This is a genomic window from Sphingobium scionense (assembly GCF_014197035.1).
GTDB classification, from domain to species: Bacteria; Pseudomonadota; Alphaproteobacteria; order Sphingomonadales; family Sphingomonadaceae; genus Sphingobium; species Sphingobium scionense.
Map to the genome: position 1 here is coordinate 113,782 of NZ_JACIEU010000008.1, position 57,113 is coordinate 170,894.

A 57,113-nucleotide genomic window follows, 5' to 3' on the forward strand; every position below is an offset into this window, starting at 1 on the left:
CTGCATCGGCCTCGCGCTGGCGCGGATGGAGATCAAGGTCGCCGCCCGCGAGATCGTCCGGCGTATCGGCGATATTCAGCTCGCGATTCCGCCCGAGGAGATACGCTATCTGCCGACGGTCGCGACCCAGTCGATCGAGCGGCTGCCGATCCGCTTCACCCGGCGGGGCTGAGCGGCATGGCAGGGGAACTGGCGGGCAAGGTCGCCATCGTCACCGGCGGCGCGGGCGGCATCGGCCGGGCCACGGTGGAATTGTTCGTGGCGGAAGGGGCCAAAGTGCTGATCGCCGATCGCGATGTGGCGGCCGGCACGGCGCTGGCCGCCGCGCTCGGACCATCGGCGCTGTTCCTGGCCGTCGATGTCGCCGACCGGGCGCAGGTGCAGGCGATGGTCGCGCGCGCGGTCGATGCGTTCGGCGGGCTGCACATATTGTTCAACAATGCCGGGATCAGTTGCGCGCCCTTCCCGCATTTCCTGGATGACAGCCTGGCCGATTTCGACCGGGTGATGGGCGTCAATCTGCTGGGGCCAATGCTGGGGACGCAGGCGGCAGCGCGGCACATGAAGGATCATGGCGGCGGCGTCATCCTCAACAATGCCTCGATCGCGGGGCTGCTCGCGGGGCAGGCGATGATGAGCTATCGCGCGTCCAAGGCGGGGCTAATCCAATTCTCCAAGTCGGTGGCGATCGACCTGGCGCAGCATGGTATCCGCGTGAACTGCCTGGTGCCCGGCCATATCCGCACCAGCCTGTCTTCCTTCAGCGCGCAAGGGGCAGAGGCGGACCGGGCGGCGCGCGTCGACGCCGCGATCGATGCGGTCTACCTGTCCAACCAGCCCTTGAAGCGGCGCGGCTTGCCGGACGACGTGGCGCAGGCGGCATTGTTCCTGGCCAGCGACCGGGCGCGGCAGATCACCGGCATCGCCATGCCGGTCGAGGGCGGTGTGGTCGCCGGCGATCCGGTCAACCATCTGGAAGATATATTGGCGGCGCGGGCTCAGGTGCTTTCGGACTGAGCCGCGTCCGCAGCAGCGCGCACCATCGTGCGCAGGTCGAGCATGGTCTGTGCGCCGGCTTTCGCGGCTTCGGCCGGCGTCAGGCCGAAACAGGTCTTGCGTTGGCCCGATATGAAACCGGAAAAAATGGCTGCCTCCAATGGCGTGACGTCGCGGCCCAGGATCGCGCGCAGCAGGCCGCCGCTGGTGCGACCACGCCGATAGCGCAACTGGGGCGCAAAATCGCGCAGGTTGTCGTCGCGCGCCGTCGCGAGCATCAGTTCGTCGATCGCCGGCAGTATCCGGTCGTTGCGCGGCGGGGGATTGGAATAGCGCGCGAGCAACTGCTCGTCGGTCAGGGTCGCGGCCTCCGGCACGGTGCCGCCGCCCGATTCCACCGCCTTGCGATAGATCATCTCGAACGCCGCGCGGACCAGTTCGGCGCTGGACCGGAAATTATAGGAGACGACGCCCAGGGTCAGGCCGGCGCGCGCGGCGACGGCGCGATGGGTGAGGGCCGCCATGCCGTCCTGCGCGAGCACGTCGGCCGCCGCCTCCGCAATCTGTTCCATCGTGCCGCTGCTGATCGTCTGCTCGGGGAGCGCAAGGTCGGCCTGTTCGCGGGCGAAATGCCGCCAATGGCTGTGGCGCACCGGACGGCCGCACAGCCAGTCGTTCCAGCCCGCGCACACCTCTTCCAGCGCGGCGCGGTCGACCGGGCGGCGCCAGCGCATCAGATGGAGCGAGGCTTCGCCGTCGAACAGATAGGCGGTATGGGCGCCGCGTCCCGGATGACCGCAGCGGGTACAAATCTCTTCCCAGAAGGCACGCCACATCGCTGCCCAGTGATCGCAGACCGGCACATAGCGCAGCTCGCGCGCGGCGATCAGTTGGCATTCCCGCCAGGCGAAGGCGAGCCGGCGTGCCTCCTCGCACCATTGGTCGATCAGGGCCGCGAACAGGGCAGGGAAAGCGTCGCGCGATAATGGCAAGGCGCCGTCCAGTTCCGCCAGGCGTGCTGCGCACCAGCGTTCCGAATCGCGCTGGGCCTGTTCATGTGCGAATAGAAACAACTGTTCCAGGCCGCCAAAGTGATGGTAGATTCCGGACGCGGGTGTCTGGGCAATGCGACTGATTGCGCGCGCCGACGCGCTGCTGGCGCCGTTATATTCCCATATCTCCAGAACGGCCTGGCTGAGTCGTTCCATCGCACCGATTTCTGCGGTTTTTTCAAAATATCCAGCCGTCGCCATAGCGCCCTTTATGCCATATCCCGCTTAACTGGCAAAGGTCGCGCAGGGGCTGATCTTCCTGTCTTGTCCTTGTCATATTCCCCCTGTTCTTGTCATTAAACTGAGATACATATGTAACTGCGGATGCATACAAGCGTTCTAACTGCCCCTTCGAATTCAACATCATTCGGGGGATAAGCATCATGAATCGTTCGTCCGTCCTGCGCCGTCGCGCGCTCATTCTTGCCGGCGCCATGTTGATCGGCGCGGGTTTCACGGCCCAGGCCCATGCGGAGGAAGCGCCGCTTGACGAGGGAGATGCCGGCCTTGGGTCGATTGTCGTCACTGCGCAAAAGACCGAGACCAATCTGCAGAAGACGCCGATTGCCATTTCCGTGCTGGGCGCCGACGACCTCAAGGCACGCAGCGTGGTGAGCCTCAAGGATCTGGGCGATGGCGCGGTGCCCTCGCTGCGTATCGCCCCCTTCGCCTCGCGCAATTCGGCGCTGACCGTGGGCATTCGCGGCATCGTGCCGTTCGACGCCAACCAGCCCAGCCGTGACGCGGGCGTCGGCGTCTATATCGACGGCATCTATCTCGGCCGATCGCAGGGCCTGGGCACCGCCCTGTTCGATATTGAGCGGATCGAGGTGCTGAAGGGACCGCAGGGCACGCTGTTCGGCCGCAACTCGACCGGCGGCGCGCTCAGCCTTGTCAGCAAGAAGCCCACCGGCGAGTTCCATCTGACCCAGACCATGGGCGTGATGAACTATGACGGCTACAAGGTCGAAACCCATCTCGATCTGCCCAGCTTCGCCAATATCAGCGTCAAGCTGGACGCGCTGGTCACCAAGCGCGGCGGCACCACCGACAATCCGATGGCGGGCGAGGAGGATTATAACCAGCTCGATCAGCGCGGCATGCATGGCGCCGTGCTGTGGGAACCGAGCAGCAGTTTCAGCGCGCAATATGACTTCGACACCTCCTATGATGCGAGCACGCCTTATTATTTCCAGATGCTGGGCAAGTCGGACCGCCTGCCGGTTGCGGACATGGTCGAAGTCCAGCCCGATCGCGCCAAGACAGCCGATATCGGAGTGCCGATCCAGAAGAGCATCGGCAAGACCCATGGCCATGCGCTGCACATGGACCGGCAGGTCGCCGATGGCATCAATCTGCGTTCCATCACCTCCTATCGTGAACTGAGCCAGAGCCAGTATGATAATGGCGGCGCGCATCAGGGCGCGTTCGCGCCCAATGCCAAGTTCGCGCGCTACAGCCTGGCTGGCTTGAACCAGAATCAGTTCAGCCAGGAAGTGCAACTGGTCGGTTCGCTCTCTCGCGTCGATTTCGTCGCCGGCGCCTATTATTATCATGAAAAGGGGGATGACTGGGCCTGGGCGCCCTATACCATGCAGTGGGGCGCCACCGCCGCCGCCGCGCCGACCCGGCTGCCGACGCTGGAGGCCGGGCAGGTCACGCCCTATCCCGACCGCGCCAGCGACGCCAAGGCGGACAGCTTTGCCCTTTATGGCCAGGCGACCTGGACCCCCGCGATCCTCGATGATGCGCTGCATCTGACCGGCGGCGCGCGCTACACCCATGACAAGAAGAGCGGCGACCTGTTCAAGGTCAACGGCGTCGACAAGGATTTCCGTTTCGATATTTCCAGCAGCCGGGTCGACCCGACCGTCACTCTGGCGTTCGACGCGACCGACAATATCCATCTCTACGGCAAATGGGGAACGGCCTATCGCGCGGGCGGCGCCAATTCGCGCTCCGTCACCTATCGCGCCTATAAGCCCGAAGAGGTCGAAACCTCCGAAGTCGGCTTCAAGGGCGAGTTTCTCGACCATCATGTCCGCCTGAACCTGGCCGCCTACAAGACGATCTACAAGAATCAGCAGATCGATTTCAACGCGGTGCTGTCCGAAGTGCCGGGCGGCCCGACCCGCACCACGATCGAGACGGTCAATGTCGATGGCAATGGCACGATCAAGGGCTTTGAAGCAGACCTGGTCGTCATGCCGGTCGAGGGTCTGACTTTGACCGCGGCCTATGCCTACACCAAGGGCGACCTGGCACAGGCGGCCAACCCCTTTGCCGGCAATGCGCTGCAAACCGTGTTCGTGGTCTACACGCCCAAGAACGCCTTCAGCGGCGCGATCGACTATAGCCTGCCGCTCGACTGGGCGACGTTGCGTGCCCATGTCGATGCCAATGGCGGCGATGGCTATCATTCCCAGTCCAGCGACGCGGCCCTGACCGACTCCGCCTTCCTGGTGAATGCCCGCCTGTCGTTCGCCGACATCACGCTCAAGGGCGACGCCAAGCTCCAGATTTCGGCCTGGTCGCGCAACCTGTTCAATGAACAGCACACCTTCTTCCAGACCGGCTCCTCGTCGCTGCAACTGGGCATTTTCAACGAACCGCGCACCTATGGCCTGGAAGCCACGGTCCGCTTCTAAATCAGGGAGAGAGAAAAGATTATGCGCAAGATGATGATCCGCGCCGCACTGGCGGCGCTGCCCCTGGTGGTGCCCGCCGCAGCCCTTGCCGGCACCATCGTCGATCCGGTGGTGGAACGGGTGGCACCCGACAAGCTGACGATCCGCTGGAACGATACCGATGCCGTCGATGTGCTGCAGGCTGACCGGCCCGATGCCGTAGTCGCCGGCGCGACTTTGGTGTCGGCCAGGGCCAAGGACGGCGTGCAGGAGGTACAGGTGGCGCCCGGCACGCGGCCCTATTTTCTGCTGCGCGACAGCAAGAGCGGCGCGGTGACCCGCGTGGCCGAGCGTGTCCTGGTGATGGAGCAGTCCTCCAACTTCCGAGACCTGGGCGGCTATCCGGCGGCCGGCGGCAAGCATGTCCGCTGGGGCCAGATCTACCGCTCGGGCGGCCAGGCGATGCTGACCCCGACCGACGTGGCGCAGGTGAAGGCGCTGGGCGTCGCCAATCTGGTCGACCTGCGCTCGGACGAGGAACGGCTGTTCGCCCCGACCAAGCTGGACGGCATCGCCTATAATGCGGTCGGCTATTCGATGGCTGCGATGATGCAGGGCATGAAGTTCGATCCCAGGAATATGGACCCGGCCAAGCAGGCGGAGGGCTATGCCGGCACCTATCGCGGCATGCCGACCCAGTTGAAGCCGCAGCTGCGCATCCTCTTCGCGCGGCTGCTGTCGAAGGATGGGCCGCTGCTCTATAATTGCTCGGCCGGCCAGGACCGCACGGGCTTTGCCAGCGCGATGATCCTGTCGGCGCTGGGTGTGCCGCGCGATGTCATCTATCGCGATTATGTGCTGTCGACGCCGTCGCGCCGCCCGCAATATGAAGTGCCGCCGATGAGCGACGCCGTGGCCCAGAGCAGTCCGATCGCCGGCATGTTCGCGCAGATGCAGAAGGGCGGAGCGATGGCCAAGGCCAATCCGCTGGTGCTGCCCGACGGCACGCCCTTCCTGACCTATGCCTTTGCCGCGATCGACCAGAAATGGGGGTCGGTGGACGCTTATCTGGCCCAGGAAATCGGCCTGACGCCAGTGGACATCGCGGCGCTGCGCGCCACCTATCTGGAATAAGCATCACTCATTCCAGATATGCATGAAGGGCGCGGCGGGATTCATTATCCTGTCGCGCCCGCAAGGCGCTAGGAGGCGGGAAAGGGGTGCGCTATCCTTGTCCCGCTTTCTGGAGGCCATATGATTTTCCGTTCGATCGATCCGGCCAGCGACACGCTCCTGTGGGAAGGGGAGGCGGCCGATACCGCGAACTGCGCGGCGGCCGTCGCCCGTGCCCGTGCCGCCTTTCCGGCCTGGGCCGCGCTGCCGCAGGCGGAACGCGAGGATCATGTGCGGCGCTACAAGATACTGTTGTCGGACCGCAGCGACACCTTTGCCCATGCGATCGCGCGTGAAACCGGCAAGCCGCTGTGGGAAGCGAAGACCGAAATCGCCTCGATGATCGGCAAGGTCGACATCTCGATCGCGGCCCAGGCGGAACGTGCCGGATCGCGCGAGCAGGCGACCCCATTCGGCCGGGCGGTGCTGCGTCACAAGCCGCATGGCCTGATGGCGGTGCTTGGCCCCTATAATTTCCCCGGTCATCTGCCCAATGGCCATATCGTGCCGGCCCTGCTGGCGGGCGACGTGGTCATCTTCAAGCCGTCCGAACTGACCCCGTTGGTGGGCGAATTGATGGCAGAGGCTTTTCGTGATGCGGGCCTGCCCGATGGCGTCTTCACTTTGCTGCAGGGCGGACGGGACACTGGCGCAGCGCTGATCGCACAGGATATCGATGGCCTGCTGTTTACCGGATCGGCTGCGGCGGGCGCGCATTTCGCGCGCGTCATGGCCGATCGACCGGGCGTGATCCTGGCGCTGGAACTGGGCGGCAATAATCCGCTGGTCGCCTGGGATGGCGATGCCCAGGCGGTGGCCTCGATCATCGTCCAGTCGGCGTTCATCACCGCGGGCCAGCGCTGTTCCTGCGCGCGCCGGCTGATCCTGCCGCAGGGCGCGGCGGGCGACGCGATTCTCGACGCGACGGTGGCGTTGGCCCGGCGGCTGACGATCGGCGCCTGGGACAGCCAGCCCGAACCCTATATGGGCGCGCTGATCTCGGCTGATGCAGCGGCCCATGCCAGGGCGCGCCATGCCGCGCTGGTGGCGCTGGGCGGCGTCGAACTGCTGCCGCTGGAACAGCCGGCGGGACTGGGCGCGGCTTTCCTGACGCCGGGCATCATCGACATGACCGGGGTGGATGCGCCCGACGAGGAGATTTTCGCGCCGTTGCTGCAGGTGATCCGCGTCGCTGATTTCGATGCGGCGATCGCGGCCGCCAATGCGACCCGCTATGGTCTGGCAGCCGGGCTGGTGTCCGCCGATGATGGGCTGTGGGACCGGTTCCTGCTGGAAAGCCGGGCGGGCGTGGTAAATCGCAACCGGCCGACCACCGGAGCCACCGGTGCCATGCCGTTCGGCGGTCTGGGCGCATCGGGCAACCACCGCCCCAGCGCCTATTATGCCGCCGACTATTGCGCCTATCCGGTCGCCAGTTTCGAGGCGAGCGAGGTGCTGGACCTGACTGCCGATATCAAGGGCCTGGCGCGTTGATACAGGTGCTCCATATGAAATTCTAAGAGTCTGTTTGGAAATGCGCCTCCGGCGCATCCGCACCGGCCCACACCCCTCGCCCGGCCACCCATCAGGATATCATGTCTGGGCGGCCGGGTGGGGGGGGTGGGCCGGTGCCGCTCTTAAAAATGCGCTCTTTCGCGCCTTTCAAAACAGCTTCAGCGATGGAAGAAGATAAAGGCCGCACATGGATGATGACATGACAGCGATTGCCTTTCTGCTATGGCCAGGGACATGTCGTCCTATCGCCTGATTCCGAGCGCCGTCGAAAAACCTTGGGGACGCAGGGATTTGCCTGCCCCGTTCGACATGGTTACCGATCGACGCATCGGCGAAATCTGGTTCACCGCGGAAGCGCGAGTCGCACAGTCGCTGCTGGTCAAATATCTGTTCACCAGCGAAAAATTGTCGGTGCAGGTCCATCCCGACGATGCCCAGGCACAGGCCATGGGTCTGGCTGGCGGCAAGTCGGAGTGCTGGTATGTGCTGGCAACCGAAGGGGACGCCCGGCTGGGCATCGGTCTTACACGGAAGGTTGATGCCGATGCGCTGAGGGCAGCCGCGTTGGATGGCTCGATCGAGGCGTTGATCGACTGGAAGCCGGTGAAGCCTGGCGATTTCTATTATATTCCGGCCGGCACGATCCATGCCATTGGCGGCGGCATCACGCTGGTTGAAGTGCAGCAGAATAACGACGTGACCTACCGCCTGTTTGATTATGGGCGCCCCCGCGAATTGCATCTGGACGCGGGCATGGCTGTCAGTGCGCCCGAGCCCTATGGCCGGCTGCCACAGCATGTGGCCGGCGACAACTCCGTGATGCTGGTGGAGGAGGCCGGAGCGCCGTTCACGCTCGAAAGCCTGGTCCATGATACCGGTGAGATCGTGCGACGGGATCAGGGGCCGTTCTGGTTCATGCCGTTGCAGGGGAGCGGCCTGATCGACGGCCAGCCCTGGGTGGCGGGCGAATGCTGGTTGATCGAGGATAGGGCGGACATCGCCGTCGAACAGCCATTGCACGCTTTGTTGGCGCGACCCTCCGTCTGAACAATATGCCTCATTTCACAATCTGAAATGCGCTGGCGTTCGATCCGCCAGACGATTTTGCGCGGCTGGAGCATCCAGATTCGCGGCTAAGTTGCTGACAATATTTCATGGTCCATATAGTGGAACTGTGGTCCGTTATATAAACGGTTCGGCGATGATATTGCTCGTTTCATCGCAAAGGCAGCGCCAATCTTGTGTGTCCATATATAGATATAAAGACCCAATATATGGGATATCAAAGGGTTGCCGCGGCGGGGTCTGGTCGCGAACAACCTCAAACCCGTGCCCAAACGGGGGGGCACGCATAGGGAGGATGTTTAAGTGAGGTTTTCCAATTATCGCGCCTTGTTGTCGACGTCGGCCGTCGCCGCCGTCCTGCTGGGCGCCATGCCGGCCGCGGCACAAGACCAGCAGCAGGCCGAACAGCCCCAGCAGGCGCCCGAAGCGAGCAGCGAAGATATCGTCGTCACCGGTATCCGTTCCAGCCTGCAGGGCGCACTCAACGCCAAGCGCAACGCTGCCCAGGTTCTGGACGCTATTTCGGCCGAGGATATCGGCAAGTTCCCGGACAAGAATGTCGGCGAAGCGCTGCAGCGCGTCACCGGCGTCCAGCTGACCCGGTCGGACGGCGAAGGCTCCGGCATCACCATCCGCGGCGCTGATCCGTCACTGAACCGTGTTGAAATCAACGGTGTCACTGCCTTGTCCACCACCGTGGGCGGCGGCCGCGACGTCGATTTCCGCGATCTGCCTTCCGAATTCGTCAACCGCCTGGAAGTGGTGAAGTCGGCGACCGCCGACATGACCGAAGGCGGCGTCGGCGGCACCGTGCGCGTCATCACCCGCCGGCCGTTCGACAATGGCGGCAAGCCCTATCTGGCCGGCTCCGCCCAGGCCATCTATGCCGATATCGGCGACCATATGGACCCACGTCTGGCGCTGATCGGCAGCGATACCTTCGCCAATGGCACGATCGGCGTGCTGGTGTCGGGCACGTTCGAGAACCGCAATGTCGAAAGCCATCAGGCGCGCACCACCGGCTGGGTCCAGTTGGACAGCGATCCGAATACGGCCGGTATGCAGGCCTATGACCTCAACAATGACGGCGTCGGCGATTTCTTCCCCGACATTCCGCGCTATGTCATCAATCGCCTCGAAACCCGCCGTTATGCGCTGAACGGCATCCTGGAATGGCGCCCGAGCGACGATTTCAAGGCCTATGTCGAAAGCAACTGGACCAAGTCGATCCAGTCGGTGACCTCGCAATATCTGCAGACCGGAACCAGCGGCGGCATCGTCGATACCGCAAACACCATCATCGGGCCGGACAACACGGTCGACTATCTGGTGATGACCAACAATACGTCGAAGGCGCAGACCAGCCAGCTGGGCGTGTCCTATCGCAACATTTTGGGCGACATCAAGCGCACCACCTATAACATCGCGCTGGGCGCCGACTGGACGACGGGCAACCTGACGCTGACGCCGAAAGTCTCGCTGTCCAAGGCCAAGGCCTATAATAACGAGATCAATGCGACCGCTGCCGTTACCGGCATGTCCAGCCTGATCGTCGACTACCGCAATGGCCAGAATGCGCCGCAGATCATCCTGCCCAATGATCCGACCACCACGGCCGGCATCAACCAGCTGACCGTGCTGCGCCGTCCGCGCTATGACGACCAGACCGAGAAGATGGCCAAGCTGGACGCGGAATATAAGACCGACGGCGGCTTGTTCACCGCGTTCAAGATCGGTGGCCAATATCGCGACCTGACGGTCAAGAGCCGTTTTTACACTCGCACCACGACGCTCAATGGCTTCAGCGATCCGGCGGTGCAGTCGCGGATCGACAGCATCGTCAGCGGCAATGCGGCGCTCGGCACCTCGCCCTTCTTCCACACCGGCGATCTGGGCTTTACCGGCGACTATAGCGGCTGGCTGAACATGACCCAGGGCGTGGCCGATGCGGTCGGTATCCCCGATCCCTTCGCGGAAGGCGGCTGCCCGGCCAATGCCGACGGCACCTGCCAGGTCTATACCGACACCTGGAAAGTCGGCGAACGCAACCTGGCCGGCTATGGCCAGGCGAACTTCGCCTTCGATGTCGGCCCTGTACCGGTCAGCGGCGTGATCGGCGCCCGCGTCGTCAATACCAAGGTCAACACCTCGGGCTATCTCAGCACCGGTGGCGTGATTTCACCGGTATCCTATGACAGCAACAACACCGAATTCCTGCCCTCGATCAACATGAAGGCGGAACTCATTCCCAACAAGCTGATGGCGCGTGCGACCGCGACCGAAGTGATGGCCCGTCCGCTGCCGCAGCAACTGGCACCGCGCTTCACCATCGACGTGGTCGGCCTGTCGGGTTCGCGCGGCAACCCGGATCTGCAGCCGTTCCGTGCTCGCCAATATGATGCCGGCCTGGAATATTATATCAATCGCACCAGCTTCGCGTCGGTCACCTATTTCCGCAAGGAAATCAGCTCGTTCATCCAGAACACGACCGAGCCCTACACCGATGCCAGCGGCGTCACCTACGCCATCACCGTGCCCACCAACGGCACGCAGAAGGTAACGATCAACGGCGTGGAAGCCGGCGCGCAGATCGCGTTCGACTTCATCGACGTGCCGGTGCTCAAGCAGATGGGCGTGGTCGCCAACTATACCTATTCCAAGGATAGCGGATACGAAGGGAAGGATTATTTCACCGGCGATTCCCTGCCGTTCCAGGGCCTGTCGCGCAAAGCCTACAATATCTCGGCCTATTATGAGGACGACGTCGTCAGCCTGCGGGGCGCCTATAACTGGCGGTCCAAATATCTGATCACGGCGCAGGGCCGCGGCAACAATCCCGAGTTTGGCGAAGCCTATGGCCAGCTCGACGCGTCGCTCAACGTCACGCTGATGCCGGGCATCTCGATGTTCCTGGAAGGCGTCAACCTGCTCGACGCGACGCGCAAGGAAAATGCCAACAGCGTCGAACGCCGCACCATCATCGAGACGGTCGGCCGCCGCGTCTATGGCGGTATCCGCTTCAAGCTCTGACGTGCGCGCATGGCCTGGCCTCCCCCAGGTCATGCGACAGGCTGCGGGTCGGGACATGCCCGACCCGCAGCCTCATTTTTTCAAGATATAGCGGGACAGGTCGCCATGTTCTCTCGCCGCACCCTCCTTGCATCGCTGGCGCTGGCGCCGATCGCCGGCCCGTTGAACGCCGCCGCGCGCAAGCCGCTGTGGCGCGACGATTTCCGCCATGGCCTCAAACAATGGCAGCTGGAGGCGGTTGGCGACGCGCGCGTCAGCGCACAGGACGGGCTGCTCGATATTGTCGCGCCCAAGGGACTGACGCTCTGGTTCCGCAAGCAACTGAGCGGCCCGGTCGCGATCCGCTATGATGTGCGCGCCGTGTCGGCCGACGGCCCCTATGACGAGGTCAGCGACGTCAACGCCTTCTGGATGGCGCGCGACCCGGCGGTGCCCGGCGGATCGGCGCTCGGCCGCATGCGCAGCGGCACGTTCGAGGATTATGACAGCCTCCAGACCTATTATGTCGGCATCGGCGGCAACCGGAACAGCACCACGCGGATGCGCCGCTATGTCGGCGAACCGGGCCATCGTCCGCTGCTGCCGGAGCATGACCGCACCGACAAGGCGGCGATGCTGGTGCCCAATCAGTGGCTTTCGATCGGCCTGATCGCCAACGACTCTCATATCGCGGTGGAGCGGGACGGGGCGACCCTGTTCACGCTCGACGATCCCGATCCCTATCGCAGCGGCCATTTCGGCCTGCGCACGACGCAGAGCCATCTCCAGGTCCGCAACTTCACCATCACCAAGATCTGAACAACAAAACAAGGGAGAGCAACGTGGATATCAGGGCGGGGATCAGCCGGCGCGACAGCCTGAAGGCCGGATTGATGGCGAGCGCGACCGCGCTGTTGCCGGGCGCTGCGCAGGCGGCAACCAGCGCGCGTGGCGGCGCGATGCCGGAAACCCCGGTCCGCTGGATCGACGATGCTGCCCCGCCGCTCTCGCTCGGCCAGACCTTCGGCGTGCCATGGCCGCGCGGCGTGCTGCGCGCGGGCAAGCCGCTGTCGGTGCAGGGCGCCGATGGCACCGCTCTGCCCTCGCAACACTGGACGCTGGCCACCTGGCCTGACGGCTCGATCAAATGGACCGCCCATGCGCTGGCCGCCGGTAGCGGCCAGCCCGGCGCGCTGCGGGTGGTGCAGGGCAAGCCCGCCGCGCCGCAAGCGCCGGTACTGGTGCGCGAACTCGCCGACCGGATCGAGATTCAGGTCGGGGCGCTGCGCTGGAGCATCGGCCGTTCGGGGAATGCGATCATCCAGTCGGCGCAGCAGGGCGGTCGCACCGTCGTTGGTCCCCTGACCCTGGTCGCCAGCGTCGACAGCGCGCCCGAAGGTGGCACCCGCACGCAATTTACCGGTCGCATCACCAGCGCCACGGTCGAGCAGAAGGGACCGATCCGTGCGGTGGTCAAGCTCACCGGCATACATGAAGGACAGGGGCATGAAGGGCAGGGGCGACAGATATTGCCCTTCACCCTGCGCCTCTATGCCCATGCCGGCGGCGATCATCTGCGCATCGTCCACAGCTTCATCTTCGATGGCGATCCGGCGAAGGATTTCATCAGCGGCATCGGCCTGACCGCCGCCGTGCCGATGGCAGGCGCCGCGCATGACCGTCATGTCCGCCTCGCCACCGCCGACGATGGCCTGTTCAGCGAAGCGGTGCGGCCGCTCACCGGCCTGCGCCGCGATCCGGGCAAGGCCGTGCGCGCCGCGCAGATCGCCGGCAAGGCGGTGCCGATGGACGCGATGGCGCCGGGCGTCGCCAAGCTGCTCGATCGCATCCCGACCTGGGGCGATTTCGACCTGACCCAATTGTCGGCCGACGGCTTTGCCATCGCCAAGCGCACGCAGGACGGCCATGCCTGGGTCGATTCCGTCGCCGGTAGCCGGTCGCAGGGCCTGGGCTATATCGGCTCGCCCCAGGGCGGCGCGGCGATCGCCACCCGCTATTTCTGGCAGCGCCACCCGTCCCAGATCAGCATTCGCGACGCTGAAAGCGACATGGCGACACTGACAGCCTGGCTCTGGTCGCCCGACGCCAAGCCGATGGACATGCGCTCCTATCGCGGCGTCCTGGGGATGGAGGGCTATGACGCCCAGAATGAAGGGCTCGACATCACCTATGAGGATTATGAGCCCGGCTGGGATGCCGCAACCGGCGTCGCGCGCACCAGCGAACTGACGCTGTGGGCCTGCGCCGCCACCCCCTCGGCCGATGCGCTGGCCGCCATGGCCCAGGCGAACGCCGTGCCACCGCAGCTGATGGTGACGCCCGATCGCATCCATGCCGCTGGCGTCTTCGGCATCTGGAGCCTGCCCGACCGGTCCAGCCCCATGAAGGCGCGGATCGAGGACCAGAATGCCAATCTGGTCGACTTCTATGTGGGTGAGGTGGATCGCCGTCGCTGGTATGGTTTCTGGAACCATGGCGACATCATGCACACCTATGATTTCGACCGGCATGTCTGGCGTTACGACATTGGCGGCTTCGCCTGGGACAATAGCGAACTGTCGCCCGACCTGTGGTTCTGGACCAGTGTGCTGCGCACCGGCAATGCCGCCGCCTTCCGCTTTGCCGAGGCGCTGACCCGCCATACCGGCGAGGTCGACGTCTATCATCTCGGCCGGTTCAAGGGGCTGGGCACGCGCCATGGCGTCCAGCACTGGAGCGACAGCAGCAAGCAGCCGCGCGTCAGCAATGCCATGTATCGCCGCATCTTCTATTATCTGACCGCCGACGAACGCGCCGGCGACCTGATGCGCGATCTGGTGACGTCCGACCTGTCGCTGGAGCATGTCGAGATCGGCCGCAAGGTGCCGGGCGCGCAGCGCAATCCGCTGCCGGCCGGGGTTATTGACCTCAGCTTCGGCACCATGTGGTGCTCGGTCGCCTCGGCCTGGCTCACCGAATGGGAGCGGACCGGCGACAAGAAGTGGCGCGAGCGACTGCTGAACGGCATGGATAGCATCGGTCGCCTCAAATATGGCTGGCTGGCGGGCAGCGTCCCCTATGACCTCAAGACCGGGCGCTTCATGGGGGCGGGGGACAAGATGTCCATCTCGCACCTCAATGCCGTGTTCGGCGCGCTGGAGGTGAATGCCGAGCTTCTCGACCTGCTCGACGTGCCGCGCTATCGCACCGCCTGGCTCGATTATTGCCGCTGGTTCAATGCCTCGCCGCAGGAGTGGAAGGCGAAGTTCGACCAGCCTTTCGGCCGCCGCAACCTGAAGGAAGGCCATTCGCGCCTGACCGCCTATGTCGCGCGCGAGACCGGCGACAGGGAACTGGCGGTCCGGGCCTGGAAGGAGTTTCTGGGCGGCGAAGCGGGGCTTGGCCTGTCGACCGGCGATCCGCGCGTGGCGCTGAAGGGGCCGGCCTATGTCCGCCCGATCGTCGAATGGCCGGACGTTTCCACCAATGCGGCGGCCCAATGGGGGCTTGCCGCGATACAGAATCTGGCGCTCATTCCCGACGCGCTCGCCGACGCTGCCAAGTGATGAAGGGCCTTAAGATGAAGACGATGATGATCGCCCTGATGGCGGGGCTGATGGTGAGCGCGGCGACCCCGGCGTTGGCCAAGCCCGTGGCCGAATGGGTCGACCAGACCACTGGCCACCGCGTGCTGCGGCTGACCGATGTACCGGGCAGCGCCAGCCTTTATTTCCACCAGAACAGCTATACGCCGCAGGGCGACAAGATGCTGATCTCCACCCCCGACGGCATTTCGGTGCTGACCTTGGCCGACTGGAGCATCAGGCCGCTGGTCAAGGGCAAGGATATCCAGCTGCTCTTCACCGGGCGCAAGACGCGCACGGCCTATTATGCCAGCCACAGGCGCGACGATGGCGCCGGCGCGACGACGCTTTATGCTGTCGATATCGACAGCGGCAAGGTGCGCAAGATCGCGACCGTCGATCGCGGTTCGATCGGCTCGATCAATGCGGACGAGACGCTGCTGCTCGGCCAGTGGGCGGCGAGCGACAAGCCGCTCCAGCCCGACGGCACCCAGAAGCGCGCCGCGCCGGAGATCAAGCAGCAGTTCGGCCAGGCCAATTATGCTGCCAACGGCCCGGACGGAAAGCCGCTCAGCTTTGCCGAGGCGAAGGAAGTGCGCCTCAACGAGCGGCTGGAAGCGCGCATCCCGATGGAGATCTTCACCATCGACATCCGCACCGGGGAGCGCAAGGTGGTGGTCGCCTCGACCGACTGGCTCAACCATATCCAGTTTTCGCCGACCGACCCCGGCCTCATCATGTATTGCCATGAAGGCCCCTGGCACAAGGTCGACCGGATCTGGACGATCCGCACCGACGGCAGTGGCCAGCAACTGGTCCACAAGCGCACCATGAACATGGAAATTGCCGGCCACGAGTTCTTCTCGCCCGACGGCAAGTGGATCTGGTATGATCTGCAGACGCCGCGCGGCGAGGTGTTCTGGCTGGCCGGCTATGAGCTGGCGACCGGGCATCGGCAGTGGTTCAAGGTCGACCGCAACCAATGGTCGGTCCATTATAACCAGGCCCCCGACCTTCAGCATTTCTCCGGCGACGGCGGCGACAGCGAAATGGTCGCCCATGCCCCTGACGGCAAATATCTCTATCTCTTCACGCCCCAGGCCATTCCAGACGTCGCCGGCATCCATGCCGACAATGCCGCCGACCTGATCGCGCCGGGCACCTTCGGCATCGAGAAGATCGTCGACATGCGACGCCATGACTATCGGCTGGAGCCCAACATCACCTTCACCCCCGACGGCAAGTGGATGATCTTCCGCTCCAACATGGACGGCGCGCCGCAAATCTACGCGGCGGAGATCGCCAAGCCGGCGCACTGACGACGGGCGATTGCCGGGCGGGGCGTCGCTGGCCTATGGTCGGGGCGCCCCGCGTGAAAGGCTGACGTCATGATGCGTGCCCGGCTCTGCTATCTGCTGTTGTTCCTGACGCCGGTTGCGGCCGATGCCGTGCCGCCGCCGACCCCGGCCGATCTCGCCGGCTGCGAAGGATCGGCCTTCGTCGTGGACACGCTGGTCTGCGCCGACCCGGCGCTCAAGGCGGCCGATGCCCGTGTCCGGGTGCCCAGCGCGGATCAAGCCCGCCTGCTCGATGCCGCATCCGACTATGTCGAGCGGCAGGAGGCCTGGTTCCAGCGCCGCAACCGCTGCGCCTTCGCCGCCGACCAGCCCGCCTGTCTGCGCGACGCCTATGTCGAACGGACGGTGGTGCTGGCGGCGCTGGCCCATGATTCTGCGCAGGACCGGGCCGGACAGTGCGGCACAATGGCGGTAAGGATCGGCATGGTGGAGGGCGCGACCATCATCCGCGACGACAATCGCCTGGTTGCGGTGGCGCTGCCGGCGCCCCGCTCGTCGTGGCGCAATTTCGTAACGATGGACGCGCGCGGCAAGACATTGCGTCTGCGCCGGCCGGACGGCGCGCATATGGATTGTCGCTAATCCATCCCGTCCTCGCTGTGCATGATGTCGGCGCGGGTGATGGTGCCGCCCTGGCTGTGGACCACGGCCAGTCGCTTGCGGCCCTTGTCGCGGAAGCTGATCTCGCCGCTGTCGATCGCCGGATCGGCAATCATGATAAGTGCATCGAACACGCCGCGCGCCTCGCGCAATTCGGTCAGGATCGTCAGCAGTTCGTGCGAGGTGATGCGGGTGCCGCCTTCGCTGTCGGGCATCTGCTTCTCGATGATGCGGTGCAGCGCCTCGACGATCGCCAGCGTCGGGTGCAGCCGTTCGACCGAGACGGGCGCGGCCAGCGGCACGGCGCGAACATCGGCCAGCGCCAGATAGGGGTCGATCGCGCCGGGGCCGAAAACCTGCTCGATATTGGCAAGCGTCACGGCGTCCAGGTTGCTCGCCTCGTTGCGGGCATTCTTGACCGTGCCGGCCGAACAGCCGATCCGCTCCGCCAACTGGCTGTCGGACAGGCCATGGGCCTTCTGGATGCGCCGCACGATGGTGGCGACCGCTTCCCGATAGATGCCGTTCGATAGCCGCGTTCCGGCCATGTCCCGCTTCTCCCGCTTCGACGTGCCCCGCCCCAACAGGAATGCCGGGCCGGACGGGCGTGCGCAAGAGTTTGTGCGCTGCGCCCGATTCCGGCAAAGACCTTGGCGGGCCATGCACCCTAGTTGCACGATCCATGAACCCGGATCGCCGTCGTTTTCTCCTTTCCGCTTCCGCTGTGGTCGCGGGTGCTGTGGGCACTGCGCGTGCCACGGCGCCGGGACCGATTCGCGCCCTCAAGCCGATGTTGCCGGTCCAGCCTGCGGTCCCGACCGCGACGCCAACGCCGCCCGCGCTGGTCAGGCCCGCCCTGTTTGCGCAGGCGCGCGCCGCGATGGAACGGCATCCGCAGATCCGCAACCGGCATCGCATGGCGCTGGTCGATTTCACGGCGCCCTCGTCCGACCCGCGGTTGCACATCGTCAACATGCTCGATGGCACCACCACCTCCTATCTGGTGGCGCATGGCAGCGGATCGGACCCGGACCATAGCGGCTGGCTGGAACGCTTCTCCAACGCGCCCGGCTCCAATGCATCCTGTTCGGGCGCCTTCCTGACGGCCGATCCCTATGTCGGAAAGCATGGCCCGTCGCAGCGGCTTATCGGGCTCGATCCGACCAACGACAATGCGCTCAGCCGCGCGATCGTGTTGCATGGCGCCTGGTATGCCGAACCCACATTGGCCAGCGCGCGCGGCAAGCTGGGGCGCAGCCAGGGCTGCTTCGCGGTCGGTGACAGCGTCCGGTCGCAGGTTATGGCCCAGCTTGGCCGAGGCAGCCTGATCTACGCGGCCAAGCTGGTCGTCTGAATTTTGCAGTTGAGCGCGTCGCCCCAATCGACGCGCAGGTCCGTGCCGCCGCTTAACCCCTTTCGCGGTTGGCGCCATGGCCGTCCGGGAGCGGTCCTCGCATCGCTCCCGGATATCATTCCTCGGTATTTTTCCTGAGCGCTATCCACGGCTTTGCCGAATGCGTCGCACCGCCACTGCTGTAGCATGCGCCTGTCTGCGACTCCGCCGTCCGGTGTTGCAGGAACAGGGGAACTAAGGATGAAGCGCTTCTCGACCATCATGTCGGCGACGGCCTTGCTGGCTGCCGCCTTTCCGATCCTGCCGGCCCATGCCGCGCCACCGCGCGATGTCGACGATCTGGTCGGCGCGCGGGGCTCGTCCGGCGAAAGCGCGCTCCAGTCGCGCGGCTATCGCATCGCCAAACAGAATGGGCTTACCAACTATTGGTGGAACAGCGCGAAGGACCAGTGCATCCGCGTCGTCACCTATAATGGCCGCTATGATGCGATCGACAGCGCGTCGGACGGCGATTGCGGCCATGGCGGCGGCAATACGGCGGCAGCGGCGGTTGCCGGCGTCGCGGCGATCGGCCTGATCGCGGCGCTCGCCAGCCACAAGAAGAGCCATGGTGACAGTTCCGCCCAGCATGACAGCGAATATGAGCGGGGCTATCATGACGGCCTCTATGGCGGCGACTATGACCGCAACGACAGCGAAGCCTATCATTCGGGCTACTCGGCGGGCGAGGCGGAGCGGGATAATCGCCTGGCAGCCAACAGCCAGATCGTGCGCGGCGCCCCGGCGGCCGCACAGCGCGCCTGCGCGCGGCGCGGCGACGAGTATCAGAATGTGCCGGCGGGCAGTTCCGTGCCGGTCAGCGTCTATCCGCAGGGCGGCAATCGCTACGAGATCATCATTGCATCGGGCCATTATCGCGCGCGGTGCAGCGTGACGGGCGATGGCAATGTGATCTCGATGGATCCCTATTGATCGGAAGGAAGCGCGTCATGAGGAATGCAATGATCGCGACCGGCGCATTGGCGGCACTGGCCATGCCGGCCATTGCCCAGGCGCCGGTGCGCAGCGAGCGGGTGCAATTTTCCAGGGGGGCCGCGTCAAAGGTCATCAAGGCATCGCTCAAGGGCTATGACATCGTCGATTATCTGGTCGGCGCGCGCGCCGGCCAGACGATGAATGTGACCTTCAGGACCAGCAACGCCTCCAGCTATTTCAACCTGATGGCACCCGGCGCAGGGGAGACGGCGATGTTCGTCGGCTCGACCGCCGGCAACAGCTTTTCCGGCCGCCTGCCCGCCAATGGCGATTATCGAATCCGCGTCTATCTGATGCGCAACGCCGCGCGCCGCAATGAAGTCGCCAATTATACGCTGACGGTGGGCATTGCTGCGGCGGCAGCCACCGCTGCGCAGGCGATGCCGCCGGCAACCGGCCCCGCGCTGACGCCGGGCAATATGCCAGCTTATTGCCGGGGAGAGGCATCCAGCCAATATGGCACCCGCCCGGCCTATGTGAAGACCGGTGCGATCGCCAAGGCGCCCGGTGGCTTCTTCATCGACGGCACGGTCGACAAGGGCAGGGAAGGGATCAAGCGTTTCCGCTGTCGTTTCGATGCAGGGCGCCGCTTCGTCGATGTGATGGCGATGACGCCGGACGGCGAATAGCCGGTTCAGCCGCCCAGGATCAGGTAGCTCGCCGCGCTGTTGATCAGCGAGGCGAGCAGCCAGGTGCCCAGCACCGATCGGAACGCCTTGCCGGTCGATTTCCGGGTGCGACTGCGCAGCCAGATCGTCTCGATCCGCAAATACCAGATGATGGTGATGAGGCTGACGACCAACGCTGCGATCGTCACCTCGGCCTGGTTGAAGCGAGCGAGAATCGAGGCGATGCCCAGCACCAGCGCGGCCGGCCCGGCAATATAGCATTGGGCGTAGAAGGGCCGGCGCAGCGTGTCGCGATTGAGTTCCAGGCCCTGTGCCTTCAACCGTCGCACAGCGAACATCAGCGGATAGATGGCGAAGAGGAAGGCGCGCAGCACCAGCAGGTTCATTTCCGACGCGGTGATTGCCTTGCCAAGCCCGGTGGTCGCAACTTCGGGCATCTTCTGGTGCGACGCCACCTCGATCAGGTGCGACAGCAATATGGTCAGCATCAGGAACAGGGGCGGGCTCAGCATGTCGGTAAATTGCTGGTCAGGCGCATCCTCCAGTTCCTTGTCGGAATAGCGCAGCATCTGGATGGGATGGCGGATGGTCCGCCACAAGGTGCGGGGATAGAAGACCAGCCAGCTCATCGCCTCATAGAGAAATTCCTCCAGCGACTGGAACAGGCGTAGGAAATCCATCGACACTCCCGATATCTGCGGGCTGGGGATCCGCCGATCATGCCAGCCAACGGGGATCGACGCAAACAGGCCAAATTGTCGCCGCTCAACGCGGGACAGTGCAGCGTTAGCGGCTATTGGCGCGTTGCTGATCTGCCCGCACCGCCGGCTTGTCCGACGTCAGATTGTCGAGCCAGGGCAGGGCCGGTGGCGCCAGCCTGACGGTGGGCGTTGCATCCTGCGGTGCGCTCATGCCGCTTGCCGTGACCAGGGCCACACAAATGCCGGCGCCCGCTGCAACCATGGCAGACCAGTCTCTCACCATCGCACACAGCTCCCTCTGCTGGGCTGCGATCGGCAGGAAAGTTTCGCGATTGGCGCCGCGACTCACCCGTCCGAACGCTGGAATAAAGGGATGATCGCGCATTCCGAGGTGTCGCGCCATAGTGGATTTTGCGGGCCTATCCGGATCGGCCCGCGTTGGTGCGACAACGGCGTCTGAGTAAGATTTTCGTCCTCCGGCTAGGGATATAAGGGGCGGTCCCTAGGGGAGAATCCCGATGGCTGGCCGGGTGCCGGCTTGGCTATGCCCAGGGATATTCCAAGGGAGGTCGCGACATGTTCAGGCGCATATTCGTCACCGGTCTGCTGCTGGCGCTGGCCGGCTGTGCCACCACGCCGCGGGTCAATTATGATGCCGATCCCGCCGCCAATTTCACCGGCTATCGCAGCTATAGCTGGGCGTCGATCACCGTGCCGCAGGGCATGAACCCGCTGCTGTTCCAGCGCGTGAAGGCGTCGATCGACGCTGCGCTTGCGGCGCGGGGCTATAGCCAGGCCAATCCCGGCGAGTTCGCCATCGGCTTCACCCTGGGCGCGCGCGACCGGGTCGAAGTGACCGATTTCGGTCCCTATGCCACCTATTATCGCCCCTGGGGTGGTTGGGCCGGCTGGGGCGGCTATCGCAATGTCGATGTGCGCAACGTGACCGACGGCACGCTGACGGTCGACATCTATGATACCGGGACCAAGCAGCCGGTCTGGCATGGGACGGCCACCCAGGAGGTCAGCCGCAAGAGCCCCGATCAGGCAGTGATCGACAAGGCGGTGACCGCCGTGCTCGCCAATTTTCCGCCGCCGATCAAGACCAGGTGACGGGAGCGACCCATGGCTGAAACGCAGGAACCCAAAGGCGTGCCCGCCCGCCCCGCCCGCAATATGGGTGAGCCTGTCCCGCCCATTCCCGAAGCGGAAGCGGCGGCGTCCGACGACGCGTCGACGGTCTTTTCGCATTTTCGCACCGGTCTGTCGCGCCACCGCACGGGCCTGTCGGAACATCGCACCGACCTGTCCGAATATCGCACCGACCTGTCCGGGCATCGCACCGAAATGTCGATGCGCCGGACCGGCATGTCGTTCCAGCGCACCCGGATGAGCGCAGACCGCACCCTGATGTCGGAAATGCGCACCGCGCTGTCGCTGATCGGCTTCGGCTTCACCATCAATCAGGCATTCCAGAAGATGCAGGACGCGGGTAGCATCCAGAATGTCAACGCGCCGCGCAATTTCGGCGTGGCGCTGCTGATCTTCGGCATCGTGCTGCTGGCCGGCGGGATCGTGCGTCATGTCCAGTTCGCCACCGAATTGCGCGACCGGCGCAAGATCATGACGGAAGACGGGCTGATCTATTCCGACAGCCGCTTCCCGATCTCGGTAACTTTGGTGATTGCCGTCTGCCTGCTGGCGCTGGCGCTGGCAGCGGTGCTGGGCATCGTCTTCAACCTCGCCCTGCTGGGCTGAATCGCGGGGCCGGCGGTCCCGCTTCCCTTAGCTCTGCAGCATGTCCTGCCCACTATTATAATGGTGCCAGGCCATGATCGCGGCGGCACCGCGATGCGGGCGCCAGGCTTCGGCAAGGTCGCGGGTCAATTTCTCGCTCGGCCGCTCGCCCAGCCCCAATATCCGCCCGACCGCGATCTGCACGGCCAGGTCGCCGGCCGGCCAGATGTCGGGGCGGCCTTCGGCGAACAGCAGGTAGATTTCCGCCGACCAGCGGCCGATGCCCTTGATCTGCACCAGTTGCGCGATCGCGACCTCGTCGTCGGCGGGCAGGGCATGGAGGTCCAACGTGCCGTCCACCACCAGTTCGGCCAGGCTGCGGGCATAGCCCTGTTTCTGCCGCGACAGGCCGCACGCCCGCAGCGCATCGAAATCGCGCGCCAGCAGCGCTTCGGGCGTGCAGCCGATACCCAGCTCCGCCTCCAGCTTGCGCCAGACCGCTGCGGCGGACGCGACGCTGACCTGCTGGCCGACGATGGTGCGCAGCAACGTCTCATAGCCCGGCTCGCGCACACGCGGCACCGGATAACCGACGCTGGCGATCGCCGCACCGAACGCCGGCTCCGCCGCAGCGATAAAGTCCAGGCTGACGCGCAATTCTTCCGCCGTGCTCACCATGTCCGCCCGTCCAGCCCTTGATTTCGCCGCCGCTGTCCGTCAGAGCGGCGGAGATAAGTCCAAAAGGAATGGGTAGATGCCGAAGCTGATCGTGGTCAACCGTGATGGTGCTGAACAGACTGTTGAGGGGGACAAGGGTCTCTCGGTGATGGAAGTCATTCGCGATCATGGCTTTGACGAGCTGCTTGCGCTGTGCGGCGGCTGCTGCTCCTGCGCGACCTGCCATGTCTATGTCGACCCGGCCTTTGCCGACGCCCTGCCGGCGATGAGCGAGGACGAGAATGACCTGCTCGACAGCAGCGATCATCGCAACGACACCAGCCGCCTGTCCTGTCAGGTCGTGCTGAGCGACGCGCTCGACGGCCTGCGCGTCACCATCGCGCCGGAAGACTGATTCCTTACTTCAGGGCCTGACCCGTAACGTCGCGGCTGGCGCATCGCCGGTCAGCGGCGTGATGGTCCATATGATGCGCTTGCCCTCCGGCACGGTGGTTGCGCCCTCTTCCTGATTCTGGCTGACGATCTCCGCATCGGTGGTCAGCGTGAACGTGCCGTTGAGCGCCTTGGCGGCGGCGTCGCCCGATCCGCCACCCATGCCGGCCGGCCCCTGGCTCTTGTCGAAACCGTTGGAAAAGCCCGGTGCCTTCACCCGGACCCGGTCCGCCCCGCGCATTTCCACCGCGACGAAGGGCAGGACGATCTGCGCGTCGATGTTGAAGGGGAAGAGGAAGGCATGATCCAGCCTTCCGCTGATCGCATAGTCGATCGCGAATTTATGATCGCCCAGATACTGGACCGACCGGAACCCCCTTTCCTTGGTCAGGGCGCTCGCCATCGCCTGCATCTGTGCGTCGTCGCCGCTGGCCTTGTCGAACTGGGTGGTGGCAGGCGGCGCGGGCGTCTTGCTCTGGTTCTGCGCCACCTTCTGCAACACGGCCTCCTCGCCCTCGGGCGGGGTGACGCCTTCCAGCGGATCATCCTCCGCATCGCTGTTGAGGCCGCCCAGCGCCTTGTCCATGTCCGACGCCAATATCTCGCCCTTATAGGCAAAGGCGAAACTGCGGTCGGCGCGAATGTCGAGGGTGGAGGTGAAGCTGCCGGGTGTCACCAGGCATCCGGGCAACATCAGCAGCGCAGCCAGTGCGCCCGCCGCGCGGGACAATAGGACCATGGCGAACCCCCGCTCGTCTGCGCGACGATCCGGCAGGGCAGGGCGCCCTTGCCGGATCGTCGCAGATGGTGCCCGGCGGCCGCTTACCGGCTGGTGGCGGCGTAGAGGGCGATCGCCGCGGCGTTGGAGACGTTCAGGCTCTCCATGCGCGGGCTGATCGGCAGCTTAGCGATAATGTCGCAATGCGCCATGGTGTTGTGGCGCAGCCCTTCGCCCTCGGCGCCCAGCACCAGCGCGACACGCGATTCGCCGATCGCGTCGGCCAGCACGGTGTCGCAGTCGCCATCCAGGCCTATGCGCCAATAACCGGCCTCGGCAATCTCTTCGAGCGCGCGGGCCAGGTTCACCACCCGCACCCAGGGCACGGTTTCCAGCGCGCCCGACGCGGCGCGGGCCAGCACGCCCGATTCGGGCGGCGCATGCCGGTCCTGCGTGACGATGCACAGTGCGTCGAAGGCGGCGGCCGAACGCAGGATCGCGCCGACATTATGCGGGTCGGTCACCTGGTCGAGCACCAGAATCGGGCGCCGGTCGTCCCGTCCCTGTTCCAGCACGTCGCCCAGCCAGACATCGTCCAGCGGTTCGACTTCGGCGACGATGCCCTGATGCGGCGCATCCGACGGCACCATGCGACCCATGTCGGCGACGTCGGAATAGACGATCGGCAACACGGGCGGCAGGTCGAGCGCGCCGATGGCTTCGCGCGTGCCCCAGATCTTGCGCACGATGCGGTTCGGGTTGGCGAGCGCGGCCGTGATGGCGTGGCGTCCGTAGAAGCGGGGGAAGGCGCCTTTCGGCTTGCCGGTACGATGTCCTCTTTTCATGTTTTCGCTCTTTTCACATCACCCCATTGACAGGCAAGCCTCCTTTCGCCATTGAGCCGCCTCCAGCGCGGCGGGACAGCAATTTTCCTCCGTGCAGGGCACTGGACAGGTGGCCGAGTGGTTAAAGGCAGCAGACTGTAAATCTGCCGGGGTTTCCCCTACGTTGGTTCGAACCCAACCCTGTCCACCATTGCCCTATTCGGCGCGCCGCCTCTTTCGGGTTTCCGGTCCGCGCGCCGCACCAGCCGAGCCCGTTACCGCAAGAGGAACGTCGCTTGGCCTGGGTCATTCTCGGCATCGCCGTATTCACCGAAATCATCTGGGCATTGAGCCTGAAATGGGCCGCCACTATCGGCAGCTGGCAGGCATCGGCCGTGCCGATCACGCTCAGTTTCCTCAACATGGGCCTTTTGGCGCTGGCGATGCGGGATCTGCCGGCCGGCACCGCCTATGCGATCTGGACGGGCCTTGGCGCCGTGGGTGTCATCATCGGCGGCATGATCCTCTATGGCGATCGGGTCAACATGGCCCAGATCGGCTTCATGGCGCTGATCGTGATCGGCGTGGTCGGCACCAAATTGTCGGCCCAGGCCTGATATCAGCCCCTGATTCGCGTAACATGATTCGCCCGGTGGCCTGATCGCGGCATCGGGGCGTCGCGCCGCAGGCTTATTGCCGCAGCGCAACAAAAACGGCGGAAGTCCGTTTGTCTTTGGACAAGCCCCGTTCATTCTTCCCCGGTTACGCTCTCTCCCGCATGACTCTTGCCCGCATGACTCTTGATCGCCGCGACCTTCTGATCCGCACCCTGGGCGGTGTCCTCGCCCTTGGCATTCCCCGCCGCGCGCTGGCGCAGGCCGACGTTGCCCGCGTCGACGCGCTGATCGCGAAGATGACGCTGGAGGAAAAGGCCGGGCAGATGACCTGCCTCGCCGACAGCTTCCGGCCTTTCAATCCGCCCAATCCCAGCGTTGGCATCCAGGACGAGAAAAGGCTGGCGCAGGAGATCGCCAAGGGTCGGGTCGGCTGCCTGTTCAACGGCATCGGCGTCGCGGGTGGTCGCCGCGCTCAGGAGATCGCGGTCAAGGACAGCCGTCTCGGCATTCCGCTATTGCTGGCGGGCGACGTGATTCACGGCCTCAAGACCATCTTTCCCGTGCCGCTGGGCGAAGCTTCCTGCTTCGATCCCGCGCTGGTGGAAAAGACCGCGCGGGTCATGGCGGTGGAGGCGACGGCGGCCGGCCTGCACCTCACCTTCGCGCCGATGGTCGATGTCGCGCGCGACCAGCGCTGGGGCCGGGTGGTCGAGGGCGCGGGCGAGGATGTCTATCTGACCGGCCTGTTGTCGGCGGCACGCATTCGCGGCTTCCAGGGTCGCGACCTGCGCCGCGACGATTCGCTGCTCGCCTGTCCCAAGCATTTCGCCGCCTATGGCGCGGTCGCGGCCGGCCTGGAATATGGCAGCGTCGACATCAGTGACGAGACGCTGCGCGAAACCCATTTGCCGCCCTTCGGCAAGGCCTTTGCCGCCGGTGCGCTCACCACCATGGCCGCCTTCAACGAGATTAACGGCGTGCCCGCGACCGCCGACCGCGAGTTGCTGACGGACATCTTGCGCGGCGAATTGCAGTTCCGCGGTTTCGTCTTCTCCGACTACACCGCCGACGAGGAACTGATCGCCCATGGCTTTGCCGAGGATGAGCGCGACGCCGCCCGCCTTGCCGTGCTGGCCGGGGTCGACATGTCGATGCAGAGCGGCCTCTATATCCGCCATATCCCCGATCTGGTGAAGAGCGGCGCGGTGCCGATGGCGACGGTCGACGTCGCCGTGCGCCGCATCCTTTATGTGAAGACGGCGATGGGTCTGTTCGACAATCCCTGGCGATCGCTCGACGCGGCGGTGGAAAAGACCCGCATTGCCACGCCCGCCCATCATGCGCTGGCGCGCGAGGCGGCGGCGCGATCGGTGGTGCTGCTCAGGAATGACGGGGTGCTGCCGCTCGATCCCGCCGCCGGGCAGAAGATCGCGCTGATCGGCCCGTTCGGCGAGGACAAGGCCAATCTCTACGGCCCCTGGGCCTTTTACGGCGATCCCGACAAGGGCGTCGACATCGCCACCGGCCTGCGCGCGGCGATGCCCGATCCGGCGAAGCTGACGGTCGAACTGGGCTGCGCGGTCAACGGCCCGATCAAGGACGGGATCGCCCGTGCCGTTGCGGCGGCGAAGGCGGCGGATGTGGTGATCCTGGCAGTCGGCGAATCCCAGGCGATGTCGGGTGAGGCGCAATCGCGCACCAGCATCGAACTCCCGTCCTCGCAACAGGCGCTGGCCGATGCGATCGCCGCCACCGGCAAGCCGGTGATCGTGCTGTTGCGCCATGGTCGCGCCCTCGCCCTGCATGATGGCGTCGCCAATGCGCAGGCCTTGCTCGCGACCTGGTTCCTCGGCTCGGAAACCGGCCATGCGCTGGCCGACATATTGTTCGGCAAGGTCGATCCCTCGGGCAAGCTGCCGGTCAGCTTCCCCTGGGAAAGCGGGCAGGAGCCTTTCTTCTACGACCGCAAGTCGACCGGCCGACCGACGGTGGACAATGGCAGCACCGAATATAAGGCGCGCTATGCCACCACCGACAACAGCGCCCGTTTCCCCTTCGGCCATGGTCTCAGCTACACCGATTTTCAGCTCAGCGATTTGAAGCTGTCCGACGTTGCGCTGCGCTGGGACGGCGCGGTCGAGATCACCGCGCGCCTCACCAACAAGGGCAAGCGCAAGGGCAGCGAGGTGGTGCAGCTCTATATCCGCGATCGCGTCGCCAGCCGCACCCGCCCGATCCGCGAATTGAAGCGTATCCAGCGCGTGACCCTGTCGCCGGGCGATTCCACCCAGGTCCGCTTCACCTTGTCGCGCACCGACCTGGAGTTCGTCGGTGCCGGCAACCGCCGCATCGCCGAACCGGGCCTGTTCGACCTGTGGGTCGGCCAGTCCTCGACCGGCGGCCTGCACGGCCAGTTCACCCTCTATGCGGCGGCACCCACCACATCGTCACCCCGGGCTTGACCCGGGGTCCCGCTTCGCAAATGTTCGCACCATGGCGCGCGAACGGCAGGGCGGATGGGTCTACATCATGGCCGATCGGTATCGGGGCACGCTCTATGTCGGCGTGACCGCCGATCTTGCCGCCCGAATCCATCAGCATCGATCCGGCACGGGGTCCGACTTCTGCGCTCGCTATGGATTGGCCCGGCTTGTGTGGGCACAGCGGGGTGACGACATGCTCAGTTGCATCGCTCATGAGAAGCGCCTCAAGCATTGGCGCCGGCAATGGAAGTTCGACCTGATCGAAGGCGCCAATCCGGACTGGCAGGATCTGTTCGACCAGATTGTCTGACGCAGTAGCGGGACCCCGGGTCAAGCCCGGGGTGACGGGTAGAAACGGGCGGCCCCTCCGATCCACCCTCTCTCATAGGAAAATCCGATCACTGTGACGGATTCGATTCGTTTCGATCCGGCGCCGCGCAGGACTACCCCTTTTCGCGCCTTGAACAGGCCGAACAGGACAGGGGAGAGAAACATGTCCACGACCCGCATTTCCACATTCGCTTTGGCGTGTGCGCTGCTCGCCAGCCCGGCGCTCGCCGCCGATCCCAAGCCGTCGCCGCAGGCCGACACCGTGACCGAGGCGCCCAAGCCGCCCGTCAATGAGAAGCCCGGCGGCATGACCAACAAGGACTGGTGGCCCAATCGCCTGGACCTCACCGCGCTGCGCCAGCATGAGGCGACCCGCGCCAATCCCTATGGCGCCGACTATGATTATGTGAAGTCATTCAACAGCCTCGACCTGGAAGCGGTCAAGGCCGACATCCGCAAGGTGCTGACCACGTCGCAGCCCTGGTGGCCGGCCGACTATGGCCATTATGGCCCCTTCTTCATCCGCATGGCCTGGCACAGCGCCGGCACTTATCGCGTCGGCGACGGCCGTGGCGGCTCGGACGGCGGCGAACAGCGGTTCGATCCGCTCAACAGCTGGCCCGACAATGTCAGCCTTGACAAGGCGCGCCGCCTGGTCTGGCCGATCAAGCAGAAATATGGCCGGAAGCTGAGCTGGGGCGACCTCATGGTCCTGTCCGGCAATGTCGCGCTGGAGGATATGGGCTTCAAGACCGTGGGCTTTGCCGGCGGCCGCATCGACGCCTGGCAGCCGGACGTCGTCTATTGGGGGCCGGAAACCAAGATGATGGGGACCGAGCGCTCCAATCCCGACGGTTCGCTCAAGCGCTCGCTCGCCGCGACCACCATGGGCCTCATCTATGTGAACCCCGAAGGCCCCGGCGCCAATCATGATCCCAAGGGTGCCGCCGCTGACATCCGCCGCGCCTTCGGCAACATGGCGATGGATGACGAGGAGACGCTGGCGCTGATCGCGGGCGGCCACACTTTCGGCAAGGCGCATGGCGCAAAGAAGCCCGAGGAATGCCTGGGCGCGGAACCCGCTGCCGCCGGCATCGAGGACCAGGGCCTTGGCTGGAAGAACAAGTGCGGCAAGGGCAATGCGGAGGATACGCTGACCTCGGGCCTCGAAGGCGCCTGGTCCGCTACGCCGACCCAGTTCACCACCCAATATATCGACAATCTGCTGAACTTCGACTGGATCAAGACCAAGAGCCCGGCCGGCGCGACCCAGTGGATCCCGACCGATCCCGCCACCGCGCAGATGGTCCCCGACGCGCATGTGAAGGACAAGCGGCACGCGCCGATCATGTTCACGACCGACATCGCGCTCAAGGAAGATCCCGGTTTCCGCAAGGTGCTGGAAAGCTGGCAGAAGGATCCCGAACTGTTCAGCAAGGCCTTCGCCCGCGCCTGGTTCAAGCTGACCCATCGCGACCTCGGCCCGCAGGCCCGCTATCTCGGCAAGGACATCCCGTCCGAAAGCTATAGCTGGCAGGATCCGCTGCCCAAGGCGAGCTTCGCCCCCGTCAGCGCCGCCGATCAGGCGAAGCTGAAGGCCGCCGTGCTGGCGTCGGGCCTGACCGGGCCGGAACTGGTGCGCACCGCCTGGGCCTCGGCCGCGACCTTCCGCAGCACCGACATGCGCGGCGGCGCCAATGGCGCGCGCCTGCGGCTCGACCCGCAGCGGGGCTGGGCGGTCAACGACCCGGCGGAACTCAACAAGGTGCTGACGAAGCTGACCGCGATTCAGAAGGATTTCGCGAAATCGGGTCAGCAGGTGTCGATGGCCGACCTCATCGTCCTGGGCGGTAACGCCGCAATCGAGCAGGCAGCGCAGAAGGGCGGTTACAGCATCACCGTGCCCTTCACGCCCGGCCGGGTCGACGCCGCGCAGGCGCAGACCGATGTCGCCTCCTTCGCCTATCTGGAGCCCAAGGCGGACGGCTTCCGCAACTGGTATGGCCCCAAGGCGGAGGTCAGCCCGGCCGATGCGCTGGTGGACAAGGCCGACGCGCTCGACCTCACCGTGCCGGAAATGACCGTGCTGGTCGGCGGCATGCGGGCGCTCGGCGGCAATAGCGGCGGCTCCAAGAATGGCGTGCTGACCACCCGTCCGGGCACGCTCAGCAACGACTTCTTCGTCAATTTGCTGACGATGGACACGGTGTGGAGCAAGTCGGCGACGCCGGGCCTTTATGACGGCAAGGACCGCGCCAGCGGCGCGGCGAAGTGGACGGCCACCCCGGTCGACCTGATCTTCGGCTCCAATTCCGAACTGCGCGCCGTCGCCGAAGTCTATGCCGAGGACGACGCGAAGGAGAAGTTCGTCGCCGACTTCGCCGCCGCCTGGACCAAGGTCATGAACGCGGATCGCTTCTGAAAATGAGGAGCCCGGCGGCGCATAACGTCGCCGGGTTCTTCGGATCGGATTGGCCGGAAGCGGCTGTAAAATCCTCCCCTGCAAGGGGAGGGGGACCACGAAGTGGTGGAGGGGTGTCGCCCTATCGAGAGGGGGGACACCCCTCCGTCTGGCCTACGGCCAGCCACCTCCACTTGCAGGGGAGGATAGTCTGAAAGCGACCATTTTTGGCCACTTCACAAGATCATCCTCATTCTTGAAACCGGCCACTCTTTTGGATGGCACGTCAGACGCCGAAGACGAAATCTGGTGGATTGCTGAACTTACTCGGATATGCTGGCAACCCATGGATATGACCAAGCATGATCGCGGCTTCCACAAGCTACTCACATATCTCGCGCGAATACCGTCTGTTCAGACCAATGACACTCCTTGGGGTGGCTTCGGTTCAGGAATGAGCGACGCTGGATGGTGGGTGAAGTTCTCGCTGAACCTTGACCATCATCTCGCATGGAATGCCGTTCAAGAGATCGCTTACGTTCTCAACGAGTTGTCACTTTCCGAACGGTTGCCCACGGTGTTCAAGCCCGTGTCCCCGCCGCCATACCTAAACGGCGGCCCGCGAGATTACCTCGGATGGGTAATCGAATGCCAAGATCGCGACACGAGGCCCGGAACCATCGCAGACTGGATGGAGAGCAGGTTGCCGAACCCAGTCGAAGATGAAGCGGCTTGGCCAGAGGCGGAATAGAGTGGCGTTCGCAATCGTGCGATCGTTGCCTAATAATTTTTAAGGCGCACCGTCAGCTATCGCCGTTCATCTCTCCAAAACCAGACTGTCGCCTTACCACGGTGGGTTCAACGGGTGGCGGCAACACAGGCTTGGAAACGCTCTGCGGGTGTTTGGTATTCGAGCGTTTTCCTTGGCCTTTCGTTGAGTTGCCGGGCAACGGCACTCAGCTGGGCCTGGCTGTATAACGACAGATCTGTTCCTCTGGGGAAATATTGCCGCAGCAGACGATTGGTGTTTTCGTTGGAGCCGCGCTGCCAGGGCGACTGCGGATCGCAGAAATAGACTTCGACATCGGTAGCCAGTGTGAGGCGGGAATGGTCGGCCAGTTCCTTGCCGCGATCCCAGGTGAGCGACTTGTACAGTTCGCGCGGCAGGCGCTGCGTCTGCCTGATCAGCGCCGACACGACGCTCCTTGTGTCCTTGTTGGCGACCTTGACCAGCATCACATAGCGCGAATGCCGTTCGACCAGCGTTGCGATGTAGCTGTTCTTCGTGCCTCCGATCAGATCGCCTTCCCAGTGGCCGGGAATGGCGCGGTCCTCGACCGACGCGGGACGCTCGCTGATCGACACGGCATCCTTGATCTGGCTCAGCCCGTGGCGCTTGAGGCTGGCGTGCCGCGACCTGCGGATGGTGCGCCGGGCGCGCAGATGCTCCAGCAGTTCCTTCTTCAGAACCCCGCGCGCCTGTATGTAAAGGCTTCTGTAGATGGTCTCGTGTGACACCTGCCTGTGCGGCTCCTTGGGAAAGCTGCGCCTGAGCCACCCCGCAATCTGTTCCGGTGACCATTTGCGGCGCAGCTTGGCCGATACTGCCCGGGCCAGTGGCGGCGAACAAGCCAGCTTGCAGGACTTGGGTCGCAAGGCACGGTCCCATGCTGCCTGATCGGATGCGGTCGCCCGATACCGTGCAATACCGCCGTTACGCCTGACTTCACGACTGATCGTCGAAGGCGCGCGGCCCAGTCGCCGTGCTATCGCACGCAAGGGTTCACTGACGCTCAGGCCCCGCGATATCTCCTCCCGCTCGGCAAGGCTCAGCGCAAGGCGGCCACGCTTGCGATCGGCCGGCCTAATACCGCCGGTCGGCGAAATCACCGAAAATACCGACGATGACCCTCGATCAAACCGTCGCCCGATCGAACTCATCGATTCCCCGCGCTGCCAGCGGTCCCATATCTCCGCTCGCTGGCTGGCCGTGCAATAGATCCGACGACGCTGCTTCATCGCGACACTCCATCTTCCTCAAAAGATTAAAGTGTTGCCGTCACCCGTTGAACCCACCACCCAACTCCGTCACTCCAGCGAAGGCTGGGGTCTCAGGCGATGACAGAGGGAGGTTAGCCGTCTTGCGCTGTTCGTTTACCTCGCGTGTGCCTGCTTGAGATGCCAGCCTTCGCTGGCATGACGGGATAGGAGGCCGTCTGAAAACCACCTAAAAAACGGCGTTGCGCCATTCCGCATGCTGAACCTGCGTCAGCATGCGTCCATCCCAAACCAAAAGGGCGCCCTGGTCTCCCACGGCGCCCTTTCAGCATCAGAACTTATAATTCGCGCTGATCGTGAAATTGCGCGGGGCGCCGTAGCGATACTGGCTGAAGAAGCCCATCTGGCTGTAATATTTCTTGTCGAGCAGATTGTCGACATTGGCCTGGAGCTGCAGCTGCTCGGTCACCGCATAGCGCGCCATCAGGCTGACCAAAGTATAGCCATCCTGCTGGAAGCGGAAGGGCGCGGCGGTGACCGGGTTCAACCCTTCCGAGTAGGCCTTGGAGCGATAGTTGATGCCGCCGCCCACGGTCAGGCCGGTCAGAACGCCCGGCATGTCATAGGTGGTGAAGATCTTCAGCAGCTTGCGCGGCTGGTTGGTGTTGGCGGCCACGCCGTCGCCATCCTCCGCCTTGAACTGGCTGTAGCTGGCGTTGATGTTCCAGCCCGGCAGCGGCTGGCCGGTCGCTTCCAGTTCGAAGCCCTTGCTGGTCACGCCCTCGGCCGCGACATAGGTCTGCTGCGGGCCGTTGGGGCCGATGATGACATCGCCGATCTGGCCGACATTGTCCTGCTCGATGCGGAACAGCGCGATCGAGGTCTGCAGCGCGTCGCCGAAGAAGTTGCTCTTGAGGCCGATTTCATAGGCATTGCCATCGAGCGGATCGAGCAACTGCAGATTGCGGTCGAACAGATTCTGCGGCTGGAAGATCTTGGTATAGCTCGCATAGACGCGGTGGTTGGACGTCACGTCATAGAGCGCGCCGACATAGGGGATGAACACATTGTCGTCGCCATAGTCGCTCGGCCCGCTCCAGGCGAAGCCCTTCTGCTTCCAGCTCGACAGGCGGCCGCCCAGGATGATCTTGAACGGGTCGGCGACGTTCAGGCGGAAGGCGCCATAATAGCCGGTCTGCTCGATCCGCTCCTGCTCGTTGCGCACCGCGTCGGTGCCCCAGACCGGCTCGGGGAAGTCGGCGCCGCCCGCGCCGATCACCGGCACATTGGTCGCCCAGCTGTTGAGGCCGGTGCCCCAGGCCGGAACATTCTCCGTGTAGGGCGCGACATAATTGTCGGTGTGGCGCTTCAATACGCTGTGCAGCGCGCCGACGACGATCTCATGGTCGCGGCCGAACAGGCTGACCGATCCCTTGAGCTGCGCGTCGATGCTGTTCTGCACGCTGTCGCTCTTCGACTTGTAGGGATTGCTCGACTCGATCGTGCCGGTCGCCTTGTCGACATTGCCGTAGAGATAGAGGAGCTGGGTATCGCCGGTGTTGCGCAGGCGGTTGTAATTGACCGTCAGGTTCCATTTCTCGCCAAATTCCTGGCGTATGGTGGCGAAGATATTCTGGTTGGTGCTGTTCCAATAGGTCCAGTCGGCCGCCGTGCTCTGTGATCGGGCCAGGTCGGTGGTGGTGCCGTCGGTATAGAAGGTGGGCAGCGCGCCCCAGGTCGCGCCCTTGGGCTTGGTGTCCTGGTGGCTCATGCCGACACGAACCAGCGTGCTGTCGGTCAGGTCTGCATCGACCACGCCGTAAAGCACCCACTTCTTCTTGTTCTGCAGGTCGATATAGCTGTCGCCTTCCTCATAGCGACCGACCAGCCGGGCACGGATGCGGCCGTCGCTGGTCAGCGCGCCGCCGACATCGGCGGACAGGCGCCAGCTGTTCCAGCTGCCGATGCTGGCATTGGCATAGCCGGTCCATTCGGTGGCGTCGGCATGCTTGCGCACCAGGTTGACCGACGCGGACGGGTCGCCCGCGCCCGACAGCAGGCCGGTCGCGCCGCGCACGATCTCGACCCGTTCATAGATGGACACGTCGATGCTGGTCTCGCCATTGCCACCGGCCAGCGTCCAGGCGGCAGGCACGCCGTCGACCTGGGTATTGCGGATCTCGAAGCCGCGGGCGTAGAAATTGTTGCGGACATCGTCGACCTCATTGGCGGACACGCCGACGCTGTTGACGATGACGTCCTTCACGCTGATCAGATTCTGGTCGAGGATGCGCTGTGCGGTCATGATGCTGACCGACTGCGGGGTTTCCTGCACCGTCAGGCCAAGGCCCGTTGCGGTGTCGATCTTGTCGGGCAGGGTATAGGTGCCGGTGACGACGATCTGGTCGTCGCGATTATCCTCGGCCGGTGCGGCATTGGTCTGGGCGGCGGCGGGAAGGGCGACGGCGCAGAGCGCGGCGCCGGCGAGCCAGTGATATTTCGACAGCATGATGGACCCCTATTCTTGGACGCAGATGATTGGGCGCCGTCCTAGGGGATGTTGCGAGGCAATCGCAACAAGAATGAGAATGCCTCGCAGTGTCAATTTTACGCAAATTATGCGAATATTTCCTGCTGTGGCCATATCGCCACAGCCAATCTCGGCGATCCTCGACGGTGATCGCCTTGCGCCGCAGCCAGCCGGTCTGCCGCGCGGACTGGCTCACCGCCCTGCGCGCGCCAGTGGGTTCAAGATGGTTTCAAGTCAATGTTTGGAAAGGGCAAAAATAGAAATTGCGAATTTGTTCCACGGAGTCTGTGTTTTTTTTCTTCACAACAAGAGATTGGGTGACGGTGAAGTGTGGGGCAAATCTATAGCTGCCATCTTCCGAATATGTTGCGTTAACATTTTCGATATTCCCCTTCGGTTTGCCGCATCATCCGCTCATCTCGGCTGCGCAACACGGGCTCCACACATGCTGTTCATGTGACAGAAAGCTGGACACGAACAGGCAATGTGTCTGGCGCATCCCACGGCGCCAAGACGTCAAAATTTATCAAGGTCAGAAGAGGGGGTTCTGACGGCAGGAAACGCCATTGGGCGACCGCCGTCGGACGACAAGCTGCAATGCTGCAGGCCCGACCGAACAAGAAGTGAAGGAGCAGCGTGATGCCTATCATGTCCAAAAACCAAAAATATTGTGTGATGCTTGCCCTGCTGGCCGGGGCCGCCCCGGCAGCCGTCGTGGCGCAGGACCAGGCCCAGGACGCGCCGCCGGCCGATGTGTCGGCCAGCGTTGCCATGCCGGCGGCCGAACTGACGGAGGGGCCGGAAGTCAAGGGCATCATCTCCGCGCGCAGCGGCGACCGGATGCAGGTGACCGCCGCCGACGGCAGCAAGAGCGTCATCACTATCAACGACCAGACCAAGATCAGCGCCAGCAAGGGGCTGTTCGGCCTGGGCCGCGACCATCTGGCCGCGACCTCGCTGCTCAACGGCCTGCCGGTGACGGTCAAGACTTTGCAGGCCGGCGAAGGGCTGGTCGCCAGCAAGATCGCCTTGCAGGGCAAGGATATGAAAACCGCGTCGATGATCAGCAACGGCACCGCCCAGCGCTTCGACGAACAGACCGCCGCGACCGAGGCGTTGCGTGGCCGCATGGGCGAGATCGACCAGTATAATGTGAAGGGCACGACCAACGTCAATTTCGACACCGGCAAGGCGGTGCTGTCGGCTCAGGCGAAGAATGATCTGTGTGCGGCCGCGACCTCGGCCGACGGCATGAGCAACGCGCTGCTGCTGGTCGTCGGCTATACCGACTCCACCGGTGGCGAGGAGCTGAACCAGGAACTGAGCGAAAAGCGCGCCGCTCGCGTGGTCAATTATCTGCAGCAGGCATGCGGCTGGAAGCCCTATCGCATGCTGACGCCCACCGGCATGGCCGAGGCCGATCCGCTGGCCAGCAACGACACGATCGAAGGCAAGGCGCAGAATCGCCGCGTCGCGGTCAATATCCTGGTCAGCAAGGCGGTCGACGGCATCTGATCTTAGCGGGGTGGGCCTTGGTTCACCCCCATTTCTCACGCCTCGGGTACGTCATTTCGCAAAAATCTCCTATTGCGAAGTCGTGGCTGCGGACCGGCAGCGGCACAAATGCGACCTCTGCGACACTATATACTTTGCAGTTTTCGCAAGGCCGCCAAGCCGCTTCACCCTCCGCCGCAGCTCTGCTACAGGCGCGGCCATGCTTAACTTGAACGGTATCACCGTGCGCCTGGGCGGCCGCACCATCCTCGACCGCGCCAGTGCCGCGCTGCCGCCGCGCAGCCGCGTCGGCCTCATCGGCCGCAACGGCGCCGGCAAGTCGACCCTGATGAAGGTGATGATCGGCCAGCTCGACCCGGACGAGGGCAGCTGCGACATGCCGCGCGACACGCGGCTGGGCTATATCGCCCAGGAAGCCCCCTCGGGCACCGCCACTCCGTTCGATACCGTGCTCGCCGCCGACAAGGAACGCGCCGAGCTGATGGCGGAGGCGGAGCATACCGAAGACCCCGATCGCCTCGGCCATATCTATGAACGGCTGACCACGATCGACGCCTATACCGCGCCCGCACGCGCTGCTCGCATCCTCGTTGGCCTGGGCTTTGACGAGGAAATGCAGGGCCGCCCGCTCGACAGCTATTCGGGCGGCTGGAAGATGCGCGTGGCGCTGGCTGCGCTGCTCTTCTCCAACCCGGACCTGCTGCTGCTCGACGAACCGTCGAACCATCTCGATCTCGAAGCGACCTTGTGGCTGGAGAATTTCCTCAAGGCCTATCGCGGCACCGTGGTTGTCATCAGCCATGAGCGCGACCTGCTCAACAATGTGGTCGACTTCATTCTGCATCTGGAGGGCGGCAAGGTCACCCTCTATCCCGGCGGCTATGACGCGTTCGAGCGCCAGCGGGCCGAGCGCCTGGCCCAGCAGGAGGCCGCGCGCAGCAAGCAGCAGGCCGAGCGCGAGAAGCTGCAGGATTATGTCGCCCGCAATAGCGCGCGCGCCTCGACCGCGAAACAGGCCCAGTCGCGCGCCAAGGCACTGGCCCGGATGCAGCCGATCGCGGCCGCGATCGAGGATCCGAGCCTGCATTTCGGCTTTCCCAGCCCCGCCGAACTGCGCCCGCCGCTCATCACCATGGACATGGCCTCGGTCGGCTATGACGACACGCCGATCCTGCGCCGGGTCAATCTGCGTATCGATCCCGACGATCGCCTCGCGCTGCTCGGCCGCAACGGCAACGGCAAGACCACGCTGGCCCGCCTGATCGCGGCGCAGTTGGCGCCGATGGAAGGCGCCATCAACAGCTCGGCCAAGATGAATGTCGGTTACTTCACCCAATATCAGGTGGAGGAACTGGACGTCACCGACACGCCGCTGGAACATATGACCCGCGTCATGAAGGGGGCGACGCCCGGTGCGGTGCGCGCCCAGCTCGGCCGTTTCGGCTTTTCGGGCGAGCGCGCGACGCAGAAGGTCGGCTCCATGTCGGGTGGCGAGCGCGCGCGTCTGGCACTGGCGCTCATCACCCGCGATGCGCCGCACCTGCTGATCCTCGACGAACCGACCAACCACTTGGACGTCGACAGCCGCGAGGCGCTGGTGCAGGCGCTCAACGAATATTCGGGCGCCGTCGTGATCGTCTCGCACGATCGCCACATGATCGAACTGGTCGCCGACCGGCTGGTGCTGGTCGACAATGGCACGGCCCAGCCGTTCGACGGTTCGCTGGATGACTATACCGATATCATCCTGCGCAAGGCGGACGGCAATCCCTCTGGCGGCGATGCGCCCAAGGTCGACCGCAAGGCGGACAAGAAAGCCGCCGCCGAATGGCGCGAGAAGCAGAAGACGCTCAAGAATGCCGTCAACAAGGCCGAGCGCGAGATGTCCACGCTGATCGCCGAGCGCAAGCGCATCGACGCGGTGCTGTTCGATCCCAAGAGCGCGACCGGTGCCGAGGCGAAGATGACCACCAGCGAACTGATGGTGAAGCGCGCCGCGATCGAAAAGAAGCTGGAAGCCGCCGAGGAGGTCTGGATGGAGGCCGGCGCGGCGCTGGAAGCCGGCTGATTCTCCGGCTTTAGACTCTGATTCACGTCATCGGTGAAAGCGCGGAGCGCTGCCACCTCAGACGATCAGGGTCTAGAAGGTGAGCGGTGGCGCGCCCGCTTCGTGGGAGCGGGTGCGGATCACGATCTGCCAGGTGGCGATGAACAGGGCGGCGATCACCGGCCCGATGACGATGCCGTTGAAGCCGAACAATTGCAGTCCACCGAGCGTGGTGATCAGCACCACATAGTCGGGGATGCGGGTGTCGCGGCCGACCAGTATCGGGCGCAGCAGATTGTCGACCATGCCGATCACGAACATGCCGCAGAAGATCAGGATCAGCCCCTTCCAGATCGCGCCTGTCGCCAGCAGATAGATCGCCACCGGCGCCCAGATGAGGCCCGTGCCGACGGCCGGCAGCAGCGAGAAGAAGCCCATCATCACGCCCCACAGCAGCGCGCCGGAAATGCCCAATGCGCCGAACACCAGCCCGCCGATCAGCCCCTGCAATATGGCAACGACGATGCTGCCCTTGATCGTGGCGCGGATGACGATGACGAATTGCCGCATCAGGGCACGCCGATGCAGCACCCGCAGCGGCGCGGCGCGGTCCAGCTTGCGCGCCAGGTCCAGTCCGTCACGCAGCAGGAAGAAGGTGAGATAGAGCATCACCGTCAGCGCGATGATGAAGCTGAAGGCGCCCTGGCCGATCAGGAAGGCCTGGGCCGCGACGGTGCGGAAACTGGCGGTCAGGCCGTCGGTCAGCAGCCGCTGGACCGCGGCGAAATTGGATATGCCCAGCCGCCGCAGGCCGATCGACGCCCAGTCCGGCAATGCCGACTGGAACTGCGCGAACATGTGGGGAATGTTGATCTTCCCCACATTGATCTGGCCGTAGAGCGCGGTCGCTTCCTGCACCAGGGCGATCGACAGGATGATGGCCGGCACGATCACGATCGCAATGATCAGCAGCAGCGTCAGCAGGGCCGAACTGTTGCGATGGCCGGGGATCAGCTTGAGCAGTCCCTGATTCACCGGAATGAACAGGATGGCGACGATCACGCCCCACAATATCGCCCCGAAGAAGGGCTCCACCACCAACGCGAAGGCGATGGAAACCAGCACCACCAGGGCGACGAACACCCCATCCTCAATCTGCGTTCGGCGATGCCGGCTCTGTCGTTCCATGTCCGCTTCTTGGCAGAAACCGTTACGTTAATCCATGCATCGCATGGTCTTATTGCGTCTTGGCGTCAAAGTTGAAGGTCACCGTTACTTTGGGATCGAGGCCAGTGCTGCTGTCGCCATTGCCCACGCCAAAGGGCAGGCGGGCGATGCTGGCCGATCCGCTGACCTTGCGGGTCTTGCCGCTGCCCGACAGGGTGAAGCGGATCGCTTGCGGCTTGGCCACGCCCTTCAATGTCAGCGTGCCATGGGCGCGATAGGCGTTGGCGCCGGTCTTCTCCGCACCCTTGGCGAGGAAGGTCGCGGTCGGGTGGGCGGCGCTGCCGAAGAATTCGTCGCCCGGCAGCATGCCGTCCTTATAGGCGTCGCCGACGCTGGCCGATGCCATGTCGATCGTCACCTTGATGTCGGCGCTGTCGGGATGGTCGGGGTCCATCACGATCTTCGCGGTCCATTTCGAGAAACTGCCGCTGATCGTCTCGCCGCTGTTGCCGACCGAAAAACCGATCTTGCCGCCGGGTTGCACCATCCAGGCAGGCGGCGGGCCGGCGGGTTCCTCGGCGACGGCCGCAGTCTCGTTCGCAGCCGGGGCGGCGGCATTGTCACTCGCATTGCTGGCGGCTTCGACGGCATTGTCTTCGGCGGGCACGTCTTCCGCCTCGACGGCATTGGCGGCGGGGGCTTGCGGTGCGACCGGCGCGGCGCCCGGCAGGATCGCCCGGCCGAGCAGGAAGCCGACGAGGATCAGCGCGGGCAGGCCGATCAGCAAGGCGGTCGAACGGCCCGGCACCATCCGCCAGATCAGCCCGTCGCGCATCATCACATGGTGGCGCAGCGCGCCCGCGACATGCAGCGCGACCAGCGCAATGCCGATCCAGGCGAGCAGGCTGTGGCCGCCTTCGGCCAGGCCATGGCTCGCCATCGGCAGCGGCAGATGGGGCAGGGGAATGACGCCGAAGAACAGGGTCGGCACCTTGACCTTGGCGGTCGAGACCAGCGCCCAGCCGGTCAGCGGCGCCCCCAGCATGAAGGCATAGAGGCCGACATGGACGCCGGACGCCAGCGCCCCCTGCCAGCCGCCCTCCAGCTTGGCCGGGCGCGGCTTCCACCAGCGCACGGCGATGCGCAGCAGCGTCAGCAGCAGCACGGTGATGCCGATCGACTTGTGCAACTGGAACAGCGCAAAGCCGCGCGCGCCCAGACTGCCTAGCGCCCAGCCGACGGCGATCTGGAAGGCGAGCAGGGCGGCGATCGCCCAGTGCAGGATGATGGCGGCCAGGCTGTAGCGCTGCTGCATGTGGATTACCCCGAAAATGACCCTGTTGGATTGGGCGCGAAATTATGTCGCGGGGGTAATGAAGTCCATCGTCGCAGCCGGAAACGATCCGTTGCCGGGTGGATCAGCGCAGGTCGATCGCCGCCGCCTCCGCGTCGGGCAGGCTGGCGCCCATCGCCCTGGCCAATGTGGGCGCGATCGCGCGCATGTCGATCAGGCCCAGATCCTTGCCCGGCTTCACCCCCGGTCCCATCGCCATGAAGGTGGCGCGCAGATTGGCCGGGCCGGGGAAATAGCCGTGCATGCCCTTGACCGGTGTCGGCGCGACCAGCGGCGCATTGGCGCCGCGGAAGATGTCGGTGACGAAGCCGGGCTTGAGGTTGATCGTGAAGCTGGCCTGCGGATTGCCGCCGAGCTTCGCCATCGCCGCCCGGTCGACGATGCGGTCGATGCCGTTGGCGGGGTTGGCGGCCAGTCTGTCGAGCAAGGCCTTCACCTTGTCGGCCAGCATCTTGTCGTCGGGCCGGGCGAGCATGATCGCGGCCGATCCCCCGCCAATCCAGGGCATGGCCTGCCACGACGCGACCTTGCCGTCTGCGCCAAGGGTGATGAGGCCGGCGTCGATGAAGGGGCGGAACAGGTTGAGGCCGCTATGCGTCGCCTCGAACCCATGGTCGCTGACCAGCGCGATCAGCGCGTCGGGATGGGCCTTGCGCTCGGCCGCGATCAGGTCGCCAACGATCGCGTCGATCTTTTCCAGCACGGCCTTGGCGGCCGGCGTGTCGGGACCGCTGCCATGCTGCTCATGGTCGAGCGCGGTGAGGTAGACGGTCAGGAAGTCAGGCTGGTGCGCGGCGATCAGGGCGGTGGCGAACCGGCCCCTGTTCTGGTCACCGGACAGGCTCTCGTCGATACCCATGGCATAGGGCTGGCCGACCGCCCGTTCCAGCTCCGCCTTCAAGCGCGGCGTCGCCAGCGCATCCAGCAGTTGCGCGTCGTCGGCATGGCCGGTGCGCCAGATTTGCGGCAGGTTCCAGCTTATGCCCTTCGCGGCGACGCTGACCGGCCAGTGGATGTTGCCGGTGGACAGCCCGGCTTTTGCGGCCGCGTCCCACAACATCGGTACCTTCACATCCTGCGCATACCAATACCAGCCGCCCTGGTTGATCTGCATCGGGTCGAAGCTGTTGTTGCTGACGATGCCATGCTTGCCTGGCGACACGCCGGTCATCAGCGTCGTGTGGCTGGGATAGGTCAGGGTCGGCAATACGCCGGTGACGCCCGAGGCATGGGCGCCATCGGTCAGGAACCGGCGCAGATTGGGCAAGGCAAGGCCGCGCTTGTCCGCCTCCAGCACGTCGCCGGGGCGCAGCCCGTCGATCGAGATCAGCAGCACCGGCTCGGCCAGCGCCGGGAGCGGCGTGACGGCGAGCAGGGCGGAGGCAAGCAGCGCGGCCTTGTTCATCTTAGAAACCCGCCTTGACGGTGACGAAGAATTGCTGCGGCGCGCCGACCAGCAGCGTCTGCGCGTCGCCGCTATTGCCAAAGCCGCCCGATCCGATCGTGCTGATATATTTCTTGTCGAACAGGTTGCTGGCGTTGAGCTGCACTTCGATCTGGTCGGTGAAGCGATAGCCGATCGAGGCGTCCACGATCACCCGGCCATCGACCGACGCATCGTTGGTGTAGCTGTAATAGCGCTTCGACATATAGTTGGCGCCGATCCGGCCGAAGAGCGGCCCCTGATCATAATTGAGTTCGCCGCGCAGCATATGCTTGGGGCTGTCGACCACGGTCTTGCCCTTGATTGCCGCGACCAGCGTGCCGTCCGAGCTGTTGAGCACATCGTCGCGATAGGTGGCGTCGGTGTAGCTGTAGCTGGCATAGAGGCCAAAGCCCTGGCCCAGCTTCAGGTCGCCCGCCGCCTCGATACCGACGGCGCGGACATTGCCGACATTCTGCAGCGCGGAGGCGAGGCCCAGGATCGGGCTGCCGACCTGCACCGCCAGCAGGCGGTTGCGGAAATTGACCAGATAGGCGCCCAGCGTGCCGTTGAAGCGCGAACTATTATAGCGCAGGCCCAGTTCGTACGTGTCCGAGCTTTCCGGCTTCAGGTCGTCGCGGATCTGGTCGAAGCCGGCCTGGTTGGTGGAGAAGGGGCCGGTGGTGGTGGCGCTGGCGAAGGCCTTGGTCACCTGGGTGAAGCCACCGAAGATTTCCGCCTCGGGGCTCAGCTCGACGGCGAAGCCGGCATGGGGCTGGAACCAGTCCTCGGCCTTGATCTTGCCCTCGGGGAAGCTGCTCGACACGATCGCCTCGGCCTCGTTGGTGACCTTGAAGCCCTTCCAGCCCAGGTTGATCGTCAGCATGCCGAGGTCGACCTTGTCGCGGACATAATATTGGATCGTGTCGGTGGTGAAATCGAATTCCCACTGGGTCGCGAACGGGTTCTTGGGATAGTCGCGGAAGGAGAGGCCGGCTTCGGTGCGGCTCTTGAACGCATAGAAGCGGCGGGCCTGGTTGAACTTGTTATTCTCGTACCAGGCGCCGGCTTCCAGCGTCTGGATGCCGATCGTCGCATCGACGCTGCCGAACACGCCGATCCGGTCCATGTCATATTCGGTGGTGCGGATCGACAGCGGCGAACCGCCAGTGGGGCTGGGGACCGAGGGCGTTGCCCACAGGCCCATGCCGCTATTATTGTGGTAATAGCCCTTGATCTTGAAATTGGCATGATCGCCCAGTGGCGTGCTGTAGCCGATCGCGCCCAGCCAGTCCTCGCGCAGGCCGGCGGCGTCATAATAGGCGTCCCACACCGACGTCACATTGTCGGGATAGACGGTGCCGGCGGCGGCGTTGCTGACCGGCGCGCCGGTTTCGCCGCGATTATTGCCGATGTCGGCATAGAGAACCGCCTTGGCATAGTCGGGCGAGGTATTGTCCCATTTCCAGCCCAGGCGGTTGATCATGTCCATCGACATGTCCTGATAATCCTGCTCGCGGCGGTCGGAATAGCTGAGCCAGCCATCCAGCTTGCCGTCGCCGACCGGGATCACGACCTTGGCATTGACCATATGCTGGTCCTGCGTGCCCTGACCCTTCCACTTGTCGGTCGAGCCATAGGCGTAGGACACATAGCCGCGGATACCGTCGGCGCTGCCCATGCTCAGCCGGGCGAAGGCGCGCCAGGTCTCGTCGCTGCCATAGGTGAGGTTGCCCTGCGCGCCGAGCGCATCGGCGGGGTCCATCGAGAAGGTCTCGACCGTGCCGCCGAGATTGCCGGTCGACTGGGTGCCCAGCGAGCCCGAACCCTGCGACACGCGGACGGTGCCGATATTCTCGCTGCTGATGGCACGGGTGATGTGCAGGCCATTATGATTGCCATAGCTCATGTCACCCAGCGGAATGCCGTCGAAGGTGAAGCCGAGCTGGTTCTGGTTGAAGCTGCGGATCGAGACGCGCTGCGACCACTCATAGCTGCCGAACGGATCGGACGACTGGAAATTGACGCTGGGCAGCTTCTCGATCGCTTTCAGCGCATTGGTGCCGGGCGTCAGGGTGGTAAGGTCGCGGGTGGTGATTTCCTGGACCTGGCGGGTCTCGCCCCGGCCGAAGACGATGATGCCGGCGCTATCTGCGTCGGCAGCCGCATCGGCGGCGGGCGCCATGTCCTGGGCAAAGGCGGGTGCGGCGATACAGGCGGTCGAAGCGAGCAGCAGGCTGAGTGCGTGACGCATGGTGAATTCCCCCAATCGGATGTGATTGGCGGGCGCTCTAAGCTTGGCATGTTGCACTGCAATGTGACTATCGCGACGCTCCGGCGTCACTTTCGTGACAATATCGTTATGATTTCGTCTGTGTCATAAAGGTCGCAGTCGCGGCATTTTCGCCGCGAACATTGCATCGCAAGATCGCTGGGCTAAGAGCAAAAAAACAATTAAAAGGAAAGCAGGACATGGCCAAACCCGAATCCTGGCGGTTAAGTCCCGACGCATATCGCTTCATCACGAGCATCGATACGCGCTTCCAGGATCTTGATACCATGGGGCACATCAACAATGTGGCCATTTCCGGTATCTTCGAAACGGCCCGCATCCGCTTTCATCACCATATGGGGCGCCACCCGCAGGAACAGGGCGTGCGCTGGCTGGTGGCCAATGTGAACCTCAACTTCATCGAGGAATCGCACTTTCCTTATCCATTCGAGGTCCATTGCGCGATCGGCCATATCGGTCGCACCAGCTGGACGATCAGCTCGGCCGGCTTCCAGAAGGGCGTATGTGTCGCCACCTGCGACACCACCGTCGTCACCCATGGGGCGGAGGGCCGTCGCTCGATCGACGACACGCTGCGCGAGGCGATGGAACTCAACTTCATCCGCAAGCCGGCGGAATAGTCCGGCTTGCGGGCGCGCCGTCAGGCGAAGCCATGCATCCGGCGCGACCATTGAAAGGCGAGCACCGCCCCCTTGGCCGGCTGGATCATCGCCAGCCCCAATATTGCCGCCAGCGCAGGCCATAATATGGCCTGCCAGCCGAGCGGAATGGCCAGCGCGGCATTGACCTCGATCATCAGCGGCACGAGCAGATGGCCGAGCAGCAGGATGACGATATAGGCCGGAAAATCATCGGCCTGATGCCCGTCCCAGCGCTGACCGCAATGGCTGCAGGCGGCGACTGGTTTCAGGAAGCGCGCGAACAGCTTGCCCTCGCCACAGGCCGGGCAGCGGCTGCGCAGGCCTAGCAGCAAGGCCGGTTTGAACGGACGCGGTTCGCTGCTCGGGGCAGGGGGCTGGTCGGACATGGCCCCTGTCTAAGGCAGCTTTGGTCTTCCGGGCAATCATTGCCCACCCTGCATCGCTCTTTCGTGTGCGCCAAAGCCTGTTAAGAGGACGCCATGCGCCTGCCTGGTCCTACCGAAGCCTTTGCCCTGTTCGACGATGCGCGCGTCCAGGGGGCGGCGCCTGCGCGCCTGTATCGCGACCCGGTGTCGGTGATCGCCGCCTGGCGGATGGAGGAGGTGCAGCCCGCGCTCGATCGCCTTGCCGAAGCGCGCGAGGCCGGCCTGCATGCTGCGGGCTATATTGGCTATGAAGCCGGGCTGGCGCTGGAGGAGCGGCTGGCGCCTATCGCGCACCGCCCGCCCAAAGGTGGACCGCAGCCCATGCCGTTGCTCTGGTTCGGCCTGTTCGAGGGCTGTCGCTTCATTCCGGCCGATGGCGTGACGGAGTTGTTGCCCGATCCCACCGCGATCAGCGTCGATGCGCCCTGGCCCTTGGTCAGCGAGGCCGACTATCGCGCGCAATTCGACCAGGTGCAGGAACTGATCCGCGCCGGCGACATTTATCAGGTCAACCTGACCTTCCCGTGCGAATTGCGCTTCGCTGGCGATCCGATGGCGCTCTATGCGGCGCTGCGTCCGCGCGCGCAGGCTGGCTATGGCGGTGTCATCAATATCGGCGGGCATCAGATATTGTCCTTCTCGCCCGAATTGTTCTTCACCCAGGTGCGCGGGCAGCTGACCGCGCGGCCGATGAAGGGCACCGCTATGCGTGACCATGATCCCGACCGGGATATCGCTCTGGCGGCCGAACTGGCCCAGGATGCCAAGCAGCGCGCGGAAAATCTGATGATCGTCGACCTGTTGCGCAATGATCTGTCGCGTGTGGCGCGGGCCGGGTCCGTCACTGTGCCGGACCTGTTTAAGGTCGAAACTTATCCGACGGTCCACCAGATGGTCTCCACCATTCGCGGCCGGGTGCTGCCGGGGCTGGCGCCGATCGATGTGCTGCGGGTGCTCTTCCCCTGCGGATCGATCACCGGCGCGCCCAAGGTGCGGGCGATGGAAATCATCGACATGGTCGAGCCGTTCGCGCGCGGGGTCTATACTGGGGCCATGGGCTGGATGGATCCGGCGGGGGACGCGGCTTTCAATGTTGCCATTCGCACCATTTGCGTTGAAGAAGGAAGCGGTATCGGTCGCCTGGGCCTGGGCTCCGGCATCGTTGCGGATTCGGATGCGTCGGCCGAATGGGCGGAGTGTCTGGCCAAGGGACGCTTCCTGTCGCTGGGATGAAATATGATTGCAATGGGGCGTGAATAGGTTCGATGTCGGTGGCTGACGGACGATATGATCTGCTCGAAACCATGGCCTTCGATCCGCATGAGGGCGTGCGTCTGCTGGAACTGCATCTGGGCCGGCTGAAGGACAGCGCGCAGGCGTTGGGCTTCGCCTTCGATCGTCACAGTGTGCGCAACGAGCTTCAGGCCGCCACTTTTCGCCTGCGCGAACTCAGTCGGGTTCGCCTGCTGGTGTCGCGCCAGGGATCGGTGGCGATCGAGGTGCGTGAACATCGCACCTGGCCCCAGGCGATCATGCAGGTGAAGGTCGTGCCCCGGCTCGCGCCCGCCGATGATCTGCGGCTGGAGCACAAGACGACGGACCGTTCGCTCTATCGCGATGCGCTGCGGCGCGGCGGCACCTATGAGGTGCTGATGACCGACGAGCAGGGCTATCTGACGGAAGGCTGCTTCTCTTCCATCTTCGTGGAGCGCGGCGACAAGCTGGTGACGCCGCCTGCATCGCGTGGGTTGTTGCGCGGTATCCTGCGCCAGAGTCTGCTCGACATGGGCGAGGCGGTGGAGGGCGACCTGCGCATCCATGATCTGGAGCGGGGCTTCTTCATCGGCAATGCTGCGCGCGGGATGGTTGCGGCCTCGCTGGCCCGATAGTTTTGCTAGGATGCGGACAAGCCAATAACCGGCAACTGGCGGTTGCTCCGGCGTCCTTTGCACACTAAGGACCGCCGCGTCTGCCTGTGCGGCGGACAAGGAGATCATATTATTTTTTGTCGCGATGTCGTCGAACGCGGACGCTTTTGTCCGTCTGGGCATCGCTCTGGAGAAAGATCATTGCCATGAGCCAGACTTCCGCAGCCCTCGGTCGCATCCAGCCCTCCGCCACCCTGGCGATGAGCGCGCGCGTGAATGCGCTTAAAGCCGAAGGCGTGGACGTTATTGGCCTTTCGGCCGGCGAACCCGATTTCGACACGCCCGACTTCGTCAAAGAGGCGGGGATCGAAGCCATTCGCAAGAATCTGACCCGCTATACCGACGTTGACGGCACCGCCGACGTCAAGGAGGCTGTCGCCTTCAAGTTCAAGCGCGACAATGGCCTGATCTACAAGCGCAGCCAGATCACCGTGAACTCGGGTGGCAAGCATACGCTGTTCAACGCGCTGGTCGCCACGGTCGATGTGGGCGATGAAGTCATCATCCCGGCACCCTATTGGGTCAGCTATCCCGACATCGTGAACTTTGCCGGCGGCACGCCGGTGTTCATCGAAGGCCCGGCCAGCCAGGGCTACAAGATCACCCCGGCCCAGCTCGACGCTGCGATCACCCCGCGCACCAAGTGGGTGATGCTCAATTCGCCGTCCAACCCGTCGGGCGCCGCCTATTCGGCGACCGAACTCAAGGCACTGGGCGAGGTGCTGCTGCGTCACCCGCATGTGCTGGTGATGACCGACGACATGTATGAGCATGTCTGGTACGCGCCGACCCCATTCGCCACCATCGCCCAGGTCTGCCCGGACCTTTATGACCGCACCCTGACGGTCAATGGCTGCTCCAAGGCCTTCTCGATGACCGGCTGGCGCATCGGTTTCGCTGGCGGCCCCGAATGGATCATCAAGGCGATGGGCAAGTTGCAGTCGCAGTCGACCAGCAATCCCTGCTCGATCAGCCAGGCGGCGGCCGTGGCCGCACTGACCGGCCCGCAGGATTTCCTGGAAGAGCGCAATGCCGCCTTCAAGAAGCGTCGCGACATGGTCGTCGCCATGCTGAACGACGCGCCAGGCCTCGACTGCCCGACGCCCGAAGGCGCCTTCTATGTCTATCCCGACGCCAGCGGGGTGATCGGCAAGGTGACGCCCAAGGGCCAGGTCATCGACAGCGACGAGACCCTGATCGGCTATTTCCTCGACGAAGCGAAGGTCGCGGCCGTCCATGGCGCCGCTTTCGGCCTCTCGCCGGCCTTCCGCATCAGCTATGCGACCTCGGAAGAGGTGCTCAAGACCGCCTGCGTGCGCATCCAGGAAGCCTGCGCAGCGCTGAAATGATCCCCGGCCGATGATCGTCGGCCTGTAATAAGTTCTTGAAAATCCGGGCGCGATACTGTCTATCGCGCCCGGATTTTCCCATTGTCTCAGAAATTGAAACGGTCTTTTTCGCACTGCAGCGTCTTGTGATTGACGCTGCAGGCGCTATATACCCGTTGCGTAAAGAAACTTAAGTGCGGTGGCATTTCGTCGCTCCGCTCCTGTCCTTGGTCGAAAGTCGGTATCCGGCGCGATCATGTTCAGACAGGGGCAAGGCGCAATGTCCTACCGGACGGCGATCGCGACCCTATCGCGACAGAAAGGCTTGGCCATGTTGGCGTTTTTGAAATCCGAACTGTTCTTCCGCTTCCTGGGTGGTTTTGCCATCGGGGCGGTCGCGATGTTCGCGCTTCAGCCCAATAATGAGCCGCCGGCGCTGACCTCGACCGCGATCGCGTCGACCGCGACCCCTGCCGGCAGTGCGGCGCTCTAAGGGCCTCTTTCTCCTTCCCCTTGCGGCGCTTGTCGCCGCTTCTTCTCCATTGCATGCCGAACCCGTCGTTCCTGCGCCGATCCCGGCGCTGGATGCGCAGTCGAGCCGATCGCTGGAAACCGCGATCTTCGCGGGCGGCTGCTACTGGGGTGTCGAGGGCGTCTTTTCCCATGTGAAGGGCGTGAAGCTCGCCGTGGCGGGGTTCGCCGGTGGCCCGCGCGACCGCAAGGTCGATTATGACATGGTCAGCGGCGGCGATACCGGTTTCGCCGAGTCGGTCCGGGTCACCTATGATCCGAAGCTGGTCAGCTATGGCACGCTGCTGCGCATCTTCTTCTCGGTCATCACCGATCCTACCACGCTCAATTATCAGCGGCCCGACAGCGGCACCCAATATCGCAGCGCGCTCTTCCCGCTCAATGCCGAGCAGGACAAAGCGGCGCGCGCCTATCTGGCGCAGTTGCAGAAGGCCGGGCTGTGGCGTGATCCGATCGTGACCAAGGTGGAGCCCTTCACCGGCTTCCAGGATGCCGGGGCCGATCATCAGGATTTCATGGCCCGCTACCCCCATCATCCCTATATCCAGCGCTGGGACATGCCCAAGCTCAAGGCGTTCCGGGCGATGTATCCCACGCTCTACCGCGCCGTGCCGGCCGCCTGATCGCGCCGATGCTGGCCGATGGCGGCGTGGCAGGCTAAGCCCCTTTCATCGCTGCCAATGTCATCGCCGCCAAGGGAGCCTCCTCATGTCCGACATCACCGGCCTGCAACTTCTCTCGACCCTTTCGCCCGATGGCCGCCTGACCGTATCGCTGGCAGAGCAGACCCTGCCGGCGCCGACCGGATATCAGGTCGTGCTGCGGGTGGAAGCCGCACCGATCAACCCTTCCGACCTCGGGTTGTTGCTCGGGGCGGCCGACGTCGAACATGCCGAATATGGCGATGGCTATCTGGTGGCGCAGATGCCCGAGGCGGCGATGCGCGCCATGACCTCGCGTCTTGGCGAACCGATGACGGTCGGCAATGAAGGGGCGGGCACAGTGATCGCAGCCGGCGAAGCGCCCGAGGCGCAGGCGCTGCTCGGCAAGTTGGTGACCTGCGTGCCGGGCGGCATGTATGCCCAATATCGGCTGGTCGATGCGCGTGCCTGCATGGTCCTGCCCGATGGTGCCACGGCTGAGCACGGGGCGTCGGCCTTCGTCAATCCGATGACCGCGCTTGGCTTTGTCGAAACGATGAGGGCGGAGGGGCACAAGGCGCTGGTCCACACCGCCTCCGCCTCCAATCTTGGCCAGATGCTCGTCAAACTCTGTCAGGCGGAGGACATCCCGCTGGTCAATATCGTGCGGAGCCCGGCACAGGTCGCCTTGCTGCGGGATCTGGGCGCGCACCATGTCCTCGACAGTTCTGCCGACGGCTTTACCGAGGAACTGGTTGCCGCGCTCGCCGAAACGGGCGCGACCATCGTCTTCGATGCGATCGGCGGCGGCGCGCTGGTCAGCCGTATATTGGGCGCGATGGAGCAGGTGGCTAGCGCGGGTGCCGCCTATAGCCGCTATGGCTCCACCACGCTCAAACAGGCTTATATCTATGGCGCGCTCGATCTGTCGCCGACGCTGCTCACGCGCAGTTTCGGCTTCAGCTGGCGAGTGGGCGGCTGGCTGCTCACGCCCTTCCTCGCCCAGGCCGGGGCGGATGTGGTGGAACGGATGCGCGCCCGCATTCGTGACAATCTGACCACCCTGTTCGCCAGTAACTACAAGACGCGGATATCGCTGAAGGACGCGCTGACGCGGGAGTCGGTGCTGGCCTATAATGCCCGCCGCACCGGCGAGAAATATCTGATCGTGCCGAACTGAAGACGGAGAGCCACGAAAAAGGGGAGCGACAAAAGTCGCTCCCCTTTTTAAGTCTGCGATTGGCGTTCGCCGCTTATTTCGGCGACAACACCATCAGCATCTGGCGGCCTTCCATGCGCGGATAGGCTTCGACCTTGGCGATCTCGGCGACATTTTCCGCCACGCGCTGGAGCAGGTTCATGCCCAGCTGCTGGTGGCTGAGTTCGCGGCCGCGGAAGCGCAGGGTGATCTTCACCTTGTCGCCGTCGCCGATGAAATCATGAACCTTCTTCATCTTCGTATCATAATCATGATCGTCGATGTTCGGACGCATCTTGATCTCTTTGAGTTCCTGCGTCTTCTGGGTCTTGCGGGCGATATTCGCCTTCTTCTGGGCTTCGTACTTGAACTTGCCGATGTCCAGGAACTTGCAGACTGGCGGATCTGCGTTCGGCGACACCTCGACCAGATCCAGGCCGACCTCGGCTGCCTGCTCGATAGCCTCCTGCGTAAACATCACGCCCAGATTCTCGCCTTCGTCGTCGATCACCCGCACCTTGGGTACGGTGATGAACTCGTTATACCGGGGACCGGACTTCGGCGGCGGCGCCAGCGGGCGGCGCATCATTGGGGGACGTATAGCGGCTTCTCCTGTGACTGTGACAACAAACGGCTCTTCGCGGCCCTTTAGCGCAAAGCCGAAAAGGGCGGCAAGTCCGGAGTCACGGAATCGCCAGCCCATGTGGCATTACTGCCGCACCCGCTATATCGGGTGAATGCGGGCTTTTTGCAAGGGGCTGAGCGCAGTCACAGTGCGCGAAGCATGCTCTTGGCCGGCGCGAAGAAATATTCGCCGCCCTTGTGGACGACAAATTCCGCCAGTCCGGTCGCCGTCGTGCCGGCTGCCGCATCGTTCCAGGCATTGGGCACGGCCAGCGCAACCTCTGGCTCATCGCCACGCTGGCCGATGATCGGGTCGCGGCCGACCCCATCGCCGGGCGATCCATCGATGCGGGCAACGAAGGGCGGCGAATTGGCCCAGCTTTGCTGGGTGAATTCGAACTGATCCTCGATGCTGCTCTGGAACGCCATGAACATCAGACCGACGCCGCCTTCCGGCTGGTCGCTGGGGTCGGTCACCTGGTTGCGCGTGCCATAGGGCATGCCGCGCCGCGCCATGATGACGCGGCGTTCGCCGTCATCCAATTCGCGGATGCGATCGAAATCCGCTACGCTCTGCGGATTCGGCACCAATGTCCGGCCGACATCGCCGCGCGGGTTGGTCTTGCGGATATGGGCAAAGAAGGGGCAGCGGGCACCGGCGCTGTCGCCATCATAGCTGAAATTGTTCGGCACCGGATGATCGAGGCCTTCCGTCCCCTGAAGGGTGACGGGTGTGCCATCCTCGAACCGGCCGACCAGAAAGGCGCCGGCCAGTTCGCCGATTCCCAGCTCTGCGCCCAGTTCCTCTTCCCGCGCCTTGAAGGCCTTCACCTGCTGTTCCAGCTTGCGGAAGACGAAATAGCTGCCGAAGGCGGTGCCGGTGTCGGGCGATCCCGGATCGGGTACCAGCACCTGCGACAGCGGGAAGGCGGCATTCCACTGGTCGATGCCGCCACCGGCTGCCTCGCGATCGATCAGTTCCTGCAGCAGCAGCGGCTGGCTGCGCCCGTCGACATAGCCGAAATGCTCGATCCCCTCGGCCGCACCCGCGCTGTTGCTGCGGAAGATCGCGCGGCCGCTCTCGGCGGTGACCAGGCTGGCAGCGCTGCCCAATCCGCTCATGATCATATCGGCCAGATCCTGCGCTGCCTGCGATGTCCATTGGTCCGGCTCGTCGGGATCGGCGCCGATCAGGATCATCGCATCTATACGCTCCTGATAGGGGGCTTCCAGCGCTGGAGCCGGCGGATCGTTGAGAATGGTGCGGCGGGCGAGCATGCCGCTGGCAAAGGCGCCGTCGACCGGGCCTTCGGGCATGCGGTCGGCTATGCCCAATCGCGCATAGCCGGAGGAGGAGAGGAGCAGGCCGACAAAGGGGCCGCCCGACTGGCCAGTGTTGCGATAGGCACGGGCCGCTTCCAGCTGGGCGAGGGCCGATGTCACCCGCGGCTCTAGCTGGCGGAGCGCCGCGCGGCCGGCGGCCGCATCCGGGCCGAAGCGCAGCATCAGGTGTACGGTGGCCTTGCGGCCATGGCCGTCGAGGATATTGCCCTGCAGATCTTCCAGCAGGGCGGTTTCATCGGCGTCGGCACTGGTCCAGCGCAGCGGTTCGGACAGGTTGATCGGCATTGCGGCTCTCCCCCGGTCAGGTGATGCCGCCATGCTATCAGGGGCGGGTCAGGCCCGGTGGGGAGATGGCTCCATTACGGTGCCATCTCCCCCATGCAGGTCAGGCCAGATCAGGGGCCAGCGCGTCCTTCGCCAGCCGAGCGATCAGGTCGCTCACCGACAACATAGTCTGTCCATCCTTGCCCAGTTCGCGCAGCGCCACCGTGCCTTCTTCCGCCTCGCGGCGGCCGACGACCAGCAGGTTGGGTACCTTGCCCAGCGAATGTTCGCGCACCTTGTAGTTGATTTTCTCGTTGCGCACGTCGGCTTCGGCGCGGATGCCGGCGGCGCGCAGCTTCTCGACCACGTCCAGCGCATACGTATCCGCATCCGACACGATCGTCGCGACCACCGCCTGCACCGGCGCCAGCCACAGCGGGAACTTGCCGGCATAATGTTCGATCAGGATGCCGATGAACCGCTCATAGCTGCCGAAGATCGCGCGGTGCAGCATGACCGGGCGGTGGCGCTCGCCATCCTCGGCAATATAGCTGGCGTCAAGCCGCTCGGGCAGCACGCGGTCGGACTGGATCGTGCCGACCTGCCAGGTGCGGCCGATCGCGTCGGTCAGATGCCATTCCAGCTTGGGCGCATAGAAGGCGCCTTCGCCGGGCAGCTCTTCCCAGCCATATTCGGGCGTGTTGAGGCCGGCGGCGGCAACCGCATTGCGCAGTTCCTCTTCCGCCTTGTCCCACATTTCCTCGGTGCCGAAGCGCTTTTCCGGGCGCAGCGCCAGCTTGATCGAGTAGGTGAAGCCGAAATCCCGGTAGATCCGGTCGGCCAGCGCACAGAAGGCACGCACTTCCTCGACGATCTGGTCTTCGCGGCAGAAGATATGGGCGTCGTCCTGGGTGAATTGGCGCACCCGCATCAGGCCGTGCAGCGCGCCATGCGGCTCGTTGCGATGGCAGCAGCCATTTTCGTAGAAACGCAGCGGCAGATCGCGATAGCTCTTGATCCCCTGCTTGAAGATCAGGATGTGCGCCGGGCAGTTCATCGGCTTGAGTGCCATCCAGTCGACATCGTCCGACACCAGCGGGCCTTCGTCCGCGACGTTGGGCACTTCGTCGGGGATGACGAACATATTCTCGCGATATTTGCCCCAATGGCCGGACTGCTCCCACTGGCGCGCGTCCATCACCTGCGGGGTCTTGACCTCGCGATAGCCGGCATCGTCGATCGCGCGGCGCATATAGGCTTCCAGCTCGCGCCAGATCAGATAGCCCTTGGGGTGCCAGAAGACGCTGCCATGCGCTTCCTGCTGCAGATGGAACAGGTCCATCTCAGCGCCCAGCTTGCGATGGTCGCGCTTGCCGGCCTCTTCCAGTCGGGTCAGATGCTCGTTGAGTTGCTTCTTGTTCAGCCAGCCGGTGCCATAGATGCGGCTCAGCATTGCATTCTTCTGGTCGCCGCGCCAATAGGCGCCCGACACGCGGGTCAGCTTGAACGCCGCCGGGTCCAGCTTGCCGGTCGAGGCCAGGTGCGGGCCGCGGCACATGTCGTACCAGCCGTCACCCGAATGATAGACGGTCAGTTCCTCGCTCTGCGGCAGTTCGGCCGCCCATTGCGCCTTGAAGGTTTCGCCGGCCGCTTCCCACTGCGCGATCAGCGTGTCGCGGGCGATGACTTCGCGGCGCAGCGGCTTGTTGGCGGCGATGATCTTGCGCATCTCCGCCTCGATCGCGGGCAGGTCTTCCTCGGTAAAGGGGCGATCCTTGGGTGCGAAGTCATAATAGAAACCATCGTCGGTCGCCGGGCCGAAGGTGATCTGCGTACCGGGGAACAGCGCCTGCACCGCTTCGGCCAGCACATGGGCGAAATCGTGGCGCGCCAGTTCCAGCGCGTCGGCCTCGTCCTTCGCCGTTACCAGCGCCAGCTGCGAATCCTGTTCCAGCGGGCGCATGATGTCGCGCAGCTCGCCGTCGACCTTCGCAGCGATCGCCGCCTTGGCCAGGCCCGGCCCGATCGCCGCTGCAATGTCCGCCGGGGTAGTGCCGGGCGCGACTTCACGCACGGAACCATCGGGCAGGGTGATCTTGAGCATGGCGGACACGGGGGGTCTTTCTGTGAAATTTGCGGGTTGCGCAGCCGAAAAAGCCGCGCCTTCCCCATAAATGGGCGGTCTGCCCTGTCAATAGAAGCCCTCTTGCCAAGAGTCATCCATGGGCGCATGTTTTATGTGCTGATATATCATTATCAGTGCAGGAGGGACTTATGGCTTTGAGCTTTGCAGAATCCCGTGGCGCGCAGGATGACGCGCCGATGGGCGAGATGAACACGACGCCGCTGATCGACGTCATGCTCGTGCTGCTGATCATGTTCATCATCACCATCCCGATCCAGACCCATAGCGTGGGCATCAACCTGCCCCAGGCGCCGGTCGATACCAGCCTGCCCCAACCCGATCCGATCAAGAACAAGGTGACGATCGACGCATCGGGCGTGGTCCGCTGGAACGGCATGGCGGTCGATCCGCTGACCCTGCGCCGCTATCTCGCTCAGACGCTGGCCCTGCCTGTCGAACCGGAACTGCAATTCCAGCCGGATGCCGCCGCCCGCTATCTGGTGGTCGACCAGACGCTGGCCGACATCCGTCGTTCCGGCGTCACCAAGCTGGGCTTCGTCGGCAATGAGCGCTATGGCCAGTTCTGACAAGGGTACGCGATAAAATGTAAAGGCACATTGACTCCGTGCTTCCCGCTTCTGTAAAGGGTACTTGACCCATTCAGAGCAGGAAGCATGAGTCATGATCGCCCCGGAACCTACGCACCCCTTTCCCTGGCGCATCTGCGCCGCGGCCGCGCTGTTCACATTGCTGATGGTCGCCGCCGCTGTCGCCGCCAACATCTTCACCATCAGCGGCAATGGCAAATTGCCGCTGATG

At 64.3% G+C, this 57,113-nt stretch carries 50 protein-coding genes and 1 tRNA gene (2 of these 51 only partly in view); 34 read left to right on the forward strand and 17 right to left on the reverse strand.

Going from position 1 to position 57,113, the window contains the following annotated elements; translation table 11 throughout:
- Positions 1-172, forward strand: partial view of a cytochrome P450 gene (locus GGQ90_RS11105; protein ID WP_188082224.1) — the end only. Its footprint begins 1,109 nt before the window's first position; the window shows 172 of its 1,281 coding nt (coding positions 1,110-1,281); the start codon falls outside the window, past its left edge; the stop codon is at positions 170-172.
- 5 nt (positions 173-177) lie between these two features.
- Positions 178-1,017 (forward strand): SDR family NAD(P)-dependent oxidoreductase, encoded by an 840-nt coding sequence (locus GGQ90_RS11110; RefSeq protein WP_188082225.1) that lies wholly within the window; start codon positions 178-180, stop codon positions 1,015-1,017.
- On the opposite strand, the gene GGQ90_RS11115 is transcribed toward GGQ90_RS11110, so the two are convergent.
- A complete protein-coding gene (locus tag GGQ90_RS11115; protein ID WP_246428214.1) occupies positions 999-2,204 on the reverse strand; it encodes a TetR/AcrR family transcriptional regulator in 1,206 nt (401 codons plus the stop codon). The two genes, GGQ90_RS11110 and GGQ90_RS11115, sit on opposite strands and share 19 nt — an antisense overlap.
- 227 nt (positions 2,205-2,431) lie before the next feature.
- On the opposite strand from GGQ90_RS11115, the gene GGQ90_RS11120 reads away from it, so the two are divergent.
- The 9 genes from GGQ90_RS11120 (at position 2,432) to GGQ90_RS11160 (ending at position 16,961) form a co-directional block, all read left to right on the forward strand.
- Positions 2,432-4,696 carry a TonB-dependent receptor gene (locus GGQ90_RS11120; protein WP_188082227.1) on the forward strand — a complete coding sequence of 755 codons (2,265 nt, stop codon included), beginning with the start codon at positions 2,432-2,434 and terminating at the stop codon, positions 4,694-4,696.
- Between the two features lie 21 nt (positions 4,697-4,717).
- A complete protein-coding gene (locus GGQ90_RS11125) occupies positions 4,718-5,809 on the forward strand; it encodes a tyrosine-protein phosphatase (protein ID WP_188082228.1) in 1,092 nt (363 codons plus the stop codon).
- Positions 5,810-5,929: 120 nt separating this feature from the next.
- Positions 5,930-7,342, forward strand: a complete 1,413-nt coding sequence (astD, locus tag GGQ90_RS11130; RefSeq protein ID WP_188082229.1) for a succinylglutamate-semialdehyde dehydrogenase — start codon at positions 5,930-5,932, stop codon at positions 7,340-7,342.
- A gap of 255 nt (positions 7,343-7,597) precedes the next feature.
- The gene (locus GGQ90_RS11135) at positions 7,598-8,410 is read left to right on the forward strand and encodes a class I mannose-6-phosphate isomerase (RefSeq protein WP_188082230.1); all 813 of its coding nucleotides are present in this window, start codon (positions 7,598-7,600) and stop codon (positions 8,408-8,410) included.
- Positions 8,411-8,731: 321 nt separating this feature from the next.
- A complete protein-coding gene (locus GGQ90_RS11140) occupies positions 8,732-11,458 on the forward strand; it encodes a TonB-dependent receptor (RefSeq protein ID WP_188082231.1) in 2,727 nt (908 codons plus the stop codon).
- A 105-nt stretch (positions 11,459-11,563) separates the two neighbouring features.
- A complete protein-coding gene (locus tag GGQ90_RS11145) occupies positions 11,564-12,256 on the forward strand; it encodes a DUF6250 domain-containing protein (RefSeq protein ID WP_188082232.1) in 693 nt (230 codons plus the stop codon).
- Positions 12,257-12,279: 23 nt separating this feature from the next.
- On the forward strand, positions 12,280-15,003 hold the full coding sequence (locus GGQ90_RS11150) for an exo-rhamnogalacturonan lyase family protein (protein WP_188082233.1): 2,724 nt from the start codon (positions 12,280-12,282) through the stop codon (positions 15,001-15,003).
- A gap of 14 nt (positions 15,004-15,017) precedes the next feature.
- On the forward strand, positions 15,018-16,340 hold the full coding sequence (locus GGQ90_RS11155) for an oligogalacturonate lyase family protein (protein WP_188082234.1): 1,323 nt from the start codon (positions 15,018-15,020) through the stop codon (positions 16,338-16,340).
- Positions 16,341-16,409: 69 nt separating this feature from the next.
- Complete coding sequence (locus GGQ90_RS11160; RefSeq protein WP_246428215.1) at positions 16,410-16,961, forward strand: lysozyme inhibitor LprI family protein; 552 nt, start codon at positions 16,410-16,412, stop codon at positions 16,959-16,961.
- On the opposite strand, the gene GGQ90_RS11165 is transcribed toward GGQ90_RS11160, so the two are convergent.
- A complete protein-coding gene (locus GGQ90_RS11165) occupies positions 16,958-17,527 on the reverse strand; it encodes a helix-turn-helix domain-containing protein (protein ID WP_188082235.1) in 570 nt (189 codons plus the stop codon). The two genes, GGQ90_RS11160 and GGQ90_RS11165, sit on opposite strands and share 4 nt — an antisense overlap.
- Positions 17,528-17,661: 134 nt before the next feature.
- On the opposite strand from GGQ90_RS11165, the gene GGQ90_RS11170 reads away from it, so the two are divergent.
- From GGQ90_RS11170 to GGQ90_RS11180, 3 genes are all read left to right on the forward strand, one after another.
- Entirely contained in the window at positions 17,662-18,333 is a 672-nt protein-coding gene (locus GGQ90_RS11170) for a murein L,D-transpeptidase catalytic domain family protein (protein ID WP_188082236.1), read from the forward strand.
- 240 nt (positions 18,334-18,573) lie between these two features.
- Positions 18,574-19,305: a hypothetical protein gene (locus tag GGQ90_RS11175; protein WP_188082237.1), complete on the forward strand. Its 732-nt coding sequence runs from the start codon at positions 18,574-18,576 to the stop codon at positions 19,303-19,305.
- A gap of 17 nt (positions 19,306-19,322) precedes the next feature.
- Positions 19,323-19,997 carry a hypothetical protein gene (locus GGQ90_RS11180; RefSeq protein WP_188082238.1) on the forward strand — a complete coding sequence of 225 codons (675 nt, stop codon included), beginning with the start codon at positions 19,323-19,325 and terminating at the stop codon, positions 19,995-19,997.
- Positions 19,998-20,002: 5 nt separating this feature from the next.
- Here GGQ90_RS11180 and GGQ90_RS11185 read toward each other — a convergent pair whose 3' ends face one another.
- Positions 20,003-20,677, reverse strand: a complete 675-nt coding sequence (locus GGQ90_RS11185) for a hypothetical protein (protein WP_188082239.1) — start codon at positions 20,675-20,677, stop codon at positions 20,003-20,005.
- A gap of 106 nt (positions 20,678-20,783) precedes the next feature.
- On the reverse strand, positions 20,784-21,083 hold the full coding sequence (locus GGQ90_RS11190) for a hypothetical protein (RefSeq protein WP_246428216.1): 300 nt from the start codon (positions 21,081-21,083) through the stop codon (positions 20,784-20,786).
- A 191-nt stretch (positions 21,084-21,274) separates the two neighbouring features.
- Between GGQ90_RS11190 and GGQ90_RS11195 the strand changes: the two genes are divergently transcribed.
- Both GGQ90_RS11195 and GGQ90_RS11200 read left to right on the forward strand, forming a co-directional pair.
- Positions 21,275-21,811 carry a DUF4136 domain-containing protein gene (locus GGQ90_RS11195; RefSeq protein WP_188082241.1) on the forward strand — a complete coding sequence of 179 codons (537 nt, stop codon included), beginning with the start codon at positions 21,275-21,277 and terminating at the stop codon, positions 21,809-21,811.
- Between the two features lie 12 nt (positions 21,812-21,823).
- A complete protein-coding gene (locus GGQ90_RS11200) occupies positions 21,824-22,456 on the forward strand; it encodes a YidH family protein (protein WP_188082242.1) in 633 nt (210 codons plus the stop codon).
- Positions 22,457-22,483: 27 nt separating this feature from the next.
- On the opposite strand, the gene GGQ90_RS11205 is transcribed toward GGQ90_RS11200, so the two are convergent.
- Positions 22,484-23,113, reverse strand: coding sequence for a DNA-3-methyladenine glycosylase family protein (locus tag GGQ90_RS11205; RefSeq protein ID WP_188082243.1), 630 nt, complete (start codon positions 23,111-23,113; stop codon positions 22,484-22,486).
- 76 nt (positions 23,114-23,189) lie between these two features.
- Between GGQ90_RS11205 and GGQ90_RS11210 the strand changes: the two genes are divergently transcribed.
- Positions 23,190-23,507, forward strand: coding sequence for a 2Fe-2S iron-sulfur cluster-binding protein (locus GGQ90_RS11210; RefSeq protein ID WP_188082244.1), 318 nt, complete (start codon positions 23,190-23,192; stop codon positions 23,505-23,507).
- 9 nt (positions 23,508-23,516) lie between these two features.
- Here GGQ90_RS11210 and GGQ90_RS11215 read toward each other — a convergent pair whose 3' ends face one another.
- Both GGQ90_RS11215 and GGQ90_RS11220 read right to left on the reverse strand, forming a co-directional pair.
- Positions 23,517-24,284: a hypothetical protein gene (locus GGQ90_RS11215; protein ID WP_188082245.1), complete on the reverse strand. Its 768-nt coding sequence runs from the start codon at positions 24,282-24,284 to the stop codon at positions 23,517-23,519.
- Positions 24,285-24,367: 83 nt separating this feature from the next.
- Positions 24,368-25,108, reverse strand: coding sequence for a TrmH family RNA methyltransferase (locus GGQ90_RS11220; protein ID WP_188082246.1), 741 nt, complete (start codon positions 25,106-25,108; stop codon positions 24,368-24,370).
- Positions 25,109-25,211: 103 nt separating this feature from the next.
- Here GGQ90_RS11220 and GGQ90_RS11225 point away from each other — a divergent pair.
- The 6 genes from GGQ90_RS11225 to GGQ90_RS11250 all read left to right on the forward strand — a co-directional run bounded on the left by GGQ90_RS11225 (position 25,212) and on the right by GGQ90_RS11250 (position 31,669).
- Positions 25,212-25,298: transfer RNA gene (locus GGQ90_RS11225), tRNA-Tyr, on the forward strand.
- 85 nt (positions 25,299-25,383) lie between these two features.
- Positions 25,384-25,704, forward strand: a complete 321-nt coding sequence (locus tag GGQ90_RS11230; RefSeq protein WP_188082247.1) for a DMT family transporter — start codon at positions 25,384-25,386, stop codon at positions 25,702-25,704.
- 176 nt (positions 25,705-25,880) lie between these two features.
- Positions 25,881-28,166: a glycoside hydrolase family 3 N-terminal domain-containing protein gene (locus GGQ90_RS11235; RefSeq protein ID WP_188082248.1), complete on the forward strand. Its 2,286-nt coding sequence runs from the start codon at positions 25,881-25,883 to the stop codon at positions 28,164-28,166.
- 31 nt (positions 28,167-28,197) lie between these two features.
- Positions 28,198-28,497 carry a GIY-YIG nuclease family protein gene (locus GGQ90_RS11240; RefSeq protein ID WP_188082249.1) on the forward strand — a complete coding sequence of 100 codons (300 nt, stop codon included), beginning with the start codon at positions 28,198-28,200 and terminating at the stop codon, positions 28,495-28,497.
- Between the two features lie 183 nt (positions 28,498-28,680).
- Positions 28,681-30,939 carry a catalase/peroxidase HPI gene (gene katG / locus GGQ90_RS11245; RefSeq protein ID WP_188082250.1) on the forward strand — a complete coding sequence of 753 codons (2,259 nt, stop codon included), beginning with the start codon at positions 28,681-28,683 and terminating at the stop codon, positions 30,937-30,939.
- Positions 30,940-31,264: 325 nt separating this feature from the next.
- On the forward strand, positions 31,265-31,669 hold the full coding sequence (locus GGQ90_RS11250) for a hypothetical protein (RefSeq protein WP_206435126.1): 405 nt from the start codon (positions 31,265-31,267) through the stop codon (positions 31,667-31,669).
- A 107-nt stretch (positions 31,670-31,776) separates the two neighbouring features.
- Here GGQ90_RS11250 and GGQ90_RS11255 read toward each other — a convergent pair whose 3' ends face one another.
- Together GGQ90_RS11255 and GGQ90_RS11260 are read right to left on the reverse strand one after the other, a co-directional pair.
- Entirely contained in the window at positions 31,777-32,937 is a 1,161-nt protein-coding gene (locus GGQ90_RS11255; protein WP_188082251.1) for an IS30 family transposase, read from the reverse strand.
- A 310-nt stretch (positions 32,938-33,247) separates the two neighbouring features.
- On the reverse strand, positions 33,248-35,425 hold the full coding sequence (locus tag GGQ90_RS11260) for a TonB-dependent siderophore receptor (protein ID WP_188082252.1): 2,178 nt from the start codon (positions 35,423-35,425) through the stop codon (positions 33,248-33,250).
- A gap of 660 nt (positions 35,426-36,085) precedes the next feature.
- On the opposite strand from GGQ90_RS11260, the gene GGQ90_RS11265 reads away from it, so the two are divergent.
- The gene (locus GGQ90_RS11265) at positions 36,086-36,961 is read left to right on the forward strand and encodes an OmpA family protein (RefSeq protein WP_188082253.1); all 876 of its coding nucleotides are present in this window, start codon (positions 36,086-36,088) and stop codon (positions 36,959-36,961) included.
- Between the two features lie 199 nt (positions 36,962-37,160).
- Positions 37,161-39,029 (forward strand): ABC-F family ATP-binding cassette domain-containing protein, encoded by a 1,869-nt coding sequence (locus tag GGQ90_RS11270; RefSeq protein WP_188082254.1) that lies wholly within the window; start codon positions 37,161-37,163, stop codon positions 39,027-39,029.
- 72 nt (positions 39,030-39,101) lie between these two features.
- Here the strand turns inward: GGQ90_RS11270 and GGQ90_RS11275 are convergent, their stop codons facing one another.
- The 4 genes from GGQ90_RS11275 to GGQ90_RS11290 form a co-directional block, all read right to left on the reverse strand.
- Positions 39,102-40,196 carry an AI-2E family transporter gene (locus GGQ90_RS11275; protein WP_188082255.1) on the reverse strand — a complete coding sequence of 365 codons (1,095 nt, stop codon included), beginning with the start codon at positions 40,194-40,196 and terminating at the stop codon, positions 39,102-39,104.
- 49 nt (positions 40,197-40,245) lie between these two features.
- A complete protein-coding gene (locus GGQ90_RS11280; protein ID WP_188082256.1) occupies positions 40,246-41,490 on the reverse strand; it encodes a YceI family protein in 1,245 nt (414 codons plus the stop codon).
- Between the two features lie 103 nt (positions 41,491-41,593).
- Positions 41,594-42,934 carry an alkaline phosphatase family protein gene (locus GGQ90_RS11285; RefSeq protein ID WP_188082257.1) on the reverse strand — a complete coding sequence of 447 codons (1,341 nt, stop codon included), beginning with the start codon at positions 42,932-42,934 and terminating at the stop codon, positions 41,594-41,596.
- Position 42,935: 1 nt separating this feature from the next.
- The gene (locus tag GGQ90_RS11290) at positions 42,936-45,206 is read right to left on the reverse strand and encodes a TonB-dependent receptor (protein WP_188082258.1); all 2,271 of its coding nucleotides are present in this window, start codon (positions 45,204-45,206) and stop codon (positions 42,936-42,938) included.
- Between the two features lie 218 nt (positions 45,207-45,424).
- Between GGQ90_RS11290 and GGQ90_RS11295 the strand changes: the two genes are divergently transcribed.
- Positions 45,425-45,865, forward strand: a complete 441-nt coding sequence (locus GGQ90_RS11295; RefSeq protein ID WP_188082259.1) for an acyl-CoA thioesterase — start codon at positions 45,425-45,427, stop codon at positions 45,863-45,865.
- A 20-nt stretch (positions 45,866-45,885) separates the two neighbouring features.
- Here the strand turns inward: GGQ90_RS11295 and GGQ90_RS11300 are convergent, their stop codons facing one another.
- A complete protein-coding gene (locus GGQ90_RS11300; RefSeq protein ID WP_188082260.1) occupies positions 45,886-46,272 on the reverse strand; it encodes a DUF983 domain-containing protein in 387 nt (128 codons plus the stop codon).
- A 93-nt stretch (positions 46,273-46,365) separates the two neighbouring features.
- Here GGQ90_RS11300 and pabB point away from each other — a divergent pair, with 93 nt between their 5' ends.
- From pabB to GGQ90_RS11330, 6 genes are all read left to right on the forward strand, one after another.
- Positions 46,366-47,544: an aminodeoxychorismate synthase component I gene (pabB, locus tag GGQ90_RS11305; RefSeq protein ID WP_188082261.1), complete on the forward strand. Its 1,179-nt coding sequence runs from the start codon at positions 46,366-46,368 to the stop codon at positions 47,542-47,544.
- Between the two features lie 32 nt (positions 47,545-47,576).
- Complete coding sequence (locus GGQ90_RS11310) at positions 47,577-48,200, forward strand: aminotransferase class IV (RefSeq protein ID WP_188082262.1); 624 nt, start codon at positions 47,577-47,579, stop codon at positions 48,198-48,200.
- Between the two features lie 185 nt (positions 48,201-48,385).
- Positions 48,386-49,588, forward strand: coding sequence for a pyridoxal phosphate-dependent aminotransferase (locus GGQ90_RS11315; RefSeq protein WP_188082263.1), 1,203 nt, complete (start codon positions 48,386-48,388; stop codon positions 49,586-49,588).
- Positions 49,589-49,910: 322 nt separating this feature from the next.
- The gene (locus GGQ90_RS11320) at positions 49,911-50,060 is read left to right on the forward strand and encodes a hypothetical protein (RefSeq protein WP_223178231.1); all 150 of its coding nucleotides are present in this window, start codon (positions 49,911-49,913) and stop codon (positions 50,058-50,060) included.
- Positions 50,047-50,721, forward strand: a complete 675-nt coding sequence (gene msrA / locus GGQ90_RS11325) for a peptide-methionine (S)-S-oxide reductase MsrA (RefSeq protein WP_188082265.1) — start codon at positions 50,047-50,049, stop codon at positions 50,719-50,721. Before GGQ90_RS11320 ends, msrA begins: the two co-directional genes overlap by 14 nt.
- Positions 50,722-50,806: 85 nt before the next feature.
- On the forward strand, positions 50,807-51,919 hold the full coding sequence (locus tag GGQ90_RS11330; RefSeq protein ID WP_188082266.1) for a zinc-binding dehydrogenase: 1,113 nt from the start codon (positions 50,807-50,809) through the stop codon (positions 51,917-51,919).
- 73 nt (positions 51,920-51,992) lie between these two features.
- Here the strand turns inward: GGQ90_RS11330 and infC are convergent, their stop codons facing one another.
- The 3 genes from infC to thrS form a co-directional block, all read right to left on the reverse strand.
- Entirely contained in the window at positions 51,993-52,526 is a 534-nt protein-coding gene (gene infC / locus GGQ90_RS11335; protein WP_188082336.1) for a translation initiation factor IF-3, read from the reverse strand.
- A gap of 179 nt (positions 52,527-52,705) precedes the next feature.
- Positions 52,706-54,190: a Dyp-type peroxidase gene (locus GGQ90_RS11340; protein ID WP_188082267.1), complete on the reverse strand. Its 1,485-nt coding sequence runs from the start codon at positions 54,188-54,190 to the stop codon at positions 52,706-52,708.
- Positions 54,191-54,290: 100 nt separating this feature from the next.
- A complete protein-coding gene (gene thrS, locus GGQ90_RS11345; RefSeq protein WP_188082337.1) occupies positions 54,291-56,273 on the reverse strand; it encodes a threonine--tRNA ligase in 1,983 nt (660 codons plus the stop codon).
- Positions 56,274-56,443: 170 nt separating this feature from the next.
- Between thrS and GGQ90_RS11350 the strand changes: the two genes are divergently transcribed.
- On the forward strand, positions 56,444-56,881 hold the full coding sequence (locus tag GGQ90_RS11350) for an ExbD/TolR family protein (protein WP_188082268.1): 438 nt from the start codon (positions 56,444-56,446) through the stop codon (positions 56,879-56,881).
- Positions 56,882-56,975: 94 nt separating this feature from the next.
- Positions 56,976-57,113, forward strand: the 5' portion of a protein-coding gene (locus GGQ90_RS11355) for a hypothetical protein (RefSeq protein WP_188082269.1). It continues 450 nt past the right edge of the window; the window shows 138 of its 588 coding nt (coding positions 1-138); it begins with the start codon at positions 56,976-56,978; its stop codon lies beyond the right edge, outside the window.

What these genes read in the sequence shown, in the direction of transcription:
- GGQ90_RS11295 (WP_188082259.1), top strand. Translation starts at nt 45,425, where the DNA reads ATGGCCAAACCCGAATCCTGGCGGTTAAGTCCCGACGCATATCGCTTC.
- GGQ90_RS11160 (WP_246428215.1), top strand. Translation starts at nt 16,410, where the DNA reads ATGATGCGTGCCCGGCTCTGCTATCTGCTGTTGTTCCTGACGCCGGTT.
- pabB (WP_188082261.1), top strand. Translation starts at nt 46,366, where the DNA reads ATGCGCCTGCCTGGTCCTACCGAAGCCTTTGCCCTGTTCGACGATGCG.
- GGQ90_RS11280 (WP_188082256.1), bottom strand. Translation starts at nt 41,490, where the DNA reads ATGCAGCAGCGCTACAGCCTGGCCGCCATCATCCTGCACTGGGCGATC.
- GGQ90_RS11270 (WP_188082254.1), top strand. Translation starts at nt 37,161, where the DNA reads ATGCTTAACTTGAACGGTATCACCGTGCGCCTGGGCGGCCGCACCATC.
- GGQ90_RS11190 (WP_246428216.1), bottom strand. Translation starts at nt 21,083, where the DNA reads ATGCGCGATCATCCCTTTATTCCAGCGTTCGGACGGGTGAGTCGCGGC.
- infC (WP_188082336.1), bottom strand. Translation starts at nt 52,526, where the DNA reads ATGATGCGCCGCCCGCTGGCGCCGCCGCCGAAGTCCGGTCCCCGGTAT.
- katG (WP_188082250.1), top strand. Translation starts at nt 28,681, where the DNA reads ATGTCCACGACCCGCATTTCCACATTCGCTTTGGCGTGTGCGCTGCTC.
- GGQ90_RS11135 (WP_188082230.1), top strand. Translation starts at nt 7,598, where the DNA reads ATGTCGTCCTATCGCCTGATTCCGAGCGCCGTCGAAAAACCTTGGGGA.
- GGQ90_RS11165 (WP_188082235.1), bottom strand. Translation starts at nt 17,527, where the DNA reads ATGGCCGGAACGCGGCTATCGAACGGCATCTATCGGGAAGCGGTCGCC.
- GGQ90_RS11275 (WP_188082255.1), bottom strand. Translation starts at nt 40,196, where the DNA reads ATGGAACGACAGAGCCGGCATCGCCGAACGCAGATTGAGGATGGGGTG.
- GGQ90_RS11220 (WP_188082246.1), bottom strand. Translation starts at nt 25,108, where the DNA reads ATGAAAAGAGGACATCGTACCGGCAAGCCGAAAGGCGCCTTCCCCCGC.
- GGQ90_RS11250 (WP_206435126.1), top strand. Translation starts at nt 31,265, where the DNA reads ATGGATATGACCAAGCATGATCGCGGCTTCCACAAGCTACTCACATAT.
- GGQ90_RS11175 (WP_188082237.1), top strand. Translation starts at nt 18,574, where the DNA reads ATGAAGCGCTTCTCGACCATCATGTCGGCGACGGCCTTGCTGGCTGCC.
- GGQ90_RS11240 (WP_188082249.1), top strand. Translation starts at nt 28,198, where the DNA reads ATGGCGCGCGAACGGCAGGGCGGATGGGTCTACATCATGGCCGATCGG.
- GGQ90_RS11260 (WP_188082252.1), bottom strand. Translation starts at nt 35,425, where the DNA reads ATGCTGTCGAAATATCACTGGCTCGCCGGCGCCGCGCTCTGCGCCGTC.
- GGQ90_RS11185 (WP_188082239.1), bottom strand. Translation starts at nt 20,677, where the DNA reads ATGGATTTCCTACGCCTGTTCCAGTCGCTGGAGGAATTTCTCTATGAG.
- GGQ90_RS11110 (WP_188082225.1), top strand. Translation starts at nt 178, where the DNA reads ATGGCAGGGGAACTGGCGGGCAAGGTCGCCATCGTCACCGGCGGCGCG.
- GGQ90_RS11315 (WP_188082263.1), top strand. Translation starts at nt 48,386, where the DNA reads ATGAGCCAGACTTCCGCAGCCCTCGGTCGCATCCAGCCCTCCGCCACC.
- GGQ90_RS11205 (WP_188082243.1), bottom strand. Translation starts at nt 23,113, where the DNA reads ATGGTGAGCACGGCGGAAGAATTGCGCGTCAGCCTGGACTTTATCGCT.
- GGQ90_RS11200 (WP_188082242.1), top strand. Translation starts at nt 21,824, where the DNA reads ATGGCTGAAACGCAGGAACCCAAAGGCGTGCCCGCCCGCCCCGCCCGC.
- GGQ90_RS11340 (WP_188082267.1), bottom strand. Translation starts at nt 54,190, where the DNA reads ATGCCGATCAACCTGTCCGAACCGCTGCGCTGGACCAGTGCCGACGCC.
- GGQ90_RS11180 (WP_188082238.1), top strand. Translation starts at nt 19,323, where the DNA reads ATGAGGAATGCAATGATCGCGACCGGCGCATTGGCGGCACTGGCCATG.
- GGQ90_RS11125 (WP_188082228.1), top strand. Translation starts at nt 4,718, where the DNA reads ATGCGCAAGATGATGATCCGCGCCGCACTGGCGGCGCTGCCCCTGGTG.
- GGQ90_RS11350 (WP_188082268.1), top strand. Translation starts at nt 56,444, where the DNA reads ATGGCTTTGAGCTTTGCAGAATCCCGTGGCGCGCAGGATGACGCGCCG.
- GGQ90_RS11115 (WP_246428214.1), bottom strand. Translation starts at nt 2,204, where the DNA reads ATGGAACGACTCAGCCAGGCCGTTCTGGAGATATGGGAATATAACGGC.
- GGQ90_RS11155 (WP_188082234.1), top strand. Translation starts at nt 15,018, where the DNA reads ATGAAGACGATGATGATCGCCCTGATGGCGGGGCTGATGGTGAGCGCG.
- GGQ90_RS11195 (WP_188082241.1), top strand. Translation starts at nt 21,275, where the DNA reads ATGTTCAGGCGCATATTCGTCACCGGTCTGCTGCTGGCGCTGGCCGGC.
- GGQ90_RS11210 (WP_188082244.1), top strand. Translation starts at nt 23,190, where the DNA reads ATGCCGAAGCTGATCGTGGTCAACCGTGATGGTGCTGAACAGACTGTT.
- thrS (WP_188082337.1), bottom strand. Translation starts at nt 56,273, where the DNA reads ATGCTCAAGATCACCCTGCCCGATGGTTCCGTGCGTGAAGTCGCGCCC.
- GGQ90_RS11255 (WP_188082251.1), bottom strand. Translation starts at nt 32,937, where the DNA reads ATGAAGCAGCGTCGTCGGATCTATTGCACGGCCAGCCAGCGAGCGGAG.
- GGQ90_RS11170 (WP_188082236.1), top strand. Translation starts at nt 17,662, where the DNA reads ATGAACCCGGATCGCCGTCGTTTTCTCCTTTCCGCTTCCGCTGTGGTC.
- GGQ90_RS11330 (WP_188082266.1), top strand. Translation starts at nt 50,807, where the DNA reads ATGTCCGACATCACCGGCCTGCAACTTCTCTCGACCCTTTCGCCCGAT.
- GGQ90_RS11145 (WP_188082232.1), top strand. Translation starts at nt 11,564, where the DNA reads ATGTTCTCTCGCCGCACCCTCCTTGCATCGCTGGCGCTGGCGCCGATC.
- GGQ90_RS11265 (WP_188082253.1), top strand. Translation starts at nt 36,086, where the DNA reads ATGCCTATCATGTCCAAAAACCAAAAATATTGTGTGATGCTTGCCCTG.
- GGQ90_RS11235 (WP_188082248.1), top strand. Translation starts at nt 25,881, where the DNA reads ATGACTCTTGATCGCCGCGACCTTCTGATCCGCACCCTGGGCGGTGTC.
- GGQ90_RS11310 (WP_188082262.1), top strand. Translation starts at nt 47,577, where the DNA reads ATGTCGGTGGCTGACGGACGATATGATCTGCTCGAAACCATGGCCTTC.
- GGQ90_RS11285 (WP_188082257.1), bottom strand. Translation starts at nt 42,934, where the DNA reads ATGAACAAGGCCGCGCTGCTTGCCTCCGCCCTGCTCGCCGTCACGCCG.
- GGQ90_RS11290 (WP_188082258.1), bottom strand. Translation starts at nt 45,206, where the DNA reads ATGCGTCACGCACTCAGCCTGCTGCTCGCTTCGACCGCCTGTATCGCC.
- astD (WP_188082229.1), top strand. Translation starts at nt 5,930, where the DNA reads ATGATTTTCCGTTCGATCGATCCGGCCAGCGACACGCTCCTGTGGGAA.
- GGQ90_RS11300 (WP_188082260.1), bottom strand. Translation starts at nt 46,272, where the DNA reads ATGTCCGACCAGCCCCCTGCCCCGAGCAGCGAACCGCGTCCGTTCAAA.
- GGQ90_RS11215 (WP_188082245.1), bottom strand. Translation starts at nt 24,284, where the DNA reads ATGGTCCTATTGTCCCGCGCGGCGGGCGCACTGGCTGCGCTGCTGATG.
- GGQ90_RS11120 (WP_188082227.1), top strand. Translation starts at nt 2,432, where the DNA reads ATGAATCGTTCGTCCGTCCTGCGCCGTCGCGCGCTCATTCTTGCCGGC.